The sequence below is a fragment of the Nonomuraea sp. NPDC050790 genome (assembly GCF_044456745.1).
GTDB lineage: Bacteria > Actinomycetota > Actinomycetes > Streptosporangiales > Streptosporangiaceae > Nonomuraea.
Window position 1 is genome coordinate 394,137 of the sequence record NZ_JBITGF010000005.1, and the last position, 57,671, is coordinate 451,807.

Sequence of the window (57,671 nt, forward strand, 5' to 3'; positions counted from 1 at the left end):
GCGCTTCCGCCTGCATGCGAATGTCGTCCGTCGCCACGGCCAGTTCAACCGCCATGCGCTGGTAGTCCAGGAACTCACCGTAGCGGTCCGCCTCCATCAAGCCATGTGCCAACGTGGTAAGGATCCTGGTCTCGCCGTTGAGATCGCCCGCCTGACGTGCCGCTTCCAAGGCGCTCTGGTGGGAGGCGATCCAGTCGTCCACCTGGCCGGCCAGGTAGAAGTGATACGCCGTGACGTAGGCCAGTTGCCAGGCGAGGACGGGCGAACCATGGTGCGCGGCGTACGCGATGATCGCCACGGTATTGCGGTGTTCGTTGTTCAGCCAGGCCATGGCGCTGTCTCGGTCGGCGAAATCCTGTGGTCCGCCCGGCGGCGGCTTGACGTCAGGCCACAGCAGGCGCACATCGGGATCGACGTGGGTCATCGCCGAACGCGCGGTGTGAGCGTGCCATCCGAGCAACCGCGCCATCGCCTCAGCTCCCAGATCGACGTCGCCGGAAAGCTCACGGGCGTACTCCCGGATGAGATCGTGCATGCTCACCCGATGAGACTCGGAACTGTGGACCAGGTGAGCGCGCACGAGAACCGAGACGGCCTCGCGCGTGTCGTCCGAACTCTGACCCGTCATGGCCGCGAGGGCATCGAGGCTGATGTCCGGGCCAGGGTGAAGGCCCGCGGCGCGGAACACCGACCTCGCCGTGACCGGCAGGGTCTGATACGACAACGCGAACGTGGACCGAACTCCCGAGTGGGGATCCTCCTCGAACTCAAGCGCTGCCAGCCGGCTGCCCGCACGCAGGCGTCCCACGAGATCGGCGACCGGCTCCCGGGTGTCACGTAGGCGCGCGGCGGCCAGCCGTAGCGCGAGCGGCAGGTATCCGCACAGGGCCGCCAACTCCCTGATCGACTCATCACTCTGCCCGTCCTCGCGCAAGAAGGCGCGCAGCAGCGACTCGGCCTCCTCCGGCTGAAGGACGTCCAGGACGACCAGGTCGACGTCATGGGTGGCGGCCAGCCCGCGTAGGGAGCTTCTGCTGGTGATGACCGCCCGGCATGACGACGAACCTGGAAGCAACGGCCGCACCTGATCGGCGGTGGCGGCGTTGTCGAGGAGGACGAGCACGTTCTTGCCCGCGAGTATCGATCGGTACAAGGCCGACCGTTCATCCGTGTCGAGCGGCATCTCCTCGACTTCCACCCCGAGTCCCCGCAGGAGCTGACGGAGCGCCTCCCCCGAGGTGACGGTGGCGTTGTGGGAGTAACCGTGGAGGTTCACGTAAAGCTGGCCGTCGGGGAACCGATCAGCACGCAGATGGCCCCAGTGAGTGGCCAGGGCGGTCTTCCCGACGCCTCCCGCTCCGGCTATGGCCGAGATCACCAACGGTCTGCCGCGGTCCTCGGACAACAGGGTGTCGAGCGCTGCCAGGCTCTCCTCGCGGCCGGTGAAACGGACGACATCGACCGGAAGTTGCCGTGGTACGACTTTCGGGGGCGACGGCCGTACCTGAGCCGGCTCCCGGGCGCCTGCCTTCATCAGCTCGGGATCCGCCGCGAGGATTCCGTGATGGATCCGCGCCAGTTCTTCACCTGGCTCGATGCCGAGCTCGTCGCGCAGGTAGCGCCGCGCCAGCCGGTACTCCTCCAGTGCGTCCGCGCGACGGCCCTCACGGTACAAGGCCAGCATGAGCTGTCCGCGGAAGCGCTCGCGCAGCGGAGCGGAGACGACGAGTTGCCGAAGCTCGCCGATGAGGTCGGCCTGCCGCCCAAGAGCCAGGTCCACCTCGATGCGGTCGGTCAGGGCCGCCAGTCGCATTTCCTCCAGCGCATAACCGTGCTCGATCTGGAAATCCATGCGTGTTCCGGTCAGAGCGGGACCTCGCCACAGGTCGAGCGCGGTACGCAGCCGCTCGGCGGCCGCCGGTAAGTCGTTCGCGGCCCGGGCGTCGTGAGCGGCGGCGACTTCGGCGCCGAAGACTCCGAGGTCGGAGCCTCGTGCCGGGACCTTCATCGTGTATCCGCCGGAACTGGTGGAGATGCCCTCCTCGTCGGAGAGAAGGCGGCGTACCGACCAGACGTGGTTGTGCAGTGCCCGCCGCCCAGAGGCGGGCGGCGTGTCTCCCCACAGAGCGCGGAGCAATTCGTCGTGTGAGACCGCCTGGTTCGCTCGGAGCACGAGGTGTGCGACAAGCGTCCGTTGCTTCTCACCGACGATCGATACCGCCATTCCACCGCGCCAGATCTCGACCGGCCCCAAGATGCGGAACTTCACCCATCCCCCTGACTCCGTGAGATTCCCCCGCCAGCTTCCCATCATGATTCGCGTCCGCCTTCAGTGCCCGAGCACGAATCGGACCGGCAACCATGATCACGACATTCCCGAGAGAAAATCAAGAGCACGCTCATCCATGCTCAGCTGGTTACCCCTGGTCGAGCCGCTTTCGGTTGCCTTGGCGGCCGGACGCTCGCATGACATGGATGGAGCAACGAATGACCCCTCAGCCCCCGATTTCCCGAGGCGGTCAACGCCGCTTATCGGGAGATCGACCGTTGGCTTCGCCTGAGCCTGCGGCTCTTCGGCGCCAACGTGGAAACGGCTACACGGGATGGGTGGCGGCCGCGGTCACCACCGTGCTGGCCGCCTCTCTTCTCGTCGCCTTACCCGCGGACGCCGACCCCCTCAAACCGGCCACGACGGCCCCGCTCCCCTCAGCGACCGCCTTCCCCCGGCCTGCCGATCCAGACGCGGCGCTCCGGGCGGCGGTGGCCGAGGCCAAGCGGCTGGGCCAGATCATCCCGGTGGAGTCCGCTTACACCGAGCAGTCACGTACGTGGGCCTATCCGGACGGTCATCTGACCACGCAGTCGTACGGCGGTCCCACCCAGCTGAAGCAGGCGGACGGGACCTGGGGCCAGATCGACACCACCCTCGTGGAGCAGAACGGAGTCCTGGCGCCCAAACTCGCCAAAGCGGACGTGTCGTTCTCCCTCGGTGGTGGCGCCCCGTTCGCGTCGATGGAACGGGCCAGGGGCCAGCGTCTTGCCCTGACCTGGCCAACAGAACTTCCACGACCGGAGGTAACCGGCAACGTCGCCCGCTACGTCGACGGAGCCGGAGCGGGCGCGGACCTTGTCGTCACCGCTCTGCCCACCGGGTTCCGGCACGACGTGGTCCTGCGCGAACGCCCTCAGGGCCCGGTCGAGTTTCGGATTCCCGTGGCCACCGACAAGCTCAAGCTCGGCCTGACCAAGAACGACGGGTTGAAGCTGACCGACGACAAGGGCAAGACGGTGCTGTCGGCACCGGCGCCCATGATGTGGGACGCCAACACCGATGATGTGAAGGCGAAGGGGCCGGACCGGCTGGCACCGGTCGACATCTCGGTCCGCAAGCAGGACGGCGGCTCGGTCCTGGTGCTCAAGCCGGACGCCGCGTGGCTGGCCGACCCAGCCACCCGCTACCCCGTCACGATCGATCCCACGACCACCCTGGGAATCACCCAGGAGACCGGCGTCCAGTCCCCGAGCTACCAGATCTCGCCCGGCAAGGTGGGACGCTCGCACCACAAGACGTGCACGGGCACCGGTTGTACCCCTGTCTTCCTGGAGCAGGCGTCCCGCTGGCTGATGGCCTTCGACACCGCACCGATCACCGGCCGGCAGGTCGTCAAGTCGACCATGCAGCTGATGCTGCGCTCGGACGTCACCAACTGCAGCGAGTTCCAGGGCGTCACCGCCCAGCGCGTCACCGAGGCGTGGGTGGCCGACGACACTTTCTGGAGCGATCAACCGGCCTCCACCACGGAGGGCCGCGCGTCGGTCGACCCGTGCGCCCTGCCGGGAACCACCGGGGCGGTCTGGAGTTGGAATCTGACCGAGATGACCAGCATGTGGGCATCCGGTACACCCAACCACGGACTGGTCATGAGGCTCGCCCAAGAGACTCCGACCCCGCAGTACTACAGCGAGGACTTCCTCTTCTGGCCGCAGATGTTCAACCAGAACGTGCCCAAGCTGAGCGTGGACTGGGTGCTGCCGCCCGAGATCCCGACCGTGACCGCCGAGTCCATCGACTCCATGGACGGCAACGACGCCATCGCCCGCAGCACCAACGTCAAGGTCACCTACAAGTCCAGCGTGCCCGAGGCCACCAAGCTGAACTACACCGTCACGGTCAACGACTCGACCATGGCTCCGCCGGCGGCCCAGCTTCCGGCGGGCGAGGCGGCGTACTGGAAGCTGGATGAGACCTCAGGCAGCACCGCGGCCGACTCCTCCGGCAAGAACGTGCCCGCGACGCTGTCCGGCTCCTACACACGGGGCCCCGGCCCCCTGGGCAACGCCGTGACCTTCACCGGTGGCGCCTATGCCGCCACCAGCAAGCCGGCGATCAACACGAACCAGAGCTTCACCGCGGCCGCCTGGGTGCGCCTGAACAGCAGCGCCGACATGCAGACCGTGTTCTCGCAGATGGGCGTCAACCAGCCTGGCTTCACGCTGTCGTACCAAACCTCACAGGCGCCCGAGTACGACCAGCGCTGGGTGATGTCAATGGTCACCGAGGACGTTCCCAACATCATCCGTGAGACGCTCATCCAGTCCAAGGACCTCGCCAAGATCCGCGAATGGACACACGTCGTCGCCCAATACGACGCCACAGCCCACAAGATCCGCCTGTTCGTCGACGGCGCCCAGGTCGGTGAGCGCGACCACACCCCGAACTGGAATGCCCGTGGCGCGTTCGAGATCGGCCGCGACCGCGGCCTCGGGGGCCCTTTGGACGGCTCCGTCGACGATGTCCACGTGTACCAGCGTGCGCTGACGGCCGCCGAGATCCGCACCCTGGTCGGAGTACCCGGCACCACCACGCACAACAACATCCCGTCGGGCCAGGTGCTGGACAAGACCTTCACCCTGGACAACCCGGCCAGCTTCAAGTTCGTCGTCAAGGCCTGCCGCGCCGGCGTCACCCCGCCCTCGTGCAACGAGAGCCCGGCCTACCGCATCACCAGCGACGCACCCGTACTGCCGAGCGACACCCAGACCGGTATGTCCGACCCGACCCAGCCGATTCTGTCCGGCATGGTCAACCGGCCTTCCGGCGGACTCGTTACGGCGAAGTACTACCTGTACGACAACGCGGGTGCACCCGTCGGCACCAGCCCACTGGGGACGCGCACAGTCTCCGGCGGCGAACGGGCCTCCCTCCAAGTACCGACCAACACCGTCCAGCCAGGCACCACCTACAAGTGGCAGATGGTCGCGTGCGCCGTCGGCCAACAGGGCGGAGGCGGCACTGACCCCGGCCCCACGCCAACTCCGGCTCCGACGCCTACCCCAACACCCACGCCCACCCCGACGCCCACAGTCACACGCCTCGAGGCTGAAACCGCTCAATTGAGAGGGTTCAGTACGATGGTGAACCCGCCGGCGGGCGTGTCGGGCAGTGCGGTTTCCAGCAGGGCGAGTGGCAAGAGCGTGACGTGGACCGTCAACAGTGACGTGGCCGCCCGTCACGACCTGCGCTTCCGCTACGTCAGCCCGGACGCCACCGCGTTCTTCGCGCTGGTCATCAACGGCATCGAGGCCACACAGGCCTTCAGCCAGTCCACTGGCTGGGCTGATCACAACACCACGGCTAGCCTCAAGCAGGGCTCGAACACCATCGCGATCAAGCTCTCCGCGACGTTCCCCCAGGCACTCGTCGGGCTGGACTTCCTTGAAACGAAGCCCATCCAGGACGACAACAGCCGTGCGGCTTCCCCTCGCGATGCCAAGGCATCCGGTACCACCGCGACCTCCCAGGCCGTTGAGGAAGTTTGTACCTCCAAGACGGCGCCTGTCTCCTTCACCACCCCGGGGACACCTCCGCCGCCTCCGGTGGAGAACGTCAAGAATCTCACGCTCGCCAAAGACAGCTTCGTCATCAAGAACGCCAAGACAGATCCCACCGCCTGTGGCGGGAATCCGTGCACCGTCACCGACGACACCGTCATGCGCATCGGTGGCGCCGGCGCCGACAAGACCGCTGCGGTCATCGGTTTCAAGCTCGACGAGCTTCCCGAGGGTGCAGGTATTTCGGAAGGCGTACTCAAGCTTGGCAGCCCGGTTTGCCCGGCGGGTACTTGCCCGGCGGACGCCGTCGTCACGGTGACCCCGCTCAAGAACCCGGTCACCGGCGAGAGCAAGGGCTCAGATCTGGCGGGCGACGCGGTCACCACCGGCAACTTCTCCCTCCCGATCGCCGCCCCGAAGGCGGACATCTCCGACGACGCCTTCCGGTGGCTATTGCTCACGTCCAACAAGGACGAGGTCATCACCTTTGGTGACGCCGCGGCGACCGAGCAAGCGTCGCTGGCGCTCACCTACATCCCGGCCGGACCGCCCGGAAAGGTCCTCAACCTCCGCGCGACGGCCGGCGATGCAAGCGCTGTCGTCAGTTGGGGGCTACCTGAAACGAACGGCAGCATCGCAACCCTCGACGGCTACGACGTCGAAACCACCGACAGCACCGGCACCGTCATCAAGACACTTGAAGTAAAGGACCCTTACGCCGCCATCAGCGGCCTGGCCAACGGACAGGCCCACACGATCAAGGTGCGTGCCAAGACCGCGTACGGACAGAGCGATTGGGAGGCGACCAGCGTTACTCCGAAGATCGTGCCGCCGCCACCAGCCAACGACGGGAGCCAACCCTGCGTTCCCTTCCTGGACGGCGAGCAGCCACAAGCCAAGGCTGCCACCACCGAGGAGTCCGGCGCCCAGACCTACACCGATCGTGTGAAGGCGTACTACCAGGCCCAGGATGCCGTGCTCGAAGGTCGCGCGGCGACGATCTGGAATGTGCCCGGGGTGGGTCCTCGGGACCCGAGTACGGCCAAGCTGTCCCTGCTGAACGGGCCACTGGTGCAGCAGGACGCCAGCATGGACCAGGCCCAGGAGACACGTAGCGACTCCAGCGTCACGCTCGACAACGTCGTGGTCCAGCCCGGTGCACGCGGGTCAGTACATGTCGTCGCCAAGGTCACTCGATCCTGGACTCAAACTTCTCCCGGAAGTGACACGAAGCGGTCCGGAGCAAGCACCCAGGGTGTCGTGCACCCGATCGAATCGACCATATCGATTCACGTGTTCGACCGCTGCGGCAACATGACTGAGATTCAAGTCCCGATGCCCAAATATCAGGACCCCACGGACGGCTACGACCGCTGCGGCGGATTTGTCGACCCAGACGGCACAGAACGCCGCGTATGTGAATCAACCGACGGTGGAAGTGGTGGCGGCGGCGCAGGGCCCGTGGGGACGCAAGGATGGGACGCGCTGAGAGTCTGCGCAAGCGGCGCATGCAGGTCCGACATCTTTGGCTGGAATTATCTAACCAAGGGTCTGGCATTCGAGGCAGGTGGCGTCGTCCGATGGCAGTATGAGGTCGCGCAGCCAGGATTTCCACTCAGCGTGAGAGAGTGGAGTGTCTATGCCGAGGCCAAACCGTCCGGGTCATTCGGCAAAAGCAAGGTCGATAAACTAATCCTGGATAATCTCCAAATCAAGGTCGAGACTGGGTTGACGCTTAAGGCGTCGATTTTCTCGCCATCCGTCTCCTGGCCTCCAGGTGTAAGCGTCGGGCAGAGCGAAGAAACGGGAACGCTCTCTTATGAAGCACACCCCAAGGTCAAGAGACTTTTCCCAGAGAAGTTCAGGGCGTTCTCCTTGACGTGTGGGAGCGCATTCTGCACCGGATTCAGCGGGATCAAGCACTCGGTAAGGGGGATACTGAACCTGCTTGCACAATGTAAGGGCAGTTCTCCAAAGCCGTCAGACTGCATCAGTGCTCCGAAGACCATTTCGGTCAACGAGCGCGGCGGGAAGTTCTGGTGGGCGCCCACGACGTGGCCCCACGCATACGACGACAGAATTCGAGGGTGAAAGCCAATCTCGTGTGAGGCGACACGGCAGGCGTAGGACCGCCCGATTCGTTCGCCGCTAGATGAGGCCGGCCGAGGGACACCCCACGGCCGGCCTTGTCGCACCATCCCAAGAGGAGGGGTACTCATGAAGCCGCGTCGAATCGCTCGCCGCGCCGCCTTGACGATTACTACACTCATCATACTCGTCGAGGTTGTCCATCTCTTTGTAGACAGCCCTGGGCGATTTCACGAGATTTACGGCGGTGCTGTCCAGATCGCATACCCAGAACATTATATTGTTGACTCAGATGCCAACTTCAGCCTGATCACAACGACGCTTACATTTTGGGCCGACAGCTATGGGCCATCAACCAGTGGCTACCTCAACGGTTCGGTCAGGATGAGTGCGTTCAGATCGCTCAGCATATCTCCGCTTCCGGACACCAAAATGACAGCTGTGCTTCGGAGCTTTCGTGGCGGCCAAGGCACAGAGGTGAGCACCAAGCATCAGGCCAGGGCCGAACTCTCCAAATTACCCGACAACGCTTTCGCGACCGCGGTAGTCGAACTGGCCACCCCCATGGACGAGCGTGAGATGGAGGTCGCCTTAGCAGGCTACGTTGATACGCGAACAGATACCGTTTACCTGTTCCTCTCCGGACTCGAGCCAGGAATGAGGAAGCCTGTCTTCTGGCGATCCTGCGCAATCTATCGGTCAGAGTGTGCGAACAGATCCAGTCTGGACCTCTATCGCCGCTGGGTTTCGCGGCTCTCCTGGTTCGATGGAATCGGCCTCACACAAATGGGACTGAACGCCGAGCGGCTGCGCCAGGCCGCCCGGGAGGGGCGCATCTACGGTCTACTCACGTACGGATACCCCAAGAAGCGACTACTCGAGATGCTGGACCTGCGGGCCGTACGCGCAATACACGTTGCCGAGACGCGCACCATCGGCTGACCGTCCCATGGCGACCGGGTGTGGTCACACTGGCATCCAGCGAGCGGGCCACCCTTCATACCGAAAGATGGCCTGCTTGCCGTGCGTGAACCCTCTACGCCAGGGCCGGTTCCCTTGCGGGGGGCTTGGCGGTGGGGGTTTCGTCGTTGTCTAGGGGCTGGGGTGGGGCGTTGAAGATCGACTCGTCGAGGCGGTTCTCCGAGCGGGCCACCAGTACCGGGACTACCGCTTGACCTGCGACGTTGGTGGCGGTGCGGATCATGTCCAGGATGGGGTCGATCGCGAGGAGGAGGCCCACTCCTTCCAGGGGGAGGCCCAGGGTGCTCAGGGTCAGGGTCAGCATGACGATCGCGCCTGTCAGGCCTGCTGTGGCGGCGGAGCCTACTACTGAGACGAAGGCGATCAGCAGGTAGTCGCCGATGCCCAGCGGGACGTTGAAGACCTGGGCTACGAAGATGGCGGCCAGGGCGGGGTAGACGGAGGCGCAGCCGTCCATCTTGGTGGTGGCGCCGAAGGGGACGGCGAAGGAGGCGTAGTCGCGGTCGACGCCGTTGCGCTCGATCGTCACGCGCTGGGTCAGGGGCAGGGTGCCGACGGAGGAGCGGGAGACGAAGGCGAGTTCGATCGCGGGCCAGGCGTTGCGGTAGAACTTCAGCGGGCTGACCTTGCCGAAGACCGCCAGCAGCGTCGGGTAGATCGCGAGCAGGACGATGAAGCAGCCGATGTAGACGCCGGCTGAGAACTTCGCGAGCGGGGCCAGCAGGTCCCAGCCGTAGGTGGCTACGGCCTTGCCGATCAGGCCGGCCGTGCCGATCGGGGCCAGGCGGATTACCCACCACAGGGCCTTTTGGACCAGTTCGAGGACTGAGCGGCTCAGGTTCAGGAACGGCTCGGCCTTGTCGCCGATCGCCAGGGCCGCGGCGCCCAGGACGACACCCAGGAAGACGATCTGGAGGACGTTGAGCTCGGTGAAGGCGGTGACGATGTTGGTGGGGATGATGCCGGTGACGAAGTCCAGCCAGGTGCCGGCGCCCTCGGTGTCCACGGGCTTCGCGGTGCTGGTGTCGAGGGTGACGCCCTGGCCGGGGTTGATGAGGAGGCCCAGGCCGATGGCGAAGGCGACCGAGATGAACGCCGTGGCCAGGAACCAGAACAGAGTCTTCGAGGCCAGTCGGGCGGCGCCGTTGACGTTGCGGAGGTTGGCCACGCTGACCAGCACGGCGGTGAACACCAGCGGCGGCACGGCCAGCTTCAGCAACTGGACGAAGATCTTGCCGACTTGGGTCAGGGTCTCTGCGAGCCAGGAGACGTCCCAAATCTTGGCGACGAATCCGAGGGCGACGCCGGCTACCAGGCCGGCGAGCAGTTGCAGGGAAAAGCTGAATCTCTTCACGTGAGGAAGGCTCCGGAGATGACGGCATGCCTGAGCACACCGGTAAGGAGAAAAGGGGTGAGTGGCGATCTAGCGCGTCATGGCGCGATCAGCGACAGCTCGTCCCCGTCACGCGGCACAGGTCGATGTGCAGCCGCTCGACGAGCCACACGTTGACTACCGAATACCTCACGAAGGGTCACAACATAGCCCTTATGTCCTGGTATTCCCGGTTGTCGTTGTGATCTGGACCACCCTCCTGTACGGCTCCGCCCACGGACCCCCGCCCGCCGCCCCAACTCGCCGCCGCAGCCGATGCTCCCCGCCGCACTCCGGCTGGGCGCCGTCACAGCGATCCGTAGACTGGCCGCCGTGGCCCACGCCGGGCGCCGTACCGGTGCGCCGAACGCCGCCGCACCCCCTCCGTCCGTGCGGCGCACGAAAACCCTCGGGGCAAGCCCCGAACCCCTCAGGACAAGCCCCAGCCAAGGGGCCCAGGGGCTCAGGGGCCAAGGGGCCAAGGGGCCAAGGGGCCAAGGGGCCGTCAGTTGACCTGAACGCCTCGGGGGACCAGAGGCCCTCGGAGGGATTGGGCCGTCGGGGTGGTCGGGGGTCGGGGTCGGGGGCCTGGGGCCTTGGGGGCCTGGGCCGTCGGGAGACCAGGGGGCCGCGGGAGACCCAGGGCCCACGACGAGCCGGGGACCGAGGGCGGAGCCGTAGTGGCCGAGGCGGTGGGGCGAGGTGGCCAGCGGAGGCGTGATGGCCGGGACGGAGGCGTGATGGCCGGGACGGAGGCGTGATGGCCGGGACGGAGGCGTGATGGCCGCGCCGGAGGCGTGATGGCCGGGGCGGAGGTGTGCGGGCACCCAAGGGCGGAGGGAGCCCCTGGGTGGGGGGCGGGTGTCGGGGTCAGGCGGCCAGGGTCTTGATGGTTTCCAGGAGGCGGAGCCGCTCCTCGTGCGTGTTGGCCAGGGGCGTCACGTTCAACGTGGTCACCCCCGACTCCTTGAGCGCCTGGATCCGGTCGCGGACGAACCCCTCCGACCCGATCAACGACATCTTCTCCAGCAGCTCCTGCGGCACCAAAGCCGCCGCCTCCGCCTTCTTCCCCTCCAGGTAGAGGTCCTGGATCTGCTCGGCCTCCTTCTCGTACCCGTACCGCCGGGCCAGCTCGTTGTAGAAGTTGCGCCCCTTGGCCCCCATCCCCCCGATGTACAGGGCAGCCATCCCCCGCCCAAGCTCCAGCAACCCCTGAACGTCGTCGCCGATGGCCAGGGCGGCCTGCGCGATGGTGTCCAGCGGGCCGAGGGACGGGTCGCGCCGAGCGGCCCCGGCGGCCAGCGAAGGTCCCCAGACCTCGCTCGCCTTCTCCGGCACGTAGAAGATCGGCTCCCAGCCTTCGGCCACCTCGGCGGTCAGCTCCACGTTCTTGGGGCCGATGGCCGCGACCACGATCGGGATGCGCGGCCGTACCGGATGGTTGATGATCTTGAGGGCCTTGCCGAGCCCGGTGCCCTGCTCGGGCGGGAGCGGCAGCGTGTAGTGCTTGCCGGAGTAGGTGAGCCGCTCGCGGCGCCAGACCTGGCGGCAGATGTCGATGACCTCGCGGGTACGGCCCAGCGGCGCGGTGTAGGGGACGCCGTGGAAGCCCTCGATCACCTGTGGGCCCGAGGCGCCGAGGCCCAGGGTGAAGCGGCCGTCGGAGACGTAGTCGAGCCCGGCGGCGGTCATCGCGAGCAGGGTCGGGGTGCGGGAGTAGATCGGCAGGATGCCGGAGGCGATCTCCAGCCGCTCGGTCTTGGCGGCGATGTAGCCCATCTGGCTGACGGCGTCGAAGCTGTAGGCCTCGGCGACGAAGACGATGTCGAGCCCGGCCCGCTCGTAGTCGGCCAGCTCCGCGACCGTCTCCTTGAAGCCGCCTGAGTAGTTGAGCGCCATACCGATCCGCATGCCGGACTCCCTCGAACCGAGCAGTAACCGAACTATATTCGGCACCAGGTTAGCCTGTCCGCGCCGCGGGCCCATACCGGCTAGCCTGGGGCAGGTGCTGAGTCGGGTCGTCATCGTCGTGTCCGCCCTGGTCGCCGTGGCCTTGGCGGGTCATCAGCTCTTTCCGGTCATGGGTGGGTTCACCCCCATCTGGGAGAGCATGCTGCCCTGGGTGGGGCTCACGGTGCCGGTGCTGCTGCTGGGCGCCGCGCTGTCGCGGTCGAAGGGGGCCGCGGTCGCGGCGCTGGTCCCGGGGCTGGTGTGGGCGCTGATGTTCGGCTCCACCGTGCTGAGATCGCCGCCCGGCGGCGCCAGCGACCTCAAGGTGGCCACCGTCAACGTCGGCGTCACCAACGACGCCTCCGGCGAGGCCATGCGCAAGATCGCCGAGGGGCTCGACCTGGTCGCGGCCCAGGAACTCACCCCGGGCGGACCGGCGGCCAAGCAGCTCGACCGGATGTTCCCGCACAAGTACCCGGTCGGCACGGTCGGGCTCTGGAGCCGCTACCCCCTCAGCAAGCAGCAGAAGCTCGACGTGGGCATGGGCTGGCCGAGGGCGCTGCGCGCGGTGGCCGACACCCCGAAGGGCAAGGTCACCGTCTACGTGATGCACCTGGCCTCGGCGCGGCCCGGCCACACCGCCTTCCGCGACAAGTCGCTGGCCCACGCGCGCGCCCTGGTGGACAAGGACGACAGCAAGCGCATCCTGCTCATGGGCGACCTCAACACCGCCACCACCGACCGCGGTATGTCCGGGCTGACGCCGCCGCTGCGGGACGCGCAGCGCGAGGCGGGCGACGGGTTCGGGTTCACCTGGCCGTCGTCGTTCCCGATCACCCGGCCCGACCACATCCTGTACAAGGGGATGACGGCCACCAAGGCGGGCGTCGCACCGGCCGTCGGCAGCGACCACCGGGCGGCCCTGGCCTCGTTGCGGCTGAGCTAGGGGCCTTTCAGGAGTTCCAGGTCCTCCGGCGTGTCGATGTCGGCCGGGCTGCCCAGCCCGTCGCACGGCACGTCGGTGATCAGTTCCGGATACGCCTTCAGGAACGGCCTGGCCCCCACGTCCCCCACGGCCAGCCCTGCCACCTCGGCGAAGTGGGCACGGGCGAACAGCACCGGGTTGCGCCGGGCGCCGCCGTACGTGGCGACCGCGACCTCGCCCCCGCTGGCGATCAGCGCGGCCACGGCGTCGGGCGTCACGAACGGCTGGTCCACCAGCGCCACGACGACGGCGGCGGCGTCCGGCGGCAGCGCGGCCAGCCCGACGCGCAGCGAGGAGCCCATGCCCGTGCGCCAGTCGGGGTTGCGCACCACGACGGCGCCGCGCACCGGCACGGTCGCCGCGCCGAGCACCACGACGACGGGATGGCAGCCGCCGGACTCCAGCAGCCGCACGCCGCGATCGACCAGCCGCTCGCCCTCGTACTCCACCAGCGCCTTGGGCGTGCCCAGCCGCGCCCCGCGTCCGGCCGCGAGCAGCAGCCCGGCCACGTCAGATCGCTTCATTCCGCTCTTCTGCCCATCCGTGGATGCGTCCACGCGTCTGGCCGAGCGGCCGTCCGGAACCGCCCCACCGAAGCTGGATGAGCTCGGCGGCGATGGAGACCGCCGTCTCCTCCGGAGTGCGCGCGCCCAGGTCGAGGCCGATGGGCGAGCGCAGCCGTCCCAGCTCCTCTGCGGTGAGCCCGGCCTCGCGCAGCCGTTCCAGCCGGTCCTCGTGGGTACGGCGCGAGCCCATCGCGCCCACGTAACCGGCGTCGGTGCGAAGAGCCAGCTCCAGCAGCGGCACGTCGAACTTGGGGTCGTGGGTCAGCACGGCGATGACCGTGCGCTCGTCCACCTTCTGCGTGGCCAGGTAGTCGTGCGGCCACTTGACCACGACCTCGTCGGCCTCGGGGAAGCGCTTGGGGGTGGCGAACACCGGGCGGGCGTCGCAGACGGTGACGTGGTAGCCGAGGAACTTGCCGACGCGGGCGACGGCGGCGGCGAAGTCGATGGCGCCGAAGACCAGCATGCGCGGCGGCGGCGCGAAGGAGTGCACGAACACCGACAGGTCGTCCAGGCGGCGCTCGCCGTGGCCGCCGTAGTGCCGGATGCCGGTCAGGCCCTGGGCCAGCATGCCGCGGGCGTCGTCGTCGACCGCCTGGTCGAGGCGCTCCAGGCCCAGGCTGCCCGCGGTGCGGTCGGGCCAGATCACCCGGCGGGCGCCCATCCGGCCGGGGCCGCCGACGATGGTGGCGACGGCGACGGGTTCGTGGGCGCGTACCGACGCGTCGATGTCGCCGAGCTCGGGGAAGGTCTCGATGGAGACCGGCTCGACGAGGATGTCGATGATGCCGCCGCAGGTGAGACCGACCGCGAAGGCGTCGTCGTCGCTCACGCCGTAGCGCTGCAGGACGGGGGCCTCGGCCGCGGCGGCCAGCTCGAACACCGCGCCCTCGACGCAGCCGCCGGAGACGCTGCCGACGACCTCGTCCCCGCGCACCGCCATCACCGCGCCGGGCGGCCGGGGCGCGCTGCTGAACGTGCTCACCACCGTCGCCAGCCCGAACCTGAGCCCCGAGCGCCACCACCGCATGATCTCCGGGAGCACCTCACGCATGGCCGAGCCTTTCGCTGAGCGCCTCGAACGCCGCCAGGCTGTGCCCGGCCACGAGGTCGTCGATGTACGGCAACGCCGCCCGCATCCCACCGGTGAGCGGCTCGTAGCCTTCATACCCCTTGTGCGGGTTGACCCAGATCACCCGGTACGCCTGCCGGGCCAGCCTGGCCATCTGGGAACCGAGCAGTGCGGGATCGCCGCGTTCCCACCCGTCGGAGGCGATGACCACGACCGCCCCCCGCGCGTCATGATTTTTCAGGAAACGCCGGAGCTCCTCCCCCAGCCTGGTGCCCCCGCTCCAGTCCGGTATGACCCGCGACACCTCGTTCAGCGCGGTCCCCGGGTCACGGTGGCGCAGTTCGGCGGTGAGGTGCGTCAGCCGCGTCCCGATCGAGAACACCCTGGTCGCCCGGGGTTCCCCGCGCACCAGCGCGTGGGCGTAACGCAGCAGCGTCTCCGCGTACGGCGACATCGACCCGCTCACGTCGACCAGCAGCACCACCTTGCGCGGCCGCGTCGTGTGCGCCTTCCTGCGCAGCCGCGCCACCTCGCCCTTGCGCAGCGCCTCGCGGATCGTGCGCCGCTGGTCGAGCACCCCGCGGTGGGCGGGCTGGTGGCGGCGCGAGCGGCGGCGGGCCCGCCGCTCGCGCAGCATCGCCAGCATCCGGTGGACCTCGGCGCGTTCCGCCTCGGTCATCCTGGCCACGTCGCGCCGGCGCAGGATCTCGATGCGGCTGGCCGTTCCGGGGGCCGCGTCGGCGTCCTGCGCCGCGCCGTCCTCGCCCGTCTCGGCCGCCGCCACGTGCCGCGTGACCACCCGGTCCGCGCTACGGCCGGCCGCCCGCAGCCCCCCGAAGTAGGCGGCGAAACACCGGTCGTAACGGGGCAGGTCATCAGGTGCGGCGCAGAGCGTCAGCCGCCCGGCCCAGTACACCTGCGCGGGCTCGGCCACGTCGAGGTGGTCCAGCGCGAGCAGCAGGTTGCGGGTGCGCTCGTGGTCGGCCGCCACCCCGGCCGCGCGCAGCGTCCTGGCGAACCCGGTCATCGTCGCGGCCAGCTCATCCATGGCGCAGCAGCCCGTTCGCGAGCACGGACTCGACGTCCTCCCGGTACTTCAGCGCCGCCCCCAGCGTGGCCGCCGCCAGGTCCGGGTCGAGCTCGCGGGCACCGAGCGTCAGCAGCGCCTCGGTCCAGTCAAGGGTCTCGGCCACGCCGGGCGGCTTGATCAGCTCGGCGGCCCGCAGCCGCTCCGCCGCCCCCGCCACCTGTACGGCCAGCGTCTGCGTGCACCCGGGCAGCCTGCGCAGCAGGATCGCCACCTCACGGTCGAAGCCGGGATGCTCCAGCCAGTGGTACAGGCAGCGCCGCTTCAGCGCGTCGTGCACCTCCCTGGTCCGGTTGGAGGTGACGACCACCACCGGCGGCGTGGCCGCCTTGATCGTGCCCAGCTCCGGGATGGAGATCGTGAAGTCCGACAGCACCTCCAGCAGGAACGCCTCGAACTCGTCGTCGGCCCGGTCGATCTCGTCCACCAGCAGCACGCTGGGCTGCGTCTCGACCGCCTTCAGCAGGGGCCGGGCGATGAGGAAGCGCCGGTCGTAGATCTCGCTCTCCAGCCTGGCCACGTCGGTGACCCCGGCCACCTCGGCCGCCTTGAGGTGCAGGAGCTGGCGGGCGAAGTCCCAGTCGTAGAGCGCCTGGGCGGCGTCGAGGCCCTCGTAGCACTGCAGCCTGATGAGCGGCGCCTTGAGCAGGTCGGCCAGCGTCTTGGCCAGCTCGGTCTTGCCGACCCCCGCCTCCCCCTCCAGGAACAGCGGCCGGCCCATCCGCAGCGCCAGGAACGTCGCCGTCGCCAGCCCTTGGTCGGCCAGGTAGGAGTACCGGTCCAGCAGCTCGATCAGCTTGTCCGGTGACTCGATGTCCGCTGCCCTGATGGTCCGCCTCAGCACGCCTTCAGGCTACGCCGACATTGCGGTAGTGGGTCGTCAGGCGCCCCTCGTCGAGCACGTGGAAGGCCAGGGACGGCGGCTGGTCCAGGTCCACGAGGCCCCGCGCGTGCTCCCACGGCAGGCGGAGCGTGGAGACGACGCCGGGCGCGACGAGCAGGGGCCGGCCGGCGAACGTGGTGGCCGCCGGGGTGTGGGCGTGCCCGGCCAGCAGGGCGGCGACCTGGGGGTGGCGGTCCAGGAGCCGGGCCAGGCGCTGCTCGCCGTACTGCCTGATGCCGTCGATGAACGGCACGTGCAGCAGCGTGGGCGGGTGGTGGAAGGCGACCAGGGCCGTGCGCTCCCCCGCCTGGCCGAGGACCTCCTCCAGCCACCGGAGCGTCTCGTCCTCCAGCAGGCCCTCGTCCTTGCCGGGGACGGAGGAGTCGCAGGCCGCCACGACGAAGCCGGCGCCGTGGTGCGCCTGGTTGACCGGGCCCGGCGCGGCCGCGCCGCCGAGAAGGTGCCGGCGGAAGGCGGACCGGTCGTCGTGGTTGCCCGGGCAGACCAGCACCGGGTGGCGCGAGGCGAGCAGTTCCCTGGCCCGCTCGTACTCCTCCGGCAGGCCGTGGTCGGCGATGTCACCGGTGACCAGGACCAGGTCGAGGTCGTGGGGCAGGTCGTTCAGGTAGTCCATGACGGCGCGGGTGCGCTCGGCGCTGCGCGGACCGGCGTCGATGTGGACGTCGCTGAGGTGCGCGATCACGTTCATGTCCGTGGAGCGTAGCCCCTGGCCGGCGGGCCCCCAAGGTCCACTTCCGCGGAAAACCCGGCGCCCACGTGCGCGGCGGGTCAGTCCTCGCGGGCCTCGCCGCGGCTGCGGATCAGGGCCTTGAGCTCGGCGGTGGCCTGCTTGGCGCGGGCTTTCTCCGAGCCCTGGATGCCCATGGCGCCGACGGTGCGGCCGTCGGAGAAGTCGATCTTGGGCCAGGGGTCGCCGACCATCAGGGTGACGTCGAGGACCTCCGGCCAGCTGTAGCGGTGGGTGCGCAGGGCGTTGACCAGCGTGACGCCCTCCTCGTCCGCCTCCACGCGGACGCGCCCGAGCAGGTGCAGGACGTACGCCACCGCGCAGCCGAACAGCACGATGGCGATCCGGTCGGCGAGCTGGAACGGCTGGGCGATGAACACCGCCATCACCACGGCGCCGGCGAGGATGACCACGGCGAAGGCGTACGGGACGATCCTGCCGCGGCGCGGACGGAAGGTCACGGGCAGCGGCGGTGGGCTGACGGGCTCGGGCACGCAGGAAACTTACCGCACGCCGGGGTCGGTCCGGCCGCCGGACGGGGCCGGACCCGCCGGCCGGCCCCGCGCGGCCTCACCTGGCCAGTTCGCGCAGCAGCAGCGCCGTCTCCAGCGCCGCCATGGCCGACTCGTACCCCTTGTCCTCCTTGGCGCCGGGGCCACCGGAGCGGTCCTCGGCCTGCTGGAGGTTCTCGCAGGTCAGGACGCCGTTGCCGACCGGGGTCTCCTCGTCGAGCGAGATCCTGGTCAGCCCGGCGGTCACCGAGTCGCAGACGTAGTCGAAATGGGCGGTCTCCCCGCGGATGACCGCGCCCAGCGCCACCACCGCGTCACAGCGTCTGGCCAGCGCCTGCGCGACCACCGGGATCTCCAGCGACCCGGCCACCCTGATCACCGTGGCCTGGGCGCCGCTGTCGTCGCAGGCCTGTACGGCCCTGGCCACCAGCCGGTCGGTGATCCCCGCGTGCCAGCTCGCCGCGACGATGCCGACGCTGAGCCCGGCGGCGTCCACCACGGACGCCGCCGGCCGTCCCTGCCCGCTCATCAGCTCTCCTCCACGAAGTGGCCGAGGCGCTCACGCTTGGCCGTCAGGTACCGCTCGTTGTGGGGGTTGGCCGCCACCGGCATCGCCTCGCGGCCCAGGACCTTGATGCCGTAGCCGTCCATGCCCTTGAGCTTGGCCGGGTTGTTGGTCAGCAGCCGGACCGACTTGACGCCCAGGTCGGCCAGCATCTGGCCGGCGTTGGAGAACTCGCGGGCGTCCACCGGCAGCCCCAGCTCCAGGTTGGCGTCGACGGTGTCGCTGCCGTTGTCCTGCAGGCTGTACGCCCTGAGCTTGGCCAGCAGCCCGATCCCGCGTCCCTCGTGCCCGCGCAGGTACACGACCACGCCCCTGCCCTCCTCGGCGATGGCGGCCATGGCGTGGTCGAGCTGCACGCCGCAGTCGCAGCGCAGCGAGCCGAACACGTCGCCGGTCAGGCACTCGGAGTGGGCGCGGACCAGCACGTTCTCGCCGTCGCCGATCTCGCCGAGCACGAGCGCGAGGTGCTCGCCGCCGTCCAGCGCGCTGGAGTAGCCGTACGCGCGCCACATGCCGTGGCGGTTGGGCAGGCGGGTCTCGGCGACCCTGGTGACCATGCTCTCGGTGCGCCGCCGGTGCTCGACGAGCTGCTCGATGGAGATGAGGGCCAGGTCGTGCTCGTCGGCGAAGGCGCGGAGCTGGGGCAGCCTGGCCATCGTGCCGTCGTCGTTGACGATCTCGGCCAGCACGCCCGCGGGTGACAGCCCGGCCAGGCGGGCCAGGTCGACGGCGGCCTCGGTGTGGCCCCTGCGGGCCAGGACGCCGCCGTCGTGGTAGCGCAGCGGGAAGATGTGGCCGGGCCGTACCAGCTCGTTGGGTTCTGTGGCGGAGTCGGCGAGCGCGCGGATGGTCCGCGCGCGGTCGGCGGCCGAGATGCCGGTGGTGACGCCGTCGCGGGCGTCCACGCTGATCGTGTACGCGGTCCGCATCCGCTCGCGGTTCTGGAACACCATGAGCGGCAGCCCGAGCCGGTCGAGCTCCTTGCCCTCCATGGGCACGCAGATGACGCCGCTGGTGTGGCGGATGGTGAAGGTCAGCAGCTCGGGGGTGGCCTTCGCGGCGGCGAAGATGATGTCGCCCTCGTTCTCCCTGTTCTCGTCGTCGACGACGATGACGGGCCGGCCGTCCCTGATGTCGTTGATGGCCCGTTCGACCTGGTCGAGCATGGTCATGTCGCCACCGCCACGGTCTTGGGCTCGGCGGTGCGGGCGCGGTACTCGCGCAGCCACTTCACGAAGCCGATGAGGACGAGGATGAAGAACAGGCCGTAGACGGCCCCCGAGACGTACAGTCCCGAGCGGAACAGCAGCGGCACGCCGACCAGGTCGACGGCCATCCACACGATCCAGAAGTCGACCAGCGCCCGTCCCTGCGCCCAGGTGGCGACGGCCCCGCCGACGAAGATGTAGGCGTCGGCGGCCACGAGGAAGTAGCTCTCCGGCGCCGGGGAGTGCACGCCCCACGACAGCGGCAGCTCGAACCACGCCCACGCGCCGTAGAACAGCGCGGCGACCGCGGCGGTGCCCAGCACCATGGCGGCGACCAGCGCGACCCGCTCGCCGGAGCGGGCCGGGCGCACCTCCAGGGCCTGGCCGCCCTGGGTGCCCTGGCGCCACTTCCACCAGCCGTAGACCGCCAGCGCGCCGAACAGGACCTGCTTCAGGGCGTTACCCGTGACGCTCGCGCTGACCGAGGCGATGAACAGCAGCACCGCCCCGGTGAACTGCACCGGCCACGTCCAGATCGACTTGCGCATGGCGAACAGCACGGTCGCCACCGCGAACACGTTGCCGAGCAGATCAGTCCACTTCACCGGCAACCCGAACACACTGATTGAGGCATCTGCCCAGCTCATCGCAGTGCCACCAGCCTTTCCACATACTTGGCGATCACGTCGGCCTCCAGGTTCACCAGCTCCCCCTCCGCGCGCCGGCCCAGGTTCGTCAGGCGCAGCGTGGTCGGGATGAGGCTCACCCCGAAGCTGTCGTCGTCAACCGTCGTGACCGTGAGGCTGATTCCGTCGATCGCGATCGAGCCCTTCTCCGCGACGTAGCGGGCGAGCTGGGCGGGCAGGCTGAAGCGCAGGTTGTCCCACGCCTCGCCGGTCTCTCTCGACAGGAGTACGGCGGTGCCGTCCACGTGGCCCTGCACGATGTGACCGCCGAGCCGCTGGTCGGCGCGGACCGCGCGCTCCAGGTTGACCGGCGAGCCCTCCTTGAGCCCGCCCAGCGAGGTGCGTTCCAGCGACTCCTTCATCACGTCGACGGTGAACACCCCGTCCGCGGACTCCACGACGGTCAGGCAGACGCCGTTGACGGCGATGGAGTCGCCGTGGCGGGCGTCGGAGGTGACGATCGGGCCGCGCACCGACAACACGGCCGAGTCCCCGCGCGTCTCCAGGGCGACGACCTCGCCCATTTCCTCGATGATTCCGGTGAACATCACTTCTCCTTAGGGGTGCCCGGCCGCGCGACGAGCCGCAGGTCCGGACCGATCAGGGAAACCTCTTCGAAGACGAAGGAGTGGATGCCGGCGATCGTGGACACGCCCGCCTGCCCCAGCGCCGCGCGCCCCGAGCCGAGCAGCGCGGGCGCGACGTAGGCGACGACCCGGTCCACCAGCCCCTGCCGGACGAAGGAGCCCGCCAGCGTCGGGCCGCCCTCCAGGAAGGCGCTGACCACGCCGCGCCGGCGCAGTTCGGTGAGGAGCGCGCGCAGATCGAGCCCGTCCGGCCCGTACGGCAGGCGGACCAGGTCGGCCGCCAGGCCGGTCTCCGTGCTGTCGGCGATCGCCACGAGGGTCGGCGCCGCCCCGTCGAGCACCCGCGCGCCCTGGGGCGTACGGGCACGCGAGTCGACCACGACCCGCAACGGCTCACCTCTCACCGCACCCCGCTCCGCCGCCCGGGCGCTCCGCTCCGCCGGCCGGGCGCTCCGCTCCGCAGGCCGAGCACTCTGTTTCGCCGGCCGGGCGGTCAGGAGCGGGTCGTCGGCCAGGACGGTGCCGATGCCCGCGATGATCGCGTCGGCGCCGGCCCGCAGCCGGTGGACGTCCTCCCGCGCCTCGGGCGAGGTGATCCACTTGCTGGTGCCGTCCGCGGCGGCCGAACGGCCGTCCAGGGTGGCGGCGAACTTCCACGTCACGTACGGCCTGCCGAGGCGCACCGAGGTCAGCCACGCGGCGTTGACCCGCTCGGCCTCCTCTTCCAGCAGGCCGTGGGCGACCTCGACGCCGTGGGCGCGCAGCCGTTCGCCGCCGCCGGCCGCGACCGGGTTGGGGTCGGGCACGGCGTAGACGACCCGGGCGACGCCGGCGGCCAGGAGGGCCTTGGTGCACGGGCCGGTGCTGCCGGTGTGGTCGCAGGGTTCGAGGGTGACGTACGCGGTGCCGCCGCGGGCCCGTTCGCCGGCCGCGCGCAGGGCGACGACCTCGGCGTGGGGGCCGCCCGCGTAGGCGTGGAATCCTTCGCCCGCCACCTCGCCGCGGGCGTCGAGGACGACGCAGCCGACGACGGGATTGGGGCTGGTGGTGCCGAGACCGAGCGCGGCCAGTTCGACGGCGCGCGCCATGTGCGCGGCGGGATCGTCCACCCGGGGACCTCCTACTCGCCAGTAGCTCCAAGCCACGGCGAACCCCGGGGGTGCGTGGGACGCGTACGCCACCACAACGGCGCCCGGCCACGGCCGGACGCCCGCGCGCTTCCTCCCATCCGGACTTTAACCGTCGGTCCCGGAATTCCACCGGGTCAACCGGCCGATGGCATCGGCCGGGTCGCGGACTGTCACCGCCGGTTCGGACTTTCACCGACCCCGGAGCACGCTAGCTCTTCTTTCGCCTATCAGTCTGCCATGCCCGAATCGGCATCTGCGACCGCCCCCATTTTCGCAACCAAGCGACCGCTTGGTCAAGCGGCCATGATCCGGCGGGCCCTGCGGGCGTCGGGGGCGTAGCGCATCTGGGCGGGCACCAGGCCGAGGCCCGCGTGCAGCGTGCGCAGGGTGGCCGTGGCCCACAGGTCGCCGACGGGGGTGGCGGGCAGGCCGTACAGGCGGCGGGCCCAGCGCGGCAGGGTCGCGAACGCCAGCAGCGTCAGGGCGGGCAGCACGGGTTTGAGCGGCGCCAGGCGCAGCGGCAGCGGCGCGGTCAGCGACTGGAGCAGCGGGTGGGCCGCCTCGGGCACCAGCCGCAGGCCCGGCCGCGCGGCCTCGATGTAGGCGCGCAGGTCCGCGACGCTGCCGGGGGCGTCGCCGGGATTCAGGCCGACGACCTGCGCGGCTCGCCGCCATTCCAGGACGAACCGGTCGGCATCCTGGGCCGACAGCCGTACGCCCGCCCGCCGTGCGACCGACAGGTAGGAGTCCACCTCGCCCACGTGCACCCACATCAGCGCGTCCGGCTCGTCCAGGCGGTAGTGCTCGCCGATGTCGGGGTCGTCGGCGCGGAGCGTGGCGTGGATCTTCCTGACCCGCCTGCCGGCGCGCTCGACCTCGGGCAGCGTCCCGTAGGTGCGGACCCGGACGAACTCGGTGGTCCGCAGGAAACGCGACCAGGCCTCGTCGGGGTGCATGAGCGCGGAGTTCTGCAGGACGCCGCGCATGGCCCTGGGATGCAACCCCTGCATCAGCAACGCCCGGAACCCGCCCACCAGGAGGATGGGCTCCCCCATCACCCGCCAGGTCACCGATTCCGGCCCGAACAGCCCATGGTCCGTCATAAGTGAACAGTTACCCATAAACCCCAACCAGACAAACGTTCCGCCACGGCCTCGGCCACCCCGGACGCGCCTTGTCGCGAGCGGAAGCTCAGGTGAGGAGGTTCGCGAGCTGGGCCATCTCGGCGGGTGGGTCGATCACCGGCTGGATGAGGAGTTCGTCGATGCCCGCCGCTTCCAGGGTGGCGATGCGGGTGCGGAGGTCGTCGCGGGCGCCGACCAGGGCCAGGGTGTGCATCAGCGAGGGCAGGACCAGGTCCCGGTCCTGCGGGGCGATGCGGCCCAGGTAGTCGCGGTAGAGCCGGATGTGCCGGTCGGGTGCGGTGGAGGTGGTGCCGCGCCGGTCGAGGAGCAGCCGGACCGCCTCGCGTTCCCCGGGGCCGAGTCGCTCGGCGAAGGCGGGCTCGTCGGCGGCGTAGACCAGCAGCGACAGGACGAGGTGGCCGGTCGCGTCCCTGGCGGCGTCGCCTTGGGGGTCCTCGTTCTCGCCGAGCACGTGGAGCGCGGTGACCACGTAGGAGTCTGCCCGGGAGCCGGGGCCGGGGGGCGCGGCTCGGCGGCAGGCCTCGTGCAGTGCTCGCCAGGCGTCGGGGTCCAGCAGGCCGAAGGAGATCAGGCCGGTGCCGCGGCGACCGGCGACTTCGGCGGCCTTCGGCCCCAGCGCGGCCACGACGAACTCGATCGGATCGGCCGTGTTCGCGTGCGTCTCGGGGTGGAGAAGGCGGACGTCGCGGACGCGGTCACCCTCGGCGTACTCGATGGTGCGTCCCGCGCAGAGGCCCTGCAGGGCGGCGGTGAAGGTCTCCGTCGTGGCCGCCGTGGCCGGGCGCATGCCCAGCGTGCGCCGGGCGGTGTTCCCGGTGCCGACCCCGCAGATGATCCGTCCCGGTGCCAGGGCGTTCAGGCTGGCGAACGCGCTCGCGGCGGCCGGGGCCGAACGCAGCCCCGGCGAGGTCACGCCGATGCCGAGCCTGATGCGGCTGGTGGCTCTGGCGCACAGTCCCAGGGCGATGAAGGGGTCGCTCTGCACCATCGGGCTGTCGTAGAGCCAGAAGCTGTTCAGCCCCAGCTCCTCGGCCTGGACGGCGAGGTCCTCCACGCCGGGATGGGCGGTGACCACGACACCTGCGCGCATCGGAACCTCCGAGGGGGCGACGGAACGGACCTACCCGGCCTGACACCAGACGCTAGCCCCCGACCGCGTCGCCCGGCTCACTGGGCCGACCCGTCAGATGGCGCCGCCCGGGCGGGGAGTGGCCTCGGCCAGGGCGCGGAGCCGGTCGACGGCGGCGCGGGGGTCGTTGGTGCCGTAGACGGCGCTGCCCGCCACGAACACGTCCGCCCCGGCCTCCGCGCACCGCTCGATCGTGTCGGCGGCCACCCCGCCGTCCACCTGGATCCAGATCTCGCCGCCGTGCCGGGAGACCAGCTCGCGGGCCCGGCGGATCTTGGGCAGCACCACGTCGAGGAAGCGCTGCCCGCCGAATCCCGGTTCGACGGTCATGAGGAGGAGCATGTCGATCTCGCCCAGCAGGTCCGCGTACGAGGTGACGTCGGTGGCGGGGTTGAGGGCGAACCCGGCCCGCGCCCCCAGCGCCCTGATCTGCCGCAGCGTACGCACCGGCGCCTTGGCCGCCTCCGCGTGGATGGTCACGCTGCCCGCCCCGGCCTCGGCGTAGGCGGGCGCCCAGCGGTCCGGGTCCTCGATCATGAGGTGGCAGTCGATCGGCGTGGACGTGGCCTTGAGCAGCGCTTCGACGACGGGCAGCCCGAGGGTGAGGTTGGGCACGAAGTGGTTGTCCATGACGTCCACGTGGAGCCAGTCGGCGTTGGGCACCGCGGCGGCCTCGTCGGCGAGCCGGGCGAAGTCGGCGGACAGGATGCTGGGCGAGATCTGCACGTTCCGATTCTAGGGAGGCCCCGCCCCCGGCCGGCGCCCGGGAGCCCGGCCGTCCGGCAAGGCGTCGATCAGCGGTCAGGTGGCCTTGCGGGCGGCGCCGTCCATCAGGCCCAGGCGGATGAACGTCAGCGGCGCGCCGAGCTGCACCCACAACGTCAGCAGCGCGTACCGGAGATACCGCAGCACCTCGTGCTCGGGCAGCAGCTCCCGCAGCCCGAACCACACCAGGCCCACCACCACCGACCCGAGCGCCCACCGCGCCGCCTTGTGCCCGAGCGTCCCGCTGACCGAGAACCACCCGAGCCGGTACATCACCGACGCCCCGGCCAGCATCCCCAGCACCGACCCGCACATCGCCACCAGCGTGTCCAGCGCGGCCGGATCGACGTCCCCCGCCTGCCGCCACGCCGCGGGCAGCGACCACCCGGCATAGGGCGCGTCGGCCAGCGCCGCGGCGCCCAGCGGCAGCACCGAGACCAGCGCGGACGCGGCGAGCTGCCGGCTCAGCGCCATCCCGCGCCACCACCGCACCGCGGGCTCCTCCAGCTTCAGCACCAGCAGCAGTACGGCCGCGCCCAGCACCAGCCCCGCCACCACGTCGGAGATGAAGTGAACCCCGAGGTAGACCCGCGACAGCCCGATGAGCCCGGCCGCCGCCGCCGCGGTCCACCACGCCCACGGCCGCCGCACGGCCGCGGCCAGCGCGCCCCACGTGGCCGCGGCGATCTGGGCGTGCCCGGACGGCAGCCCGAACGTCCCCTCCAGCGACAGCGGCCGCACCCGGGCGTCCAGCCAGTAGGGACGCGGCGCGTGGAACAGCAGCTTGAGCACCGCGTTGCTCGCCGCCGCCCCCAGCACGACCACGCCGAGCCGCAGGCCGAGGCGGGGGCTGACACACCAGTACAGGATCGGCAGCAGGAACAGGAAGGTCTGCTCGCTGCCGAACAGCGACACCGCCTCCATCACCGGCTCCAGCCCGCCGGGCAGCGCCTGGAGCGCGATGATCGGCCCGAGCTCGGCCCCGCGCAGGTCGTCGAGGAAGTCCACGTGGCCGATGGGACCACACCCGCCCAGGGCAAGGACAGGCTTAGAAGACGAATCGTGACCTAACGCTTGCTTGCTACCGCTTGCGGAGCAGGGCCAGGAACATCGCGTCCGTCCCGTGCCGGTGCGGCCAGAACTGCGCGTGCGGGCCGTCGCCGAGGTCGGGCACCTCGGTCAGGTACGAGCGCGCGTCGAGCTGGTCCACGTCCTCGCGGTCGCGCAGGACGTCGGAGACCACGATCCCGGTCTCGGCCAGGTGGGGCGAGCAGGTGACGTAGGCGACGACGCCGCCGGGCCGTACCGCGTCGAGGGCGGTGCCCAGCAGGCGGCGCTGCAGCGCGCCGAGGCCGGGCACGCCCGCGGGGTCGCGCCGCCACCTGGCCTCGGGACGGCGGCGCAGCGCGCCCAGGCCGGTGCAGGGGGCGTCCAGCATGATGCGGTCGAAGGAGTCCGGCCGCCAGGCGGGCTCGGTGCCGTCGGCGGTGATCACCGCGGCCTCGCGGGTGGTCTGCCAGACCAGGCGGGCGCGGTGGTACTGGACGTCGGCGGCCAGCAGGTGCTTGCCGCCGGGGAAGCCCTCGTCGGGGTCGCCGTAGGCGGCGATCGCGTCCAGCAGGCCCGCCTTGCCGCCGGGGCCCGCGCACATGTCGAGCCAGACCTCGTCGCGGCCCTCCACCGGCACCCTGGCCAGGGCGAGGGCGACGAGCTGGCTGGCCTCGTCCTGCACGGCGGCGCGGTATTCGGCCACCGCGAGCACCTGCCCGGGGTCGCCCTCCGGCAGGTAGGCGGCGTACGGCGAGTAGCGTCCCTCCTCGGCGCCCGCGTCGCGCAGTTCCGGCACCGAGCTGCGGCCCGGACGGGCCACCAGCGTGACCAGCGGGCGCACGTTGTCGGCCGCCAGCAGGTCGGCGGTCTCGGCGTCGTCGCCGCCCAGCGCGTCGCGGAAGGCGGCCACGATCCAGCGCGGGTGGCTGTGGGCGACCGACATGTGGCCGACCGGGTCCTCGGGGGCCACGATCGGGATCCAGTCGTCGAGCGACCTCGCGGCGACCTTGCGCAGGACGGCGTTGGCGAACTTGGAGGGGCCGACGCCCACGCGCAGCCGTACCAGATCGACGGTCGTGCCGACCGCGGCGTGCGGCGGGACGCGCATCTTGAGCAGTTGGTGCGCACCCAGCCGCAGCGCGTCGCGGACGTCGGGGTCGGGCGCGCGGTCGGTGCAGACCTCGATGATCGCGTCGTAGGTGCCGAGCCCGCGCAGCGTGCCGTAGGCCAGCTCGGTGGCGAGCGCCGCGTCGCGTCCGCCCAGCCGCCGCTCGCGCAGCAGCCGCGGCATCAGCAGGTTGGCGTAGGCGTCCCGCTCGTCGACGGCCCGCAGCACGTCGAAGGCGGCGTTACGGGCCTCGTCCCGCACCGGCCCCTTTCCGGTACGGCTCCCGCCACCCCGCCCACCGTCACCCCGGCCACCCCGGAAACCGCCGTCGCCCCGGCCACCGCCATCGCCGCGGAAACCACGACCGCCACCCCGGAAACCCCCGTCACCACGACCGCCACCCCGGAAACCCCCGTCACCACGACCGCCGCCGTCACCACGACCGCCGCCCCCAAAGCCGCCGTCACCGCGACCACCGCCCCTGGAAGAGCCGCCGCCCCTGGAAGCGCCATCGCCCCTGGAAGCGCCGTCGCCGCGACCGCGGCCCCGTGCGCCGCCGTCCCCCCGTGAAACCGTCACGCGAACGTGTCCCCTTCGCCCAGGCGCGAGCCGCGGGCCCAGTCGGCCGCGCTCATCGCCCGCTTGCCCTGTGCCTGCACCTCGGTCAGCTCGACCGGATGGGTGGCCGTGCCGACCAGCACCTCGTGCTTGCCCGCCGCGATCGCGCCGGCCGCCAGCCGGTCGGCGTCGGGACGCGGCCGGACGGGCCCGAGCTTGACCCGCTGGCCGCGGAACTCGCTCCACGCGCCCGGGTTGGGCGTGCAGGCGCGCACGAGCCGGTCGACGCGCAGGGCGGGCGCCCGCCAGTCGACCCTGGCGTCCTCCACGTTGATCTTCGGCGCGAGGCTGACGCCGTCGGCGGGCTGGGGCCGGGGCTCCAGCGTGCCGTCCTCGATCCCGTCGAGGGTGGCGGCCAGCAGCTCGGCGCCGGAGATCGACAGGCGCTCCAGCAGCGCGCCGCTGGTGTCGTCGGCGCGGATCTCCTCGGTGACGACGCCGAAGACGGGACCGGCGTCGAGCTCCTTGACGATCCTGAAGGTGGCCGCGCCGGTGATCTCGTCGCCGTGAAGCACGGCGTGCTGCACGGGCGCGGCGCCGCGCCAGGCGGGCAGCAGCGAGAAGTGCAGGTTGATCCAGCCCTGGCGGGGCACGTCGAGCGCGGACTGCGGCAGCAGCGCCCCGTAGGCGACGACCGGGCAGCAGTCGGGATCGATCGCGCGCAGCCGGTCGAGGAACGCGGGGTCGCCGGCCTTGACCGGGCGCAGCACCTCGATGCCCGCCTCCTCGGCCAGTTCGGCGACCGGCGAGGGGTGCACCTTGCGGCCCCGGCCGGTCTGGGCGTCGGGACGGGTGACCACGGCCACGACGTCGTGGCGTGGCGAGTCGATCAGGGCGCGCAGCGACGGCAGGGCCGTCTCGGGCGTGCCGGCGAACACCAGGCGCATGGTCAGAGTGCCTTCCCGCCGGTGGCGTGCGGGGAGAGCCTGACCGTCGGCGGGGTCAGCCCGCTCCACTCGGCCTCGCGGATCGCCTTCATCGCGAGCTTGCGCTGCTTCGCGTCCATCCGGTCGATGAATAGGATGCCGTCGAGGTGGTCGGTCTCGTGCTGGAAGCAGCGGGCCATGAGGTCGGTGCCTTCGAGGGTGACCGGCTCGCCGTGCATGTTGTGGCCCTTGGCGACGGCGCGGATGGCGCGCGGCGTCGGGAAGGACAGGCCGGGGAAGGACAGGCAGCCCTCCTCGCCCTCCTCGTCCAGGTCGGCCGACAGGTCGAGGTCGGGGTTGATGAGGTGGCCGAGCTGGTCGTCGACGTAATAGGTGAAGACCCGCAGGCCGACGCCGATCTGCGGAGCGGCCAGGCCCGCGCCCGGCGCGTCCATCATCGTGTCGGTCAGGTCTTTGACCAGTTTGCGCAGCTCCTTGTCGAAGTCGACGACCGGGGCCGCCGGGGTGCGCAGCACCGGGTCTCCGAACAGCCGGATCGACTGGATCGCCAAGAGGCCAACTCCGTTCCGCGAAGGCAGGGTGGGATCAGCCCAGTTTAGTGGTCTGCAGGGACCTGGCCTTCATCGCGGCCTTGCGCGCCGCCTTGGCGACGGCGGGGTCGCCGTGGGAGGAGGCCAGGAGTTCGAGGACGGCGACGGTGTCGGGGTGGCTGGAGGAGGCCATCTCCCCCACGCTCCTGACCAGGTCCTCGCCGGACTCCAGCGCGCCGAACTCGCCGACGGACTCGGGCCTGCCGGAGATGTGGAGCAGGGCGGCCACGGAGTCGACGGCGATCCAGGTGTGGTCGTCGGGGCTGAGCGGCGGCGCGTCGAGGTCGCGGATGTGCAGCCAGGAGGCGGCGTAGCGCCACATCGTGGCGTCGGTCAGCGACTCGCGCACCGGCTCCTGCGCCTCGGGGCCGAGCTCCTCCAGGATGGCGCCCACGGCCCCGCGGTGGCCGGCGCTGCCGGCGGTGGCCACGGCCAGCAGGTCGCGGGCGGCCTGCTCGGGCGGGCGGCGCTCCAGCCAGGTCGTCACCGCGCTCTGCGTCACCGCGCCACTGACCACCGACTCCACCAGCGCTTCGGCGTCGAGCCCGGCGAAGACCTCGACCTCGGCCAGCGTCGGGGCCTCGTGGCCCTCGCGCAGGAGGTCGCGGCGGACGGCCCAGACGCCGAGCGGGGTCAGCGCGATCCTGCCCGTGCCGGTCTGCTCCACCAGGCCGCCGTAGGTGAGCAGGGACAGCGCCTCCAGCAGCTCGCCCGGCAGGCTGCCGCTGAGCTCGCGCAGCTCGGCCTGGCTCGGCTCGCAGGCCACCTCGTGCGACTGCAGCAGGCCCTTGGCGAGGCTGGCGATGGGCACGCCGGAGCGTACGGAGTAGATGGTGGCGAGGGTCTCGGCCAGGTGGCCGTCGATCACGCGCGAGCCGGTCAGGCGGGAGGTCTCGGCCTGGTCGAGTACGTCCATGACGACGCCGTCCCAGAACTCCAGCGTGCCCTCGACGGGCAGGCGCAGGGGCAGCGCGCCGCGGGAGGCGGTGCCGCGCACGATCTGGAGCAGGCGGGTGTTGACCGCCACGATCCAGGCCAGCCGCAGGCGGGCGCGGCTGACGCCGAGCTCTCTGGCCGCGGCGGCGGCGTCGGTCTCCGTCAGCAGACCCTCCTCGGTGACCGGGCGCTCGCCGGTCCAGGAGGTGAGCTTGATGGCGTCGGCGACCAGCGGCACCCTGGGCACCGCGGCGGCCAGCTCCGCGTCGGCGGCCAGCGCGACAGGCGGGAACGTCAACGCCTCCCTGACCTGGGGCGCGGGCGTCTCCACTGGAGCGGGCTCCTCGATCAGCTTGCGGAGCTCGGCGAGGTCGAAGACGTTGTTTGCCACCCACGAAACTTACTGCACACGAGTCACAGGGATGTACTTCATCGGATGGCTCGTGAGCGTGCTTTGAACGCGGCCTTGCGCGCGGCCTTGGCCTCTCCGCTGCCGGGCAGCGAGCGGCCGAGCAGTTCGAGCACCTCGACCACGTCGGGGTGGTCGACCCGCCACATCTCCTCGATGAGGTGGGCGGGCGGGCCCGAGGCGGCCATGTTCTCGGCGAAGATCTCGGGGTCCTCCTGGGCCGCGGGCATGGCCAGGGCGAGCATGTCCACGCTGACCCACAGGAGCTCGTCCTGGGTGAGCGACGGGGCGGGCAGCCTCCGGGCGGTCAGCCAGTGGATGGCGTGCGGGCGCAGTTCCTCGTCGTCGAGCGCGGCGCGTACGGCGGGTTCGGCGCCGGCGTCGAGCCGGTCGACGATGGTGACCGCGATGCCGCGGGCGACGGCGGGTGCGCCGGTGGCGGCGGCGAGCAGTTCGGCGGCGGAGCGCTCGGGGGTGCGCCCGGCCAGCCAGCGTTCGATGTCGTGCTCGGCGGCCTCGGCCGGCATGCCGTCGAGCAGGCCCTCGATGAGGCCGACGGCGTCGGCGACGGCGAGGTCGGGCGCCTCGGGGGCGTCGCGGCCGTGGGCGAGGTAGAGCTCGCGCAGCCCCCACACGGCCAGCGGGCTCAGCCCGGCGCCGTCGGGCCCGCGCCGGACCAGCCCGCACCAGGCCAGCCGGTCGAGCACCGCCGCCACGTCAACCTCGGCGTCGGCCAGCTCGTGCACGTGGTCGGCGATCACCTCGTCCGGGACCGGCGCCTGCAGGCGGTAGAGGCGGTCGAGCAGGTCGTAGAGGGCGTCGTCGAGCTCCGGCAGGCCGGTGACGGCGCCGCCGGTGTCGTGCTCGACCAGGTGGGCGACGGTGCTCGCCCAGCCGCCGAGCCCCGTGTGGGCGGCCAGCGCCCACAGCAGCCTCGGCTCGGGCACCGGCGCGGCGGCGGCGTCCTTGGCGCGCAGCGCGCCCTTGGCCGTGGGGGTGCTGCCCCGGTCGCCCAGCCAGGCCAGCAGCCGGTCGCGGTCGGCCAGCAGGGCCACCCCGCCGAGCGCGGCCTCCAGCTCGTGCGCCGGCGCCAGCCGTACGGCCGGCAGCGGCGTGCACGCCGGGCAGTCGCAGGGCGCCTCCTCGATCTCGGGCGGCGCGTCGCCGGAGGGGATCGTGATGTCCTGCTCCAGCGACTCGGGGCCGATGGAGCTGAACAGGCTCTTGGCCATGCCGAAGTTGGCCGGGTCGGCGAGGGCGGCGGGCATCTCCTCGGCGATCTCGCTCAGCCGCGCGCGCATGGCCCGCGCCCGGTCGGCCCCGGCGGCGCCCGAGGACTCCAGGTAGTCGACGAGGGTGCGGGCGGCGGCGATCGACTCGGGGGCGCTCTCCGGCGGCGCGATCACCTTGCGCGGGTAGATGGACAGCAGGAGGTCGTCGAAGGTCGACGGCGCGATGTCGGCCAGCTCGTTCACGCCCAGATAGTCGCTGGCGTAGTCGCAGAGCAGCCGCACCTCGTCGGCGTCCACCTCGACGCCCCGCGCCCGCCCCCATGCGCGCAGGTCGTCGATGGCCCGGTTCACCCATTCGATCGACACAGGGAGACGCTAACGGCTGGCCAACAGATGAGCGAATCGGGGAAAGCGGCTAAATCAGGTCGAGAGGGTCGACACTCACCCGGACGACATCAGGCGCCTTACGCGCCGCACGCACCCCGGTGGCCCCTTTGAGCGCGGCGGCCAGCACGCCGCCCGAGGCCCTGGGGACGCGGATCATGGCACGTTCCTGCTCGTCGTCGACCGGGACGGGGCCGAGGACCTGGGCTTCTCCCGGCAGGCGGACCTCGTCGAGCATCTGGCGGACGGCGGCGGCCGTACCGGTGAGCGTGGCCATTCTGACCGCGGGCGGGAAGCCGAGCTCGGCGCGGTCGGCGAGCTCTCGCTCGGCGTGGGTGACGGGGTCCCACCGCAGCAGCGCCTGTACGGCGGGCAGCGCCGTGTCCGCCAGCACGACCAGCTCCGCGGCGGGCCTGAGCAGGGCGGCGGCGTTCATCCAGCGGCGCACGCCCTCCTCGGCCGCGCGCAGGTCCGCCCGCCCCAGCAGCGCCCAGCCGTCCAGGAGCACGGCCGCCGAGTAGCCTCCCTCGGCCACGGGCTCCGCGCCCGGCGTGGCCACCACCAGCGCCTTGCCCGCCCCGACCCGCGCCAGGACGCCGTCGCGCCCGGAGGTCTTGACCGGCACGGACGGAAAGGCCCGTCCCAGTTCCTCGGCCGTGCGCCGGGCGCCCACGACGACCGCGCGCACGTGCGCCCCGCCGCAGTGCTCGCAGCGCCAGGCCGCGTCGACCCGGCCGCACCAGCGGCAGTAGGGCGCGCTGTGCCCGCTGCGCAGCGCCAGCGGCCCGTGGCAGGCGAGCCGGCCCGGCGCGGCGTCGTCGATCCTGATGCCGTGGTCGGGGGCGGTGCGGGTGGGCGGCAGCGCGCAGCGGGCCGGGCGGCGGCACTGGCGGCAGGCGATCGAGGGCAGGTAGCCGCGCCTGGGCACCTGAACCAGCACCGGGCCGGTCTCGAGCCCCTCGCGCAGCGCCCGCCAGGCGACGCTGGGCAGGCGGGCGGCGCGGGCGGCCTGGTCCTTGGCCAGCTCGGCGTCCTCGCCCGCCGGTCGCACCCTGGGCGCCTTGGCGCGCACGGTCTCGCGGGCGGCCACGATCGGCCTGGCCCAGCCGGTGGCGACGAGCTGGGTGGCCTCGGCGGTGCGGGCGTAGCCGCCGATGAGCATGGCCGCGCCGCCCCGGTGGGCGCGCAGGGCGAGCACCTCGCGGGCGTGCGGGTAGGGCGCCAGCCGTTCGGCGTGCAGGTCGTCACCGTCGTCCCAGACGGCCACCAGACCGAGGTCGGCGACCGGCGCGAACATGGCCGCGCGGGTGCCGACCACCGCCCGCGCCTGGCCGCGCAGGACCCGGAGCCAGCGCCGGTAGCGCTCGGCGGGCCCCAGGCCCGCCGTGAGCGCCACGTGCGCGCCGTCGCCGAGCAGGTGAGCGAACACCTCGTCGGCGAGCGCGACGTCCTTGCCGTCCGGCACGACGACCAGCGCGCCGCGGCCGCCGGCCAGCGTGGCGCGCACCGCCTCGCCGACCGCGCGCGCCCAGCCGCCCGCGCCCGGCAGCGCCGACCACACGGCCCTGGGCGCCCGGCCGTGCTCCAGCGCGTCCAGGAAGGAGGGCCCCATGGGGTAGTCGGCCCAGGCCGGCGCCTCCTCGGGTGCGGGCGGGCCGTCCGCGGCGCCCGCCTCCCACGACTCGGCCTCCACCTTGGCGTGGCGCGGGGGTACGGCCAGCCGCAGCACGTCTGCCAGCGTCCCGGCGTAACGGTCGGCCACGGCCCTGGCCAGCGCGGCCACCTCGGCCGTCAGGACCCGTTCGGCCGACACCACGCGCTCCAGCGCGGTCAGCTTCCCCCGGTGCTCGCTCTCCTCGGTCCGCTCCAGCAGGAAACCGTCGACGAGCTTGCCGGCGAAGCGCACCCGCACCCGCACCCCCGGCCGTGCGCTGTCGTGCAGGGGGGCGGGCACGAGGTAGTCGAAGGGCCGGTCCAGGTGCGGCAGCGGGTTGTCGACCGCCACCCTGGCCACGGGCGCCTCGGGGGCGGGGACGACCGAGCCCTTGGCCTTCTGCGCGGCCGGGCGTACCGCATCCAGCGGCAGCAGGGCGTGGTCGGTCTCGGTCACGCACTACGTCTACCAGACCGTGGCCTCCGGCAAGGCCGGTCGGTCACTGGCCAGGTCGTGGTGGACGCGGGCGCGGGGGACGCCGTCGCGCGGCAGCCCGCGCACGGGGGCCTCGACCATGGCCGGCGGGCCGCAGACGTAGGCCTCGTGGTCGGTCCAGGCGCGGAAGCGCGCCAGTTCCCTCCGGCGCGGCCATCGTGCCCATCGCGGGCCCGACGATCAGCTCCTCGCCCGCCCCGGCCTCCTTGACCAGCGCGGTGGAGACGTGACCGCCCGGCACCGCCCGTACGTGGAGCCGGACGAGGCCGTCGGGCGCGGGCGCGTTGGCGACGGAGGAGGTGCGCCAGCTCCGGGGGCGGCGCGCGGTCAGCACGCTCACGTACCGCCCCGCCCCACAGCCGGTGGGCGGCGCTCAGCAGCCAGGCGGCCCGCGCGTGCGCGCCCCGGTCGGCCGCCAGCCACGCCAGCACCTCCACGCTCTCGCGCAGCGGCCGCTCGGCCGCCTCCAGGTCGCCCTCGCCTGGTGTGGTGGGCGCGGTTCCTGGAAGATCTTTGAGAACACGTTATATGGATCTTGCCCCAGACGAGCACAGACCACCCCCTCCCCACAACCCCCACTTGTCCGGACAATCCCCCAGGCCACGCGCGAGCCTCCAGCCCAGTCCACTTCCGGGCCAGCCACCACATGGCCCGGAGCGCGTCCGCGCCCATCGCCCTCCATGGCTCACCCCTGCGCGGGCTCGGGCATGCGAAAGCCCACCCTCCAGGCGGTGGGGGGTGGGCATGCGTGAGCCCTGAGGCGCCGGGTGGCGGGGCTCAGGGCTCAGGCGGGTGGACGACCGGTCAGAGGCCGGCGGCGGTGCGGAGGGACTCGGCGCGGTCCGTCGACTCCCAGGAGAAGCCCTCGCGGCCGAAGTGACCGTAGGCGGCCGTCTCGGAGTAGATCGGGCGCAGCAGGTCGAGGTCGCGGATGATGGCCGCGGGGCGGAGGTCGAAGACCTGGAGGACGGCGTCCTGGATCTTCTCGATCGCGACCTTCTCGGTGCCGAAGCACTCCACGAACAGGCCGACCGGCTGGGCCTTGCCGATGGCGTAGGCGACCTGGACCTCGCAGCGGTCGGCCAGGCCGGCCGCGACGACGTTCTTGGCGACCCAGCGCATGGCGTAGGCGGCCGAGCGGTCGACCTTGGACGGGTCCTTGCCGGAGAAGGCGCCGCCGCCGTGGCGGGCCATGCCGCCGTAGGTGTCGATGATGATCTTGCGACCGGTGAGGCCGGCGTCGCCCATGGGGCCGCCGATCTCGAAGCGGCCGGTCGGGTTGACCAGCAGGCGGTAGCCCTCGATGTCGATCTCGAGCCCGGCGAGCACGGGGTCGACCACGTGCTCCTTGATGTCGGGGGCGAGCATCTCCTTGAGGTCGATCTCGGCCGCGTGCTGCGTGGAGACGACCACGGTGTCGAGGCGGACCGGCGTGTCGCCGTCGTACTCGATGGTGACCTGGGTCTTGCCGTCGGGGCGCAGGTACGGCACGGTGCCCGACTTGCGCACCTCCGACAGGCGCTGGGCCAGCCGGTGCGCCAGCATGATCGGCAGCGGCATCAGCTCGGGGGTCTCGCGGCAGGCGTAGCCGAACATGAGGCCCTGGTCACCGGCGCCCTGGCGGTCGAGCTCGTCGCCGACGCCCTCCTCGCGGTGCTCGTAGGCGTCGTCGACGCCCTGGGCGATGTCGGGCGACTGCGCGCCGATGGAGACGGAGACGCCGCAGGACGCGCCGTCGAAGCCCTTGTGCGAGGCGTCGTAGCCGATCTCAAGGATCTTCTCGCGGATGACGCCGGGGATGTCGACATAGGTCTCGGTCGTCACCTCGCCCGCGACGTGGACCTGGCCGGTAGTGATCATCGTCTCGACGGCGACCCTGCTCTTGTGGTCGTCCTTGAGCATGGCGTCGAGAATCGCGTCACTGATCTGGTCGGCGATCTTGTCCGGGTGGCCCTCGGTGACCGACTCGGAGGTGAACAGGCGACGTGACAACTCAGTGGCTCCTCATGCAGCGGCTGCTGACGTATGTGCGGCTCGGACGGGTGGACACCAGCCTGGGCCTCGCCGAAGTCTAGCCCTACGGGAGGCCAGGTAGCGAAACCACGGGCCGATTCAGAGATCGGGCAACGGATCGGGCGGAAGCGTCTCGGGCGCGAAGATCTCCGCGTCCGCCGCTCTCACCACGGCGGCGTACTCCTCATCGAACTCGAAGGTCATCGTGCCCAGCTCGATGACCGATCCAGGCATGATGGGGCCCAGCATGGTCGCCCTCGGAAACGTGGCGTAGACCGACACTGGCCTGTCGTTGCGCAGCATCCGGGTGGCAAGCACCGAGATCGCCCCGTCGGTGACCACGATGAGGAAGTTGGCCATCCCCGGCGGCCCGACCGACAGCGCGGGAAACACGTATCTGATCTGTTCGCCGGGCCCGAGCAGCGTCCTGCAGCGGTCCCTCACCGCGGTTCCTACCGGCATCTGCGTTCTCCCCCTTTGTGTAAGTATCCGCAGGGGTACGGCAGCGCGGCAACATCCAATTCCCCTGCCGAGGGCGGAGTCGTCACGGCGGGAGGGTGTTGGCCTTCACGACCGGCGCTCGACGGGGGCGCGCCCGCGACGGCGGGGCGGGCAGGGGGGCGCGAGCCGTAACGGAAAGGGCGCGTCAGAGACGCGAACGGGACGGACGGCGAGCACGAGAGAAACCCGGCCGCGCGCAGGAATCCGCGGAAGGCGCGCGGCCGGGCGGGGTCAGTTGGGGGACTGGAGCGACGGCTGCCTGCCCATCTTGAGGGCGGCGAGGCGGGCCTCGATCTCGGCCTGGGCGCCGGCGTCCTCCAGGCTCTCGAACTGGGCGTCCAGCGACGAGGCGGCCAGCTCCTGCTGCCCGATCACCTTCGCCTCCTCCCGCTTGATCTTCTCCTCGAACCGGCTGACCTCGCTCGTCGGGTCCATGATGTCGATGCTCTTGATCGCGTCCTGGACCTGCGACTGGGCCTGGGCGGTCTTGGCGCGGGAGACCAGTTCGTCGCGCTTGCTCCGGAGCTCGCCGAGCTTGTCGCGCATCTGCTGCAGGCCCGTCTTGAGCTTCTCGACCACCTCGCGCTGCGCCGCGATGCCCGGCTCGGCGGCCTTGGCCTCCTGCTCGGCGGACATCTGCCGGCCGAGGGCGACCTTGGCGAGCTCGTCGAACTTGTCCGCATCCGTCCGCTGCCCCGACGCGCGCAACTGGTCGGCGCGCTGGCTGGCCGCCAGGGCCTTGCGGCCCCACTCCCCGGCCGCCTCCACGTCCTCGCGGTAGTCGGCCTCGACCATCCGCAGCGAGCCGATCGTCTGCGCGATGGCCTTCTCCGCCTCGGCGATGTTGTCGGTGTAGTCGCGCACCATCTGGTCGAGCATCAGCTGCGGATCCTCGGCCGAGTCCAGCAGCGCGTTGATGTTGGCCCTCGCGAGCTGGGCGACCCGCCCGAAGATGGACTGTTTGGACATTGCTCATTCCCCCGATATGTGATCGTTTCCGGGTCAGAAGGCTCCCCCTGAGCCCCTCCGCCCTCGTGTGCCCGAGCCGCCGAAGCTGCCCGGCGCCTGGCCGCGCCCGCGCGTGCCCGCGGTCGGCCGGCCGCCGCCGCGGCCGGACATCATGCCGCCCATCATCCCGTCGATGAGGATGCCGCCCAGGACCGCGCCCATCATCGCGTCGGCGCCGCCCCTGCCGCCGCCGGTCCTGCCGTAGCCGAACGTCGACACCTCGCGCCGCGCCTCCTGCCCGGCCTCCTGGGCGAGCTGGTCGGCGCGCTGGGCCGCGGCGAGCGCGGCCGACGGGTCCTCCCCCGCCCGCGCCCGCGCCTCGGCGAGCAGGCGTTCGGCCTCGGCGATGCGGGTGCGCGCGGTGCTGCCGACCGCGCCGCGGTTGGTGGTGATGAAGTCCTTGGTGGCCGCGATCTCGCTGCGCGCCGTGAGCATCGCCTGGTCGAGCATGCTGCGCGCCTGCTCCTGACGGGCTTTCTTGTCCCGTACGCCCTTCAGCGCCCCGTCCAGCGTCGCCTGCGCCTCCTCCACGCGGCGCAGCAGCGCGATCGGGTCCACGCGGCCGGCGACGACGTCCTCGGCCACCTGCGTGGCGGTGCTCTCCGCGTAGGCGATCTGCGGCGTCAGGTCCGCCGCGTACGCCTCGTCGGCGGCCAGCGCCTTCGCCGCCGACAGGTTGGCCGCGACCGTCTCCAGGGCGGGCTTGAGCCCGGCCGCCGCCTGGTGGATGTCGCCGGCCCGCCTGGTCACCGCCTCCATGAGCTGCCTGGCCTGGTCCACGGCCGACTGGGCGGCCAGCACCTGCGCGACCGCCCTGCCCGACTCCCCCGCCTCCAGCGACTCCTGCGCGGCGGTGAGCGTCTGGGCGGCGAACTCCAGGCGGTTGGCCGCCTCGTCCGGGTTGTCCTCGACCGGGGTCAGGGCGCTGTGGGCGTAGCGTTCCTCGGTGGCGGCCATGGCCCGCCGTACCTCGGCGAGCTTGGGGGCGAGCTCGGCGTGGGCCTGCCTGACCTCGGCCAGCACCCGCGGGGCCTGTTTCTCCAGGTCGCGCAGCCGGTCGAACGCCTCGGACTCGGCGTCGAGCCTGGCGTTGGCGTCCGCGCAGCGCCTGACGATCTCCTCCAGCATGGCCTGGCGGGTGGCGTCGTCCTCCGGCACCTCGTCGTCGAGCTGCTGGCGCAGGCGGAATGCCTGGTCGAGCTCGCCTTTGGCGTATTCGAGCGCTTCGGCGAACGGCTTCGCGGCCTCCTCGCCGAACTGCGCCGTCGCGAAGCCCACCTCCTGCTCGGAGGTCTTGACCGCGTCGTCGGTGTGCACGAGCGCCTGTCCGGCCCTGGTCTCCAGGTCCTTGGCCGCGGCGGCGTGGCGCGAGGTGCTGCGGCGGCGCGAGAACAGGTAGACGCCTCCCCCCGCCACCGCCAGGACCCCCGCCCCGGCCAGCCACCAGGCGCTGCGGCCTTCGGGGTTGGCGGGGTTCGCCATGGCGGTGCCGTACCCCTTGGCCGCCCCGATCGCCGCTCCCGCCCAGTCGTCCTGGCGCAGCGCGGGCACGATCGCGTCCTGCGCCACCTGGTTGAGCTGCTCGGTGGAGAGGGGGAAGTCGGCGTCGGCCGACACGGCGTAGCGGCGTTCCCGGGTGGCGACGGCCATGAGCAGGTCGTCGCGGCCGAGGCGGCTCAGTCCGGCGGTCTGGTCGGCCCAGGTGGTGGCGTTCCAGCCGGAGAAGTCGGTGACGTAGACGACGTAGAGGCGGATGCCGTGGTCGGCTTCGAGCCGGGTGACGGCGGCCTGGACCTCGCCCGCGCGGGCGCCGAGGGCTCCGGCGTGGTCGGTGACGGTCTGGGTGACGGCCTCGGGGGCCTCGGCGTGGGCCGCGGCGGGGATGGCCATGAGGGCGCCGGTGATGAGCAGTACGCGTATGACGTGCCTGAATGCTGACAACCCCGACCGCCCCCAGCCGTAGTCTCACTGACCCCTGAGGCGACTCATCCCCACATTACGGAGCGTGTACACATTTGTCCCTTTGGTAGTAAGGGCAGGTGGGGCTAGTCGGTCAGACGTGGGGCGACCAGGGACCAGAGAGTGTCGGCCAGATCTTCCTTCGGCCCCCGCGCGACCTCCACCGGCTCTCCCCCGGCGACCAGGATGGTGGCGGCGTTGTCGGGGGTGCCGAAGGCGAGGCGCTCGCCCACCTGGTTGACCACGAGCAGGTCGCACCCCTTGCGGGCCAGCTTGGCCTGCCCGTTGGCCAGCACGTCGTCGGTCTCGGCCGCGAACCCCACGATCACCGCGGGCCCCGTGTTCGTCGCCCCCTCGCCCGCCGCTCCACCCGTCGGCGTCCCGCTCGCCGGCGTCCCGGCCGTCGGGGTGGCGCTGTTCCTGGCCAGGGTACGGCGCTCGCCCAGCTCGGCCAGGATGTCGGGATTTTTCGTGAGCCGGATGGGTTCGGGCTCGCCGGAGGTTTTCTTGATCTTGGACGTGGCCTGGTCCACCGGACGGAAGTCGGCCACGGCCGCGGCCATCACCACGACGTCGGCGTCGTCCGCTGCGGCCAGCACCGCCTCGCGCAACTGCGCCGTCGACTCCACCCGCACCACCTTCGCGCCCGCCGGATCGGGCAGCGTTACGTTGGCGGCGATCAGGGTCACCTCGGCGCCGCGTGCCACGGCCGTGCGCGCCAGCGCGTACCCCTGAAGGCCGGAGGAACGGTTGCCGATGAAGCGGACCGGATCGATCGCCTCGCGGGTGCCGCCCGCCGAGACGACCACCCTGCGACCGGCCAGGTCGCGCGGCGCCCCGCGCAGCACGCGGCGGCAGACCTCGAAGATCTCCTCGGGGTCGGGCAGGCGTCCCGGGCCGGTGTCGGCGCCGGTCAGGCGGCCGGAGGCGGGGTCGATGACGATGGCGCCGCGCTCGCGCAGGGTGGCGACGTTGGCGCGGGTGGCGGGGTGGTCCCACATCTCGGTGTGCATCGCGGGCGCGAACACCACCGGGCAGCGTGCCGTCAGCAGCGTGGTGGTGAGCAGGTCGCCGGTGAGTCCCTGGGCGGCCTTGGCGAGGACGTCCGCGGTGGCCGGGGCGACGATCACGAGGTCGGCGTTCTGCCCGATGCGGACGTGCGGCACCTCGTGGACGTTCTCCCACACCTCGGTGGTCACGGGGTTGCCGGACAGCGCGGCCCAGGTCGGTTCGCCGACGAACCGGAGAGCGTCGCGGGTGGGCACCACGCGTACCTCGTGCCCGGACTCGGTGAACAGCCGCAGCAGCTCGCACGCCTTGTAGGCGGCGATGCCGCCGCTGACGCCCAGTACGACCTTCATCGGCGCGCCGCCACCCCTCTCCTCCGCACGGATCGCCTTCACCCTAGGACCCGGCCCACCCGAACCGAACAGCGCCCCACCACACCCCTAGGCCACACACTGCGGCACAACCGCGAAAGGCCATCCGCCGGTACGGCCCCGCCTGGCCTCGACAACACCCAGGCGGGGACGACGCCGAGATCGGCCATTGCGCGGAGCGGGACGCCGCCGGGCACACGGCCCGGAGGCCGGATCTGGGATCAAGAACGCGCCGAGGCCGGACCGGTAGCAGGGCCTATGAAGCGGCGAGCCCGAGGGCGGCGCCCGGGCAGAGCCGGAGGGCCGGGGCCGGACATGGCGCAGCTCCCGGCTCCGCGGTGGGCGGTGTCGAGAGCTGGAGTCGAACGGTCAGACCGCGCCTTCGATGGGCTCGGCGTTGAGCAGACCCTCGGAGACCTCGCGCAGCGCGATGGACAGCGGCTTCTCCTGGGCGTGGGTCTCGACCAGCGGACCGACGTACTCGAGCAGGCCCTCGCCGAGCTGCGAGTAGTAGGCGTTGATCTGCCTGGCGCGCTTGGCGCCCATGATCACCAAAGAGTACTTGCTGTCGACGATGTCGAGCAGCGAGTCGATCGACGGGTTGGTGATTCCCTCAGCGACCGGGGCAATGCCTGCCACGATTGTCAGACCTCTCGGTTGGTGGATGTCGTGACCCCCTGAGGGTCAGTCATCAAGGCTATCAGCCGGTGACATACATCCTGGACACTCGTGTTCACAAGTGTGATGTCGAACTCGGGTTCCGCCGCGCATTCGACGCGTCCCGCGGCCAGGCGGCGTTCGATGACGTCCTCGGGTTCGGTGCCGCGGCCCCTCAGCCGGCGTTCCAGCTCCTCCCACGTGGGCGGGGCCAGGAAGACCAGGAGCGCCTCCGGCATCGTCTCGCGTACCTGCCTGGCGCCCTGGAGGTCGATCTCCAGGAGGGTCGGCACGCCCTTGGCGAGGCGGGCGAGCACGGGCGCGCGCGGCGTACCGTAGCGGTTGCCGGCGAACTCGGCCCATTCGAGCAGTTCGCCCGCGGCGATGAGCCGGTCGAACTCGTCGTCCTCGGCGAAGAAGTACTGCACGCCGTGCGACTCGCCGGGGCGGGGCTTTCTGGTGGTCACCGAGACCGACAGCCACACCTCGGGGTGCGACCGCCGGATCTCGGCGACGACCGTGGACTTCCCCACGCCCGACGGCCCGGACAGGACCGTCAGGCGCCTGGAGGGAAGGAGGTCGACCTGTGTGTCGTGGGCCCTCGAACTGTCGGACCAAGACATGTCGGTCACTTCCTACCCCCCGCTGAAGCTGCGCTTTCGTGTGAAGACGAGATTAGCTCTCGCCGCCACCGAACTCGCGCTCAAGGGCGGCCCTCTGGTTCGCGCCGAGGCCGCGCACGCGGCGCGACTCGGCGATGGTGAGCCGCTCCATGAGCTGCTTGGCGCGGACCTTGCCCACGCCTGGGAGCGACTCCAAAAGCGCCGACACCTTCATCTTGCCGATGACGTCGTCGGTCTGCCCATCCTTGAGCACCTCGGCCAGAGAAACCGCGCCATGCTTGAGCCGGTTCTTGACCTCGGCACGCTCTTTACGGGCCTTGGCAGCCTTCTCCAGGGCTGCGGCGCGCTGCTCGGGGGTCAACGGAGGAAGAGCCACGCCGGGTCACCTCGAATTTCTGTCGATGTACTCGGACGAGAGGGGAAACTAGCTGGTCATCGCCACCTAAGCAACGCCAAGAGCGGTTTCTCTCACCACAAAATCCAGTTCTTAACTCTCCGTGTTTGTAAAACTACGATGAGCTGATCAAATCGCGCTCACTTCCCGGTTCTCGAAGATCGTCGGCCGCCAGGGCCAATAACGATCATGACTACTGACCGTCACCCGAAAACCCTCTTACCGCGACCCGAAAACCCGTTACCAAACCGAGACCCGCCTTCTCGGGAACGGCCGCGCCAATCTCCCGGGCGAAATCCACGGGTGGAGGATTCTTATATCCGGTGGAACGTTCTTCCACCCGTTGGACGGCTGCCGCCGTGACCGTTCCCGGGACCGGAGTTAGCTTGACGGCACGCGAGTCTTACTCGCGATCGACGTGGGGAACCGGCGAGGGCAGGCGAGGGGGAAGCGCCGCACGATCGGGACGGCACCTACCCAGGCGTTGCCCGGTCGTGGGGGGGGGGCGGGCGGGGGGGGGGGCGGGGGGGGGGGGGCGGGGGGGGGGGGGGGGGCCCGGCCCCGGGGGGGGGGGGGGGCGCCCCGGGGGGGGGGGGCGCCCCCCCCCCCGCGACCGGTCTGCGGGCGCGCCGCGGGTCACCGGCCGTCGTTGCGCGGATCACGCCGGACCGGGGTGGCGTTCGAGGGGGCGCTCCGGCAGGCTCGCTCTCATGGTTTCGATGGTGCAGAACGTGGCGATCGACTGCGCGGACGCCTACAGGCTGGCGTGCTTCTGGAGTGAGGTGACCGGCGGGCCGCTGCATCCTGAGGACCGGCCCGGTGACCACGAGACCCAGGTGCTGCTGCCCGGAGGCCCGGTGCTGCACTTCAACCAGGTGCCCGAGAAGAAGACGACCAAGAACCGGCTCCACCTGTGCCTGCGTCCGGAGACCTCGCGCGATGAGGAGGTACGGCGCTTGACGGGGCTCGGCGCCGCCTGGGTCGCCGACCACCGCAATGCCGACGGATCGGGCTGGGTCGTCCTCGCCGACCCCGAGGGCAACGAGTTCTGCGTACTGCGCAGCGAGTCCGACCGCGCCGCGACGTCCTCCTGATCTTCAGGCGGCCTTGTCACATGCGCAATCCCGCCCTGCCGAGAACGCGAAAACGGCCGCTCATCATGACCCGGTTCCGTTCAGAACCTGATCATCATGAGCGGCCGTGAAGTGTGCGGCACGAGGCGCCCGGCGGCTCCCCTGGCTGGCCCAGGCGGGGTCAGAACTGGGCGTGGGTCATCGTGTACCAGGTCGGAGCGAAGGTCAGCAGGGCCATCACCGCGACGACCGCGATCGCCTTGAGCAGGCGCGGGGTGGTGAGGGTGGCCGGCGTGGTGGGCCTGAGGTTCCAGCGTCCGATCGCGAGGAAGGCCGAGACGGCGCCCAGGACGACGTTCGCGGGGATCAGGGCGTACTCGCCGCGTACGAGGTGGAATCCGGCAGCGAGCACCATCGTGAGGGCCAGCCCGGCCGCGGCGAGCGGCGTCAGCTTCCGCAGGACCCCCGTCATCGCCGGGAGAATGAGGCCGATGCCGCCGAGCACCTCGGCGACCCCGATGAAGACGATCAGGGACTGCGGGACGGCCGCGTACCACGCGACGGCCCGGGGCGCGGCCTCGTAGAGGGCGGCGTCGTACAGAAGGACCTTGCCGAAGCCGCTGCCGGCGAAGAAGAAGCCCCACAGGATCTGCAGAGCCCAGAGGGCGCCGTTCAGGCTCAGGATCGTGTTCCGGATCTTGCGGGGCCGGCTGGTGAGGGTGGTGGTGACGGTCATCGCTGTGCTCCTTCGGAGTGCCGCTGTGCTGACAGTCCTAAGGTTGGCCGGTCGGGTTGATACATCTGCGATGCGCGGGCTATGCGCGGGCTTCGCGGCTGGGAGAGCGCGGAGTTCCCGGGTGTTCGCCCTGGTACGGCCCGCTTTCGGGCAGCGGCTGCCAGGTCATCGCAGAGACGCGGGAGATCGACCTGTCCGAGGATGCCTGGCGGATCGAGTGCGAGGGCTGTCCACGGGATCAGGCGTGAACACCGTCAAGGTCAGGTACGGCTCAGCCCTGCCAGCGGTAGAGGTCGCGCAGCAGCGAAATCTCGGCGCCGTGATGGATCAGCTCCCTGTTGACGTGCAGGACGATGCCCTCCATGGGCGACCGCTCGGGACCCACCGCGGGCGGACTGTCCAGGTCGGCGTCCGAGAGCTCGCGGACCCCCGCGTTCCATCTCCCGTACATCTCGTCGAGCTGTTTGAGCGCCTCGTCAGCGGTCCCCGCATAGGGGAAGGTCTGGAAGTCGATGTCCTGCCCGCCGAAGTGCCATCCGACCCGATAGCCGAGGCAGGAGACGATGATGTGCGCCAGCCGCCAGGCGATCGTGGTCACCGGCGGCGGCACCGGGTCAGCGGACGCGTAGTCCATCGTCCACGCCCCCGAACCTGCCGACAGCGGCGCGGCCGACGTGCCATGCGGGCGGACGCTCCAGCAGCCGCGCACCGGCTCCCAGAAGTACTCGTCATCGGCGAGACCGTCGAGCCGCGGGCGCAGGTTCTTGCGCCAGTGCCGGTCCAGTTGGTCCGCGATTCGCTCACTTCTTGTCATTTGGGCACACTACAGACAGCATCGACCTGGCCTGCGGCCCTCGCGTACGCCGGCCGTGGGAAGAGGTGCCCAGCCGAAGGAAGCCCCTCTCGTCCGAAGGGCGGCCAACTCGCGGCAAGGCTCCCAGCCAACGCCCATTCGCGCACGCACATCGCCCAACACCCACTCATGGCAAACGCACAGCCCAACTGGAGGTCACCTCGGCCGAGGACGGCACAGGCTGGCTGGCCTTCCTGCGCGGGCTTGGTGGCTCGCGGGCTGGGCGGGTGCGACTGGTCATCTCCGACGCCCATGCCGGGCTGGTCGAGGCAATCGGCGCGACCTTGCCGGGCGCCTCCTGGCAGCGTTGTCGGCAAAGCCGTGGGTCGCGACCTTGGTGCGCACCATCTTCGACCAGCCCACCACCGAGGCCGTCCGTCTGCAGCACGCCTGGGTGTTCGACGCGTTGGAGACGAAGTATCCGGCCGCCTGTGAACACCTGGACGCCGCCCGGGAGGACCTGCCGGCCTTCGCCGCCTTCCCGCGCGAGATCTGGAAGCAGATCTGGTCGAACAACCCGCCAGAAGCGGCTGAACAAGAAGATCCGCCGCCACACCGACGTGGTGGGAATCTTCCCCGACCGCAGCTCGATCGTCCGCCTCGTCGGCGCGGTGCTGGCCGAACCCACTCATGGCAAACGCACCGCCCAACACCGAAACGTAGCCCTCAACCGGCTCCACGCTCGGGGAGCGGGAGGGGCCGGAGGCCCCTCGCCGGGGTTTGGGGCGAAGCCCCAATCAGAGCAGCCCGAAGGCCCGAGCCTTTGGGAGTGGGGCGTGGGGGCCCTGCCCCCACTCAAACGCAGCCCGGAGCCGCCCCAGCGCGAAGCGCCCCACTCGAACAAGCGCAGGCCCGAGCCCTTAGGCGCGGCGCAAGGAGGCGGCCAAGGCTGCGGCCGTGGCTCCCGGGTCGGCCGAGCCCGTGATCGGGCGGCCGATCACCAGCAGGTCCGCCCCGTCGGCGATCGCCTGCTCAGGGGTGGCCACGCGGGCCTGGTCCTGGGTGTCGGCGCCTGCCGGCCGTACCCCGGGGGTGATGAGGGTGATCGCGGGGCCGACCTCGGCGCGGACGGCGGCCACCTCGTGCGGGGAGCAGACCAGCGCGGTCGCGCCCGCCGCCACCGACAGTACGGCCAGCCGCCGCACCGCGTCGTCGGCCGGTCCGGACAGCCCGATCCGGCCCAGGTCGGCCTCCGACAGCGAGGTCAGCACGGTCACCGCGGCGATCTTGGTGTGTGGAGCGGCCTGTACGGCCGCCTGGATCATCGCCGGCCCCCCGGCGGCATGAACGGTCAGGATCGCGGGCCGGAGCCGGGAGACGGCCTTTGCGGCCCCTGCGACGGTATTGGGGATGTCGTGGAGTTTGAGGTCCAGGAAGACCCGCACCCCGCTGGCCCCGCGGACGGAGTCGATCACGTCGGGGCCGTAGCGCAGGTAGAGTTCGAGCCCGACCTTCACCGTGCTGACGTGAGGGGTGACCATCGCGGCCCAGCGGGCGGCGGTCTCGAGGTCCGGCGCGTCCAGGGCGACGGCGATCGGGGCGGGCGTCACGGTGGTCTCTCCTCGTGCGGGTGCGTACGTCACAGGGAACTCTCTTCGTGCAGGTGCCGGGCGGCGCTGCCCGGCGGGCGGTGGGCGAGTCCGACAGCGTCGGCCAGCCGCTGGAAGCCGCGTGCGCGCAGCAGGTCCTCGAGTTCGCGCTCGATGCGCAGGCACGCGTAGGGGTCGTGGAACAGCGCGGTGCCCACGCCCACGGCGCAGGCTCCGGCGAGGATGAGTTGGAAGGCGTCCGCGCCGGTCATGACGCCGCCGACGCCGATGATGGGGGTGCCGGGCAGGGCGGAGTGGACCTGCCACACACACCGTACGGCCAGCGGCAGGATGGCCGGTCCCGACAGCCCGCCGGTCACCGCGGCGAGGGAGGGCTTCAGCGTGACGGTGTCGATGCTCATCCCGAGCGGGTTGTTGATCATGGACAGCGCGTCGGCCCCGGCGTCCACGCAGGCCCGCGCGACGGCGGCGATGTCGGCCACGTCGGGGGCCAGCTTGGCGATGACGGGCACGTCGTAGCGCATGACCGAGCGCACGGAGGCGATGACCTCGGCCGCGGCGCCGCCCTCGCGGGCGAAGACGCGGCCGCGGTCCTCGATGTTGGGGCAGGACAGGTTGACCTCGACCGCGGTGACGCCGGGCGCGTCGGCGAGCCTGCGGGCGAGGGCGGCGTACTCGGCGACGGTGCCGCCGCCGACCGAGACGATGGTCTTGATGCCGCGCTGGGCCAGCCAGGGCAGTTCGCGCTCCAGGAAGGCGTCGACGCCGGGGCCCTGGAGGCCGACGGCGTTGAGGAGTCCCGCGGGGGTCTCGGCCATACGCGGAGTGGGCCGGCCGGCGCGTGGGGCCATGGTGATGGAGCGGGTGACGAGCGCGCCGAGGCGGTGCAGGTCGAAGAACTGGGCGAGCTCGCGGCCCGAGGCGGCGCAGCCGGCCGCGGTGGTGATGGGGTTCGCTAGCTCCACATGTCCAAGAAAAGTCCGCATATCAACTGACATGTCGGGCTCCACCCCCGGGCGCGCCCAGCGCGTCGAACGGGATCGTTCCCACGTCCTCGAACCGCACCCGCTCCCCCCTGAACACCGGGCCCTCCGCGCACGCCCGCGTCATCCTGGTCACCCCGTCGTCACCGATGACCGGCAGCACGCACGTCATGCAGACCCCGATCCCGCACGCCATCGACTCCTCCACCGCCACCTGCACCGGGATGTCGGCCTCGATCGCGACCGCGGTGACCGCGCGCAGCGTCCGCATCGGCCCGCAGGCGTAGACGACGTCGGCCCGGGTGTCGGCCACGACCGCGGGCAGCGCGTCGCTGACCGTGCCGCGCACGCCCAGCGAGCCGTCCTCGGTGGTGAGCGTGACCGTGGCCCGCTCGGCCATCCGTCTGGCCCGCATCGCGCCGAACACCCGGTCGGCCGAGGCCGCCCCGAGCACGAAGTCGACCCGGCAGCCCCGCTCGACCAGCGCGTCCGCGAGGGGGAAGAGGACGGCGGAGCCGTACTCGGAACCGACGAGCACGCAGTGCGCGGGGTCGCGCGGCAGCGGGAACGGTCGGCCGAGCGGGCCCACGAGGTCGATCGTGTCGCGGGCGCGCCGCTCGGCGAGCCAGGTGGTGCCCGGCCCGCCGGCGCTGAAGACGAGCTCGACGGTGCCGCCGTACTCCGGCTTGACGTCGTGCACGTAGAAGGCGCGGCGCGTCACCATCGCGGTCGGCGCGCCGCCGACCGACACCGACACGAAGTGGCCGGGGCGGAAGCGCTCGGCGATGCCGGGCGCCACCACGGTCAGCGCATGGTAGGCGTCGACCCGGCGCGTCGTCAGCACCGTGCCCGTCACCTGCACCGGAGTGCCGGCCAGTGTCGTTCACCTCCCGCGGGGGCTCACCCCCGAAGCGCTCGTGCGTGCTCCTGGAGGGACCGTACGCCAACATCGCCCCGCACCTTGGCCTGGATGCCCGCGGCGGCCGCCGCCAGCCCCTGGACCGTGGTGATGCAGGGGATGCCGCGCAGCACCGCGGCGGTGCGGATGTCGTAGCCGTCCAGGCGCGGCCCGGACTGGCCGGGGCTGCCGAACGGGGTGTTGACGATCAGGTCCACCTCGCCGTCCAGGATGCGCTGGACGATCGTGGGCTCACCTCCGGGTCCGGCGCCGTCGCTCTGCTTGCGCACGATCTTGGCATGGACACCGTTGCGGCGCAGCACCTCGGCGGTGCCCTCCGTGGCGAGGATCTCGAATCCGAGGTCGGCGAGCGCGCGTACCGGGAAGATCATCGCCCGCTTGTCGCGGTTGGCCACCGACACGAACGCGCGGCCCTTGACGGGCAGCTCGCCGTAGGCGCCGGCCTGCGACTTGGCGTAGGCGATGCCGAAGAACTCGTCGATGCCCATGACCTCGCCGGTCGAGCGCATCTCCGGGCCGAGCACGGTGTCGACGCCGCGGAAGCGGTTGAACGGCAGCACCGCCTCCTTGACCGCGATCGAGGCGTCCAGCGGCAGCGTGCCGCCGTCGCCCTCGGCCGGCAGCATGCCCTCGTCGCGCAGTTCCTTGAGCGTGGCGCCGAGCATGACGCGAGCCGCCGCCTTCGCCAGCGGCACCGCCGTCGCCTTGGAGACGAAGGGCACGGTACGGCTGGCCCGCGGATTGGCCTCCAGGACGTAGAGCACGCCGGCCGACATCGCGTACTGGACGTTGAGCAGCCCGCGCACCCCGACGCCGCGGGCGATGCCCTCGGTGGCGGCGCGGATGCGCTTGATGTCGGCCCCGCCGAGCGTGATCGGCGGCAGCGCGCACGCCGAGTCGCCGGAGTGGATGCCGGCCTCCTCGATGTGCTCCATGACGCCGCCGAGGTAGAGCTCCTGGCCGTCGTAGAGCGCGTCCACGTCGATCTCGATGGCCTCGTCCAGGAACTTGTCGACCAGCACCGGGTGCCCGCCCTCCTGGGCCGACATGTAGGTGGTGAGGGTCTCGTCGTCGTAGACGATGGCCATGCCGGCCCCGCCCAGCACGTACGAGGGCCGCACGAGCACCGGGTAGCCGATCTCCTCGGCCACGGCCAGCGCCTCGGCCACGGTCGTGGCGGTGCCGTGCTTGGGCGCGGGCAGGTTCGCCTCGGCCAAAACGCGCCCGAACGCGCCACGTTCCTCGGCCAGGTGGATCGACTCGGGAGAAGTGCCGACGACGGGCACGCCCGCGTCCTTGAGCGCCTGGGCCAGGCCGAGCGGCGTCTGCCCGCCGAGCTGCACGATGACGCCGGCGACCGGGCCGGTCTGCTGCTCGGCGTGGACGACCTCCAGGACGTCCTCCAGCGTCAGCGGCTCGAAGTAGAGCCGGTCGGAGGTGTCGTAGTCGGTCGAGACGGTCTCGGGGTTGCAGTTGACCATGACGGTCTCGAACCCGGCCCTGGACAGCTCGAAGCTGGCGTGCACGCACGCGTAGTCGAACTCGATGCCCTGGCCGATCCGGTTGGGCCCGGAGCCGAGGATGAGGACCTTGGGCCGCTCGCCGTAGGGGACCTCGCTCTCCTCGTCGTAGGTCGAGTAGAGGTAGGGCGTGGTCGCGGCGAACTCGGCCGCGCAGGTGTCGACGGTGTTGTAGACCGGGCGCAGGCCGAGCGCGTGGCGCAGGTCGCGCACGCGGGTCTCGTCGAGGCCGCGGATCTCGCCGATCTGGACGTCGGAGAAGCCGTGGCCCTTGGCCCGCTCCAGCGTCTCGCGGGTCAGCTCGGGCGCGGCGGCCAGCGCCGTCGCCTCCTCGTGCAGCAGGAAGAGCTGGTCGACGAACCACGGGTCCACGCTCGTGGCCTCGAAGACCTCCTGCGCCGTGGCGCCCGCCCTGATGGCCTGCTGCATGGTGCGCAGCCGTCCGTCATGGGGGGTACGGCACGCCTCCAGCAGGTCCGCCTTGGGAAGAACGTCCCCTGCCCAGGAGAACGACGAGCTCTTCTTCTCCAGCGAGCGCAGCGCCTTCTGCAGCGCCTCGGTGAAGGACCGGCCGATGGCCATGGCCTCGCCCACGGACTTCATGTGGGTGGTGAGGGTCTGGTCGGCGCCGCGGAACTTCTCGAAGGCGAAGCGCGGCACCTTGACCACGATGTAGTCGAGGGTCGGCTCGAAGGAGGCCGGGGTGACCTTGGTGATGTCGTTGGGGATCTCGTCGAGCGTGTAGCCGATGGCCAGCTTCGCGGCGATCTTCGCGATCGGGAAGCCGGTGGCCTTGGAGGCCAGGGCCGACGACCTGGACACGCGCGGGTTCATCTCGATGACGATCATGCGTCCGGTGCGCGGGTCCACCGCGAACTGGATGTTGCAGCCGCCGGTGTCGACGCCGACCTCGCGGATGACCGCGATGGCGACGTCGCGCATGTTCTGGTACTCGCGGTCGGTCAGGGTCAGCGCGGGCGCGACGGTGACGCTGTCGCCGGTGTGGACGCCCATCGGGTCGATGTTCTCGATGGAGCAGACGATGACGACGTTGTCGTGCTTGTCGCGCATGACCTCCAGCTCGTACTCCTTCCAGCCGAGGATGGACTCCTCCAGGAGCACCTCGGTGGTCGGCGAGGCGTCGAGGCCGGCGCCGGCGATGCGGCGCAGGTCGGACTCGTCGTAGGCGAAGCCGGAGCCGACGCCGCCCATGGTGAAGGAGGGGCGCACGACCAGCGGGTAGCCGAGCGTCGCCGCGGCGGCCAGGCAGTCGTCCATGCTGTGGCAGATCACCGACTCGGCGCTGGAGGCGTTGAGCCCCTGCTCGCGGGCGACCTTGGCGACGATCTCCTTGAACCGCTCGCGGTTCTCCCCCGCCTGGATCGCGTCGAAGTCGGCGCCGATCAGCTCGACCTCGTAGCGCTCCAGCACGCCCGCCTCGTGCAGGGCGACCGCGGTGTTGAGGGCGGTCTGCCCGCCGAGCGTGGGCAGGAGGGCGTCGGGCCGCTCCTTGGCGATGATCTTCTCGACGAACTCGGGGGTGATCGGCTCGACGTAGGTGGCGTCGGCGAACTCGGGGTCCGTCATGATCGTCGCGGGGTTGGAGTTGACCAGGATCACGCGGAACCCCTCGGCCCGCAGCACGCGGCAGGCCTGGGTCCCGGAGTAGTCGAACTCGCACGCCTGCCCGATCACGATCGGCCCTGAGCCGATGACCAGGACCGACTGGATGTCTGTTCTCTTAGGCACGCTGCATGACCTCGCAGAACTCGTCGAAGAGGTACGCGGCGTCGTGCGGGCCCGCCGCGGCTTCCGGGTGGTACTGCACGCTGAAGGCACGCCCGTCGAGCAGGCGCAGTCCTTCCACGCAACGGTCGTTGAGATTGACGTGGCTGACCTCGGCCGGGCCGTACGGGGTGTCGAAGGAGCCGTCGAGCGGCGCCTCGACCGCGAAGCCGTGGTTGTGCGCGGAGATCTCCACCTTCCCGGTACGCACGTCCTGGACCGGCTGGTTCACGCCGCGGTGGCCGTAGGCGAGCTTGTAGGTGCCGAGACCCAGGGCGCGGCCGAAGAGCTGGTTGCCGAAGCAGATGCCGAAGAACGGCACCCGCGCCTCCAGCACCTTCCGCAGCGCCTCGATGTCGGCGGTGGCCGGGTCGCCCGGGCCGTTGGAGAAGAAGACGCCGTCCGGCTTCACCGCCATGATCTGCTCGAACGTGGCGGTCGCCGGCAGCACGTGCACCTCGCAGCCGCGCTCGGCCATGCGGTGCGGGGTCATGCCCTTGATGCCCAGGTCGACCGCGGCCACGGTGAACCGCTTCCCGCCCTGGGCGGGGATCACGTAGGTCTCGTCCGTGGAGACCTCCTCGGCCAGGGAGGCTCCGGTCATCTGGGGGGCCTGCCGTACGCGCTCGACGAGCTCCTCGACCGGGGCGGACGGCGCGCTGAAGACGCCCGCCCGCATCGCGCCGCGCTCGCGCAGGTGGCGGGTCAGGGCGCGGGTGCCGCGCAGGGCGATGCCGACCACGCCCTGCTCCTTGAGGTAGGCGTCGAGGGAGCGGTCGGCGCGCCAGTTGGAGACCACGCGGGACGGCTCGCGCACCACGTAGCCGGCGACCCAGACCTTCGCGGACTCGGGGTCCTCGTCGTTGACGCCGGTGTTGCCGATGTGCGGGGCGGTCATGGCGACGATCTGCCGGTGGTAGGAGGGGTCGGTGAGGGTCTCCTGGTAGCCGGTCATGCCGGTGTTGAAGACCATCTCACCGAACGTCTCCCCCTCGGCGCCGTAGGGGGTTCCATGGAAGACACGACCATCCTCCAGGACAAGCACGGCGTCCAATCCAAGCTCCCTCCGGTCGCTCACAGGCGGAAACGTCCTCGCTTCGCTGCGGTTTTCCACCTGTGTCAAACCAACTTCCCTTCAAGGACGGTGGGCTTCCCGCGGAGGAAGGTGGCGACGATCCGGCCTGGGAGCGTCATCCCTTCATACGGGGTGTTGCGGCTCTTGGAGGCGAAGGCGCGCGGGTCGACCTCGGTACGCGCGTCCGGGTCGTAGAGGGTGATGTTGGCCGGGGCGCCGGCCTCGATCGGGTTGCCGTGACCGGCCAGGCGGCCGATCTCGGCGGGCTTCAGCGACATGCGCTCGGCCACGCCCGCCCAGTCCAGCAGGCCGGTGTCGACCATGGCCTCCTGGACCACGCTCAGCGCGGTCTCCAGGCCGACCATGCCCATGGCCGCCGCCGCCCACTCGGTCTCCTTGTCCTCGACCGGGTGCGGCGCGTGGTCGGTGGCCACGACGTCGATGGTGCCGTCGGCCAGGGCCGCGCGCAGCGCCTCGACGTCGGCGCGGGTGCGCAGCGGCGGGTTGACCTTGTAGATCGGGTTGTAGGAGCCGTTGGGCGAGTCCTCGACCAGTTCGTCGGTCAGCAGCAGGTGGTGCGGGGTGACCTCGGCGGTGACGTTCCAGCCCTTGGACTTGGCCCAGCGCAGGATCTCGACGGAGCCGGCGGTGGAGACGTGGCAGATGTGCAGGCGGGAGCCGACGTGCGCGGCCAGCAGGCAGTCGCGGGCGATGATCGCCTCCTCGGCCACGGCGGGCCAGCCGGCCAGGCCGAGGCGGCCGGAGACCACGCCTTCGTTCATCTGGGCGCCGCCGGTCAGGCGGGGCTCCTGGGCGTGCTGGGCGACGACGCCGTCGAACGCCTTGACGTACTCCAGCGCCCTGCGCATGAGCACCGCGTCGTCCACGCAGTGGCCGTCGTCGGAGAAGACGCGCACGCGGGCGGCGGAGTCGGCCATGGCGCCGAGCTCGGCGAGCTGCCTGCCCTCCAGGCCGACGGTGACGGCGCCGACGGGCTGCACGTCGCAGTAGCCGCCCTCCTGGCCGAGCCGGTAGACCTGCTCGACGACGCCGGCGGTGTCGGCGACCGGCGAGGTGTTGGCCATGGCGTGCACGGCGGTGTAGCCGCCGCGGGCGGCCGACTGGGTGCCGGTCAGGACGGTCTCGGCGTCCTCGCGGCCGGGCTCGCGCAGGTGGGTGTGGAGGTCGACCAGGCCGGGCAGCGCGATGGCGCCGCGGCCGTCCACGATCTCCTCGGCGCCCTGGAGGTCCGCGCCGATCTCGGTGATGGTCCCGCCGGAGACGCGCAGGTCGACGGGCTCCCCGCCGAGGATGCGGACATTGCGGATGATCATGCGGACTCTCCCCCGAGGAGCAGGTACAGGACGGCCATGCGGGTGGTCACGCCGTTGGCGACCTGCTCGACGATGGTCGAGCGCGGGGAGTCGGCCACGTCGGCGGCGATCTCCATGCCCCTGTTCATCGGGCCCGGGTGCATCACGATGGCGTCGTCGGGCATCTTGGCGAAGCGGTCGCGGTCCAGGCCGTAGCGCCTGGAGTACTCGCGCTCGCTGGGGAAGTATGCGGCGTTCATGCGCTCCTTCTGCACGCGCAGCATCATGACCACGTCCGACTTGGGCAGCACGGCGTCGAGGTCGTAGGAGACCTCGCACGGCCAGGTGCCGACCGAGACCGGCAGCAGCGTGGGCGGCGCCACCAGCGTCACGTCGGCGCCGAGCGTGGCCAGCAGCAGCACGTTCGAGCGGGCCACGCGCGAGTGCAGCACGTCGCCGACGATGGTGATCTTGCGGCCTTCCAGCGAGCCGAGGCGGCGGCGCATGGAGAAGGCGTCGAGCAGGGCCTGCGTGGGGTGCTCGTGGGTGCCGTCGCCGGCGTTGACGACGCTGCCGCGCACCCAGTTGGCCAGGCGGTGCGGCGCGCCGGAGGCGCCGTGGCGGATGACGACCGCGTCGGCGCCCATCGCCTCCAGGGTCAGCGCGGTGTCCTTGAGCGACTCGCCCTTGGAGACGCTGGAGCCCTTGGCGGAGAAGTTGATGACGTCGGCCGACAGCCGCTTGGCCGCGGCCTCGAAGCTGATGCGGGTGCGGGTGGAGTCCTCGAAGAACAGGTTGACCACCGTACGGCCGCGCAGCGTCGGCAGCTTCTTGATGGACCGTTCCGAGACCGCCGCCAGCTCCTCGGCGGTGTCGAGGATGAGCAGCGCGTCGTCCTTGGAGAGGTCCGCGGCGGAAATGAGATGCTTGTTCACTTGATCAGCTCCACGGCGTCGCGCCCGTCGATTTCCTCCAGGAAGACCTTGACCTTCTCGCTCTTGGCGGTGGGCAGGTTCTTGCCGACGTAGTCGGCCCGGATGGGCAGCTCGCGGTGGCCCCTGTCGACCAGCGTGGCGAGCTGCACGGCCGTCGGGCGGCCCAGGTCGTTGAGCGCGTCGAGGGCGGCGCGCACCGTGCGGCCGGAGTAGAGCACGTCGTCGACGAGCACCACGGTCCTGCCGTCGATGCCGTCGGGCGGCAGCTCGGTGTGGCCGAGCGGCCGGGCGGGCTTGAGCCGCAGGTCGTCGCGGTACATCGTGATGTCGATCGAGCCGACGGGGATCTTCACGCCTTCGAACTGCTCGATCCGGTCACCGAGCCGGCGGGCCAGAGTGGCCCCGCGGGTCGGGATGCCGAGGAGGACGACGCCGTCGGCGCCCTTGGTGCGCTCGAGGATCTCGTGCGCGATCCGGGTCAGCGCCCGGTGGATGTCCGGGCCTTCGAGAACGGCCCTGGAATCGGACATGGGGAATCATCACCACCTTTCCCGCCTCACGGGACGGGTCTTAAAAGGGTGTCGGTCGGGACACACAGTACCAGGCGCCACCAGCCACGATGCGGCACCCCCACGGCGCGCTAGCCTGATCGGGCACAACATGTAATCGGGGGGTCACATTGGGTGCTCAGCTACGCCAGATCAGGCAGCGGATCAAGTCCGTGAAGTCGACCGCGAAGATCACACGTGCCCAGGAGCTGATCGCCTCGTCGCGGGTCGGCAAGGCGCGCGACCGGGCCGAGGCGGCGCAGCCGTACGCGCGAGAGATCTCCGCGGCGGTCTCCGCGCTCGTCAGCCACCACATGCGGATGAACCACGCGCTGCTCAACGAGCGGCCGGACACCTCGCGGGTCGCGGTGCTGGCGCTGACCAGCGACCGCGGGTTCGCCGGGGGCTACAACCACAACGTCATCAAGAACGGCCAGGCCCTGCACGCGAGGCTTGAGGAGCAGGGCAAGGAGCCGTGCTACTACGTGGTCGGCAGGAAGGGCGTGGAGTGGTTCCGCTTCCGGGACCGGCGGATGGCCGGGCACTGGTCGGGGATGAGCGGGCAGCCCGACTACGGCACCGCCGCCGAGATCGGCAAGACGCTCATCTCGGCGTTCGACCAGCCGACCCGGGAGGGCGGCGTGGGCGAGGTGCACGTGGTCTACACGGAGTTCGTCTCCATGCTGACGCAGACGCCGCGGGTCATCAGGATCCTGCCGCTGCAGGTGGAGGAGGTCGAGGGCGAGCAGGGGCAGGGTTCGGGGCTGCCGCGGGCGCCGTACGAGTTCGATCCCTCGCCCGAGGCGGTGCTGGACGAGATGCTGCAGAAGTACGTGCGCTCGCGGATCTGGTACATGCTGCTGTCGTCGGCGGCGGCCGAGCACGCGGCCCGCCGTACCGCGATGATGGCGGCGACGGAGAACGCGCAGGAGCTGGTGGAGAAGCTCACGCGCGAGGCCAACGAGGCGCGGCAGGCCGAGATCACGACGGAGATCACCGAGATCGTGGGCGGCGCGGAGGCCCTCAAGCACGGGTGACGGATTTGGCAAAACCGGATAAAGCGTTATAAAACCTCCTTCAAGTCACTTTGGGGGAGGTTCTTCATGGCGCTGTCCGCGCGCGAGCAAACGGTCCTGGACGCGATCGCCCGCCGGCTCGCGGCGGAGGACCCGGCGCTGGTCAAGGACCTTTCC

49 protein-coding genes, 2 pseudogenes and 1 riboswitch (2 of these 52 cut by a window edge) are annotated in these 57,671 nt (G+C 71.2%); of the genes and pseudogenes, 7 read left to right on the forward strand and 44 right to left on the reverse strand.

All coding sequences use genetic code 11. From position 1 onward, the window contains the following. Positions 1-2,269 carry the 5' portion of a BTAD domain-containing putative transcriptional regulator gene (locus tag ACIBEJ_RS27065; protein WP_397185623.1) on the reverse strand. The gene continues 617 nt to the left of window position 1, outside the view, so only the first 2,269 of its 2,886 coding nucleotides appear in the window; its start codon is at positions 2,267-2,269; its stop codon lies off the left edge, out of view. A 338-nt stretch (positions 2,270-2,607) separates the two neighbouring features. Between ACIBEJ_RS27065 and ACIBEJ_RS27070 the strand changes: the two genes are divergently transcribed. Both ACIBEJ_RS27070 and ACIBEJ_RS27075 read left to right on the forward strand, forming a co-directional pair. Next, positions 2,608-7,923 carry a LamG-like jellyroll fold domain-containing protein gene (locus ACIBEJ_RS27070; protein ID WP_397185624.1) on the forward strand — a complete coding sequence of 1,772 codons (5,316 nt, stop codon included), beginning with the start codon at positions 2,608-2,610 and terminating at the stop codon, positions 7,921-7,923. 126 nt (positions 7,924-8,049) lie between these two features. Then, positions 8,050-8,862 carry a hypothetical protein gene (locus tag ACIBEJ_RS27075; RefSeq protein WP_397185625.1) on the forward strand — a complete coding sequence of 271 codons (813 nt, stop codon included), beginning with the start codon at positions 8,050-8,052 and terminating at the stop codon, positions 8,860-8,862. A gap of 94 nt (positions 8,863-8,956) precedes the next feature. Here the strand turns inward: ACIBEJ_RS27075 and ACIBEJ_RS27080 are convergent, their stop codons facing one another. The 3 genes from ACIBEJ_RS27080 to ACIBEJ_RS27090 form a co-directional block, all read right to left on the reverse strand. After that, complete coding sequence (locus ACIBEJ_RS27080; RefSeq protein ID WP_397185626.1) at positions 8,957-10,255, reverse strand: dicarboxylate/amino acid:cation symporter; 1,299 nt, start codon at positions 10,253-10,255, stop codon at positions 8,957-8,959. Positions 10,256-10,343: 88 nt separating this feature from the next. After that, positions 10,344-10,427, reverse strand: coding sequence for a putative leader peptide (locus tag ACIBEJ_RS27085; RefSeq protein ID WP_397186097.1), 84 nt, complete (start codon positions 10,425-10,427; stop codon positions 10,344-10,346). A gap of 716 nt (positions 10,428-11,143) precedes the next feature. Further along, complete coding sequence (locus ACIBEJ_RS27090) at positions 11,144-12,184, reverse strand: LLM class F420-dependent oxidoreductase (protein ID WP_397185627.1); 1,041 nt, start codon at positions 12,182-12,184, stop codon at positions 11,144-11,146. Between the two features lie 94 nt (positions 12,185-12,278). On the opposite strand from ACIBEJ_RS27090, the gene ACIBEJ_RS27095 reads away from it, so the two are divergent. After that, positions 12,279-13,169 (forward strand): endonuclease/exonuclease/phosphatase family protein, encoded by an 891-nt coding sequence (locus tag ACIBEJ_RS27095; protein WP_397185628.1) that lies wholly within the window; start codon positions 12,279-12,281, stop codon positions 13,167-13,169. On the opposite strand, the gene ACIBEJ_RS27100 is transcribed toward ACIBEJ_RS27095, so the two are convergent. The 30 genes and pseudogenes from ACIBEJ_RS27100 to mihF all read right to left on the reverse strand — a co-directional run bounded on the left by ACIBEJ_RS27100 (position 13,166) and on the right by mihF (position 43,170). Further along, positions 13,166-13,732 (reverse strand): NTP transferase domain-containing protein, encoded by a 567-nt coding sequence (locus ACIBEJ_RS27100; protein ID WP_397185629.1) that lies wholly within the window; start codon positions 13,730-13,732, stop codon positions 13,166-13,168. The genes ACIBEJ_RS27095 and ACIBEJ_RS27100 overlap by 4 nt on opposite strands. Next, positions 13,719-14,828, reverse strand: a complete 1,110-nt coding sequence (locus ACIBEJ_RS27105; protein ID WP_397185630.1) for an XdhC family protein — start codon at positions 14,826-14,828, stop codon at positions 13,719-13,721. Before ACIBEJ_RS27105 ends, ACIBEJ_RS27100 begins: the two co-directional genes overlap by 14 nt. Further along, positions 14,821-15,894 (reverse strand): VWA domain-containing protein, encoded by a 1,074-nt coding sequence (locus tag ACIBEJ_RS27110; protein WP_397185631.1) that lies wholly within the window; start codon positions 15,892-15,894, stop codon positions 14,821-14,823. Before ACIBEJ_RS27110 ends, ACIBEJ_RS27105 begins: the two co-directional genes overlap by 8 nt. Continuing rightward, positions 15,887-16,777: an AAA family ATPase gene (locus ACIBEJ_RS27115; RefSeq protein WP_397185632.1), complete on the reverse strand. Its 891-nt coding sequence runs from the start codon at positions 16,775-16,777 to the stop codon at positions 15,887-15,889. Before ACIBEJ_RS27115 ends, ACIBEJ_RS27110 begins: the two co-directional genes overlap by 8 nt. A 4-nt stretch (positions 16,778-16,781) precedes the next feature. Further along, positions 16,782-17,525: a phosphodiesterase gene (locus tag ACIBEJ_RS27120; protein ID WP_397185633.1), complete on the reverse strand. Its 744-nt coding sequence runs from the start codon at positions 17,523-17,525 to the stop codon at positions 16,782-16,784. 80 nt (positions 17,526-17,605) lie between these two features. After that, a complete protein-coding gene (locus tag ACIBEJ_RS27125; RefSeq protein ID WP_397185634.1) occupies positions 17,606-18,058 on the reverse strand; it encodes a PH domain-containing protein in 453 nt (150 codons plus the stop codon). A 76-nt stretch (positions 18,059-18,134) separates the two neighbouring features. Further along, positions 18,135-18,605: a 6,7-dimethyl-8-ribityllumazine synthase gene (ribH, locus tag ACIBEJ_RS27130; protein ID WP_397185635.1), complete on the reverse strand. Its 471-nt coding sequence runs from the start codon at positions 18,603-18,605 to the stop codon at positions 18,135-18,137. Further along, on the reverse strand, positions 18,605-19,813 hold the full coding sequence (locus ACIBEJ_RS27135; protein WP_397185636.1) for a bifunctional 3,4-dihydroxy-2-butanone-4-phosphate synthase/GTP cyclohydrolase II: 1,209 nt from the start codon (positions 19,811-19,813) through the stop codon (positions 18,605-18,607). The genes ribH and ACIBEJ_RS27135 overlap by 1 nt, the downstream gene beginning before the upstream one ends. Continuing rightward, positions 19,810-20,496 (reverse strand): nicotinamide riboside transporter PnuC, encoded by a 687-nt coding sequence (locus tag ACIBEJ_RS27140; protein ID WP_397185637.1) that lies wholly within the window; start codon positions 20,494-20,496, stop codon positions 19,810-19,812. Before ACIBEJ_RS27140 ends, ACIBEJ_RS27135 begins: the two co-directional genes overlap by 4 nt. Next, entirely contained in the window at positions 20,493-21,083 is a 591-nt protein-coding gene (locus ACIBEJ_RS27145) for a riboflavin synthase (protein WP_397185638.1), read from the reverse strand. Before ACIBEJ_RS27145 ends, ACIBEJ_RS27140 begins: the two co-directional genes overlap by 4 nt. Then, positions 21,083-22,231 carry a bifunctional diaminohydroxyphosphoribosylaminopyrimidine deaminase/5-amino-6-(5-phosphoribosylamino)uracil reductase RibD gene (ribD, locus tag ACIBEJ_RS27150; protein ID WP_397185639.1) on the reverse strand — a complete coding sequence of 383 codons (1,149 nt, stop codon included), beginning with the start codon at positions 22,229-22,231 and terminating at the stop codon, positions 21,083-21,085. The genes ACIBEJ_RS27145 and ribD overlap by 1 nt, the downstream gene beginning before the upstream one ends. Before the next feature lie 101 nt (positions 22,232-22,332). Then, positions 22,333-22,463, reverse strand: a riboswitch (FMN riboswitch). Positions 22,464-22,545: 82 nt separating this feature from the next. After that, a complete protein-coding gene (locus tag ACIBEJ_RS27155) occupies positions 22,546-23,355 on the reverse strand; it encodes an oxygenase MpaB family protein (protein ID WP_397185640.1) in 810 nt (269 codons plus the stop codon). A gap of 88 nt (positions 23,356-23,443) precedes the next feature. Beyond that, entirely contained in the window at positions 23,444-24,487 is a 1,044-nt protein-coding gene (locus tag ACIBEJ_RS27160) for an LLM class flavin-dependent oxidoreductase (protein WP_397185641.1), read from the reverse strand. 93 nt (positions 24,488-24,580) lie between these two features. After that, a complete protein-coding gene (gene rpe, locus ACIBEJ_RS27165) occupies positions 24,581-25,252 on the reverse strand; it encodes a ribulose-phosphate 3-epimerase (protein ID WP_397185642.1) in 672 nt (223 codons plus the stop codon). 75 nt (positions 25,253-25,327) lie between these two features. Beyond that, on the reverse strand, positions 25,328-26,299 hold the full coding sequence (locus tag ACIBEJ_RS27170; protein ID WP_397185643.1) for a phosphatase PAP2 family protein: 972 nt from the start codon (positions 26,297-26,299) through the stop codon (positions 25,328-25,330). A 73-nt stretch (positions 26,300-26,372) separates the two neighbouring features. Continuing rightward, positions 26,373-27,710: an RsmB/NOP family class I SAM-dependent RNA methyltransferase gene (locus tag ACIBEJ_RS27175; protein ID WP_397185644.1), complete on the reverse strand. Its 1,338-nt coding sequence runs from the start codon at positions 27,708-27,710 to the stop codon at positions 26,373-26,375. Between the two features lie 314 nt (positions 27,711-28,024). Beyond that, positions 28,025-28,954 carry a methionyl-tRNA formyltransferase gene (gene fmt / locus ACIBEJ_RS27180; protein WP_397185646.1) on the reverse strand — a complete coding sequence of 310 codons (930 nt, stop codon included), beginning with the start codon at positions 28,952-28,954 and terminating at the stop codon, positions 28,025-28,027. A 2-nt stretch (positions 28,955-28,956) separates the two neighbouring features. Then, entirely contained in the window at positions 28,957-29,505 is a 549-nt protein-coding gene (gene def / locus ACIBEJ_RS27185) for a peptide deformylase (RefSeq protein ID WP_397185647.1), read from the reverse strand. A gap of 34 nt (positions 29,506-29,539) precedes the next feature. Then, positions 29,540-30,871 carry a hypothetical protein gene (locus ACIBEJ_RS27190; protein WP_397185648.1) on the reverse strand — a complete coding sequence of 444 codons (1,332 nt, stop codon included), beginning with the start codon at positions 30,869-30,871 and terminating at the stop codon, positions 29,540-29,542. Positions 30,872-30,909: 38 nt separating this feature from the next. Next, on the reverse strand, positions 30,910-32,487 hold the full coding sequence (locus ACIBEJ_RS27195; protein ID WP_397185649.1) for a hypothetical protein: 1,578 nt from the start codon (positions 32,485-32,487) through the stop codon (positions 30,910-30,912). Between the two features lie 49 nt (positions 32,488-32,536). Then, positions 32,537-34,615 (reverse strand): primosomal protein N', encoded by a 2,079-nt coding sequence (locus ACIBEJ_RS27200; RefSeq protein WP_397185650.1) that lies wholly within the window; start codon positions 34,613-34,615, stop codon positions 32,537-32,539. A gap of 211 nt (positions 34,616-34,826) precedes the next feature. Further along, a pseudogene (locus ACIBEJ_RS27205) lies at positions 34,827-34,994 on the reverse strand (FAD-binding oxidoreductase); the annotation flags it as partial. A 464-nt stretch (positions 34,995-35,458) separates the two neighbouring features. Beyond that, a complete protein-coding gene (metK, locus tag ACIBEJ_RS27210) occupies positions 35,459-36,646 on the reverse strand; it encodes a methionine adenosyltransferase (protein ID WP_397185651.1) in 1,188 nt (395 codons plus the stop codon). 120 nt (positions 36,647-36,766) lie between these two features. Beyond that, positions 36,767-37,129 (reverse strand): hypothetical protein, encoded by a 363-nt coding sequence (locus tag ACIBEJ_RS27215; RefSeq protein ID WP_397185652.1) that lies wholly within the window; start codon positions 37,127-37,129, stop codon positions 36,767-36,769. Between the two features lie 270 nt (positions 37,130-37,399). Continuing rightward, positions 37,400-38,137, reverse strand: a complete 738-nt coding sequence (locus ACIBEJ_RS27220; RefSeq protein ID WP_397185653.1) for a PspA/IM30 family protein — start codon at positions 38,135-38,137, stop codon at positions 37,400-37,402. A gap of 33 nt (positions 38,138-38,170) precedes the next feature. After that, positions 38,171-40,117: a TPM domain-containing protein gene (locus tag ACIBEJ_RS27225; RefSeq protein WP_397185654.1), complete on the reverse strand. Its 1,947-nt coding sequence runs from the start codon at positions 40,115-40,117 to the stop codon at positions 38,171-38,173. A 104-nt stretch (positions 40,118-40,221) separates the two neighbouring features. Beyond that, positions 40,222-41,496, reverse strand: coding sequence for a bifunctional phosphopantothenoylcysteine decarboxylase/phosphopantothenate--cysteine ligase CoaBC (gene coaBC / locus ACIBEJ_RS27230; RefSeq protein ID WP_397185655.1), 1,275 nt, complete (start codon positions 41,494-41,496; stop codon positions 40,222-40,224). A 387-nt stretch (positions 41,497-41,883) separates the two neighbouring features. Next, positions 41,884-42,153 (reverse strand): DNA-directed RNA polymerase subunit omega, encoded by a 270-nt coding sequence (gene rpoZ, locus ACIBEJ_RS27235; protein WP_184960643.1) that lies wholly within the window; start codon positions 42,151-42,153, stop codon positions 41,884-41,886. Positions 42,154-42,158: 5 nt separating this feature from the next. After that, positions 42,159-42,794 carry a guanylate kinase gene (gmk, locus tag ACIBEJ_RS27240; RefSeq protein ID WP_397185656.1) on the reverse strand — a complete coding sequence of 212 codons (636 nt, stop codon included), beginning with the start codon at positions 42,792-42,794 and terminating at the stop codon, positions 42,159-42,161. A 52-nt stretch (positions 42,795-42,846) separates the two neighbouring features. Next, entirely contained in the window at positions 42,847-43,170 is a 324-nt protein-coding gene (gene mihF, locus ACIBEJ_RS27245) for an integration host factor, actinobacterial type (RefSeq protein ID WP_157244637.1), read from the reverse strand. Positions 43,171-43,898: 728 nt separating this feature from the next. On the opposite strand from mihF, the gene ACIBEJ_RS27250 reads away from it, so the two are divergent. Further along, on the forward strand, positions 43,899-44,282 hold the full coding sequence (locus ACIBEJ_RS27250) for a VOC family protein (protein ID WP_397185657.1): 384 nt from the start codon (positions 43,899-43,901) through the stop codon (positions 44,280-44,282). Positions 44,283-44,442: 160 nt separating this feature from the next. Here ACIBEJ_RS27250 and ACIBEJ_RS27255 read toward each other — a convergent pair whose 3' ends face one another. Beyond that, on the reverse strand, positions 44,443-44,997 hold the full coding sequence (locus tag ACIBEJ_RS27255) for a DoxX family protein (RefSeq protein WP_397185658.1): 555 nt from the start codon (positions 44,995-44,997) through the stop codon (positions 44,443-44,445). A 271-nt stretch (positions 44,998-45,268) separates the two neighbouring features. Next, positions 45,269-45,811, reverse strand: coding sequence for a DinB family protein (locus tag ACIBEJ_RS27260; RefSeq protein ID WP_397185659.1), 543 nt, complete (start codon positions 45,809-45,811; stop codon positions 45,269-45,271). 188 nt (positions 45,812-45,999) lie between these two features. Between ACIBEJ_RS27260 and ACIBEJ_RS27265 the strand changes: the two are divergent. Further along, a pseudogene (locus ACIBEJ_RS27265) lies at positions 46,000-46,479 on the forward strand (transposase); the annotation flags it as partial. Between the two features lie 231 nt (positions 46,480-46,710). Here ACIBEJ_RS27265 and pyrF read toward each other — a convergent pair. The 8 genes from pyrF to pyrR form a co-directional block, all read right to left on the reverse strand. Further along, positions 46,711-47,400 (reverse strand): orotidine-5'-phosphate decarboxylase, encoded by a 690-nt coding sequence (pyrF, locus tag ACIBEJ_RS27270; protein ID WP_397185660.1) that lies wholly within the window; start codon positions 47,398-47,400, stop codon positions 46,711-46,713. 29 nt (positions 47,401-47,429) lie between these two features. Next, positions 47,430-48,398, reverse strand: a complete 969-nt coding sequence (locus ACIBEJ_RS27275) for a dihydroorotate dehydrogenase (RefSeq protein ID WP_397185661.1) — start codon at positions 48,396-48,398, stop codon at positions 47,430-47,432. Next, positions 48,388-49,260 (reverse strand): dihydroorotate dehydrogenase electron transfer subunit, encoded by an 873-nt coding sequence (locus ACIBEJ_RS27280; RefSeq protein WP_397186098.1) that lies wholly within the window; start codon positions 49,258-49,260, stop codon positions 48,388-48,390. Before ACIBEJ_RS27280 ends, ACIBEJ_RS27275 begins: the two co-directional genes overlap by 11 nt. A 23-nt stretch (positions 49,261-49,283) precedes the next feature. Continuing rightward, entirely contained in the window at positions 49,284-52,571 is a 3,288-nt protein-coding gene (carB, locus tag ACIBEJ_RS27285) for a carbamoyl-phosphate synthase large subunit (RefSeq protein WP_397185662.1), read from the reverse strand. Further along, positions 52,564-53,661 (reverse strand): glutamine-hydrolyzing carbamoyl-phosphate synthase small subunit, encoded by a 1,098-nt coding sequence (carA, locus tag ACIBEJ_RS27290; RefSeq protein ID WP_397185663.1) that lies wholly within the window; start codon positions 53,659-53,661, stop codon positions 52,564-52,566. Before carA ends, carB begins: the two co-directional genes overlap by 8 nt. Before the next feature lie 65 nt (positions 53,662-53,726). Further along, positions 53,727-55,016, reverse strand: coding sequence for a dihydroorotase (locus ACIBEJ_RS27295; RefSeq protein WP_397185664.1), 1,290 nt, complete (start codon positions 55,014-55,016; stop codon positions 53,727-53,729). After that, the gene (locus tag ACIBEJ_RS27300; RefSeq protein ID WP_379616470.1) at positions 55,013-55,930 is read right to left on the reverse strand and encodes an aspartate carbamoyltransferase catalytic subunit; all 918 of its coding nucleotides are present in this window, start codon (positions 55,928-55,930) and stop codon (positions 55,013-55,015) included. Before ACIBEJ_RS27300 ends, ACIBEJ_RS27295 begins: the two co-directional genes overlap by 4 nt. Further along, the gene (gene pyrR / locus ACIBEJ_RS27305; protein ID WP_397185665.1) at positions 55,927-56,460 is read right to left on the reverse strand and encodes a bifunctional pyr operon transcriptional regulator/uracil phosphoribosyltransferase PyrR; all 534 of its coding nucleotides are present in this window, start codon (positions 56,458-56,460) and stop codon (positions 55,927-55,929) included. Before pyrR ends, ACIBEJ_RS27300 begins: the two co-directional genes overlap by 4 nt. Before the next feature lie 149 nt (positions 56,461-56,609). On the opposite strand from pyrR, the gene ACIBEJ_RS27310 reads away from it, so the two are divergent. Then, positions 56,610-57,515 (forward strand): F0F1 ATP synthase subunit gamma, encoded by a 906-nt coding sequence (locus tag ACIBEJ_RS27310; protein WP_397185666.1) that lies wholly within the window; start codon positions 56,610-56,612, stop codon positions 57,513-57,515. 66 nt (positions 57,516-57,581) lie between these two features. Then, positions 57,582-57,671, forward strand: the beginning of a protein-coding gene (locus ACIBEJ_RS27315; RefSeq protein ID WP_397185667.1) for a DUF3040 domain-containing protein. It continues 153 nt past the right edge of the window; only the first 90 of its 243 coding nucleotides appear in the window; the start codon lies at positions 57,582-57,584; the stop codon falls past the right edge of the window.

What these genes read in the sequence shown, in the direction of transcription:
- ACIBEJ_RS27075 (WP_397185625.1), top strand. Translation starts at nt 8,050, where the DNA reads ATGAAGCCGCGTCGAATCGCTCGCCGCGCCGCCTTGACGATTACTACA.
- ACIBEJ_RS27090 (WP_397185627.1), bottom strand. Translation starts at nt 12,184, where the DNA reads ATGCGGATCGGTATGGCGCTCAACTACTCAGGCGGCTTCAAGGAGACG.
- ACIBEJ_RS27100 (WP_397185629.1), bottom strand. Translation starts at nt 13,732, where the DNA reads ATGAAGCGATCTGACGTGGCCGGGCTGCTGCTCGCGGCCGGACGCGGG.
- ACIBEJ_RS27105 (WP_397185630.1), bottom strand. Translation starts at nt 14,828, where the DNA reads ATGCGTGAGGTGCTCCCGGAGATCATGCGGTGGTGGCGCTCGGGGCTC.
- ACIBEJ_RS27110 (WP_397185631.1), bottom strand. Translation starts at nt 15,894, where the DNA reads ATGGATGAGCTGGCCGCGACGATGACCGGGTTCGCCAGGACGCTGCGC.
- ACIBEJ_RS27120 (WP_397185633.1), bottom strand. Translation starts at nt 17,525, where the DNA reads ATGAACGTGATCGCGCACCTCAGCGACGTCCACATCGACGCCGGTCCG.
- ribH (WP_397185635.1), bottom strand. Translation starts at nt 18,605, where the DNA reads ATGAGCGGGCAGGGACGGCCGGCGGCGTCCGTGGTGGACGCCGCCGGG.
- ACIBEJ_RS27135 (WP_397185636.1), bottom strand. Translation starts at nt 19,813, where the DNA reads ATGACCATGCTCGACCAGGTCGAACGGGCCATCAACGACATCAGGGAC.
- ACIBEJ_RS27140 (WP_397185637.1), bottom strand. Translation starts at nt 20,496, where the DNA reads ATGAGCTGGGCAGATGCCTCAATCAGTGTGTTCGGGTTGCCGGTGAAG.
- ACIBEJ_RS27145 (WP_397185638.1), bottom strand. Translation starts at nt 21,083, where the DNA reads ATGTTCACCGGAATCATCGAGGAAATGGGCGAGGTCGTCGCCCTGGAG.
- ACIBEJ_RS27155 (WP_397185640.1), bottom strand. Translation starts at nt 23,355, where the DNA reads ATGACGGACCATGGGCTGTTCGGGCCGGAATCGGTGACCTGGCGGGTG.
- ACIBEJ_RS27160 (WP_397185641.1), bottom strand. Translation starts at nt 24,487, where the DNA reads ATGCGCGCAGGTGTCGTGGTCACCGCCCATCCCGGCGTGGAGGACCTC.
- fmt (WP_397185646.1), bottom strand. Translation starts at nt 28,954, where the DNA reads ATGCGCCTGGTGTTCGCCGGCACGCCCGAGACGGCCCTGCCGTCGCTG.
- ACIBEJ_RS27215 (WP_397185652.1), bottom strand. Translation starts at nt 37,129, where the DNA reads ATGCCGGTAGGAACCGCGGTGAGGGACCGCTGCAGGACGCTGCTCGGG.
- ACIBEJ_RS27220 (WP_397185653.1), bottom strand. Translation starts at nt 38,137, where the DNA reads ATGTCCAAACAGTCCATCTTCGGGCGGGTCGCCCAGCTCGCGAGGGCC.
- coaBC (WP_397185655.1), bottom strand. Translation starts at nt 41,496, where the DNA reads ATGAAGGTCGTACTGGGCGTCAGCGGCGGCATCGCCGCCTACAAGGCG.
- gmk (WP_397185656.1), bottom strand. Translation starts at nt 42,794, where the DNA reads ATGTCTTGGTCCGACAGTTCGAGGGCCCACGACACACAGGTCGACCTC.
- ACIBEJ_RS27250 (WP_397185657.1), top strand. Translation starts at nt 43,899, where the DNA reads ATGGTTTCGATGGTGCAGAACGTGGCGATCGACTGCGCGGACGCCTAC.
- ACIBEJ_RS27255 (WP_397185658.1), bottom strand. Translation starts at nt 44,997, where the DNA reads ATGACCGTCACCACCACCCTCACCAGCCGGCCCCGCAAGATCCGGAAC.
- ACIBEJ_RS27260 (WP_397185659.1), bottom strand. Translation starts at nt 45,811, where the DNA reads ATGACAAGAAGTGAGCGAATCGCGGACCAACTGGACCGGCACTGGCGC.
- ACIBEJ_RS27275 (WP_397185661.1), bottom strand. Translation starts at nt 48,398, where the DNA reads ATGTCAGTTGATATGCGGACTTTTCTTGGACATGTGGAGCTAGCGAAC.
- ACIBEJ_RS27295 (WP_397185664.1), bottom strand. Translation starts at nt 55,016, where the DNA reads ATGATCATCCGCAATGTCCGCATCCTCGGCGGGGAGCCCGTCGACCTG.
- pyrR (WP_397185665.1), bottom strand. Translation starts at nt 56,460, where the DNA reads ATGTCCGATTCCAGGGCCGTTCTCGAAGGCCCGGACATCCACCGGGCG.